This is a genomic window from Streptomyces termitum (assembly GCF_014650175.1).
Taxonomy (GTDB): domain Bacteria; phylum Actinomycetota; class Actinomycetes; order Streptomycetales; family Streptomycetaceae; genus Streptomyces; species Streptomyces termitum.
Window position 1 is genome coordinate 115,144 of the sequence record NZ_BMUL01000011.1, and the last position, 57,038, is coordinate 172,181.

Genomic DNA, 57,038 nt, shown 5'->3' on the forward strand with positions numbered 1-57,038 from the left:
GAAGGCCTTCGACGCCAAGGGCCGTACGAGCTGACGCGTCGCCCGACGCCCTCGTAGCCGAACCCCTTCCAGGACTCCAGGACCCCGCCATGTTCCGTACCGCCCTGCGCAACGTCCTCGCGCACAAGGCGCGGCTGCTGATGACCGTGCTCGCCGTGATGCTCGGCGTCGCCTTCGTCTCCGGCACCCTCGTCTTCACCGACACCCTCTCCCAGGCCTTCCGCAACCAGTCCGCCAAGAGCTACGACGACGTCGCCGTCGCCGTCAGCCTCCGGCCCGACCCCGAGGAGGCCCTGAAGGACCCCGGCCTCTCCCAGGAGACCGTCGACCGGGTGGCGAAGCTCGACGGCGTCACCGCCGTCTCCCCCCGCGTCGAGGGCTTCGCCGGCGTCCCGGACAAGAAGGGCGCCCTGATCGGCGTCGGCTGGTCCAACAAGGGCACCAACTTCGCCCCGGGCGCCGACGGCAAGGACGCCGCCTTCGCCTTCACCACCGGCGCGGGCCCCACCGAGGCCGGCCAGGTCGCCCTCGACAGGGCCACCGCCGACAAGGGCGGCTACAAGGTCGGCGACCGCGTCCGCGTCGCCACCAACGGCCCGGTGAAGGAGTACGCCCTCTCCGGCGTCTTCACCACCGAGGACGGCGCCGTCAGCGCCGGCGGCAGCCTCGTCCTCTTCGACGCCCCGGTCGCCCAGCAGCTCTACCTGAAGCCCGGCTACTACTCCGACCTCAACGTCACCGCCGCCCCCGGCACCGACGACGACGCGCTGCGCGACGCGGTCCTCAAGGTCGTCCCGAAGGCCGCCACCGCCCAGACCGGCGCGGACCTGGCCGACGAGCAGGCCCGCCAGATCGAGTCCGGCCTCGGCGCCATCAACCAGATGCTGCTCGGCTTCGCCGGCATCGCCCTCTTCGTCGGCATCTTCCTGATCTCCAACACCTTCACCATGCTGGTCGCCCAGCGCACCAAGGAACTCGCCCTGATGCGCGCGGTCGGCGCCTCCCGCCGCCAGATCACCCGCTCCGTCCTCGCCGAGGCCGGCATCGTCGGCCTGGTCGCCTCCGCCATCGGCTACGTCCTCGGCATCGGCCTCGCGGTCGCCCTGCGCTCCGGCATGGCCGCCTTCGACATGAAGGTCCCGGGCGGCAGCCTCGTCCTCGGCACCACCCCGGTGATCGCCGCCTTCGGCGTCGGCGTCGTCATCACCATGCTGGCCGCCTGGCTGCCCGGCCGCCGCGCCGCGAAGATCCCGCCGGTCGCCGCCATGAACAGCGTCCACGCGACCCCCAACGCCAAGTCCCTGATGGTCCGCAACGCCATCGGCGCGGCGATCACCGCCATCGGCGCCGTCCTGGCCGTCCTCGGCGCCAACTCGGGCGGCGAGACCGGCCGCCTCGTCATCGGCGGCGGCGCCTTCGTCATCCTCATCGGCGCGATCGTCCTCATCCCGTTCCTGTCCCGGCCCGTGATCGCCCTGATCCGCCCCTTCTTCGTGAAGGTCTTCGGGATCTCCGGCAAGCTCGCCGGCCTCAACGCGGTCCGCAACCCGCGCCGCACCGGCGCCACCGCCTCCGCGCTCGCCATCGGCCTCACCCTGGTCACCGGCCTCTCGGTGCTCGGCGTCAGCGCCGGCCAGGCCCTCGACAAGATGACCGTCGACCAGATCCGGGCCGACTACATGGTCGTCATGGCCAGCGGCCAGGGCCTCTCCCAGGAGGCGCTGACCGCCCTGGAGAAGGCCCCCGGCGTCCGCGCGGTCTCCCCGCAGCAGGCCGGCGCCCTGGAGCTGAAGGGCAGCTTCGCCTCCGCCTCCGGCGTCACCCCCGGCGCCATCGACGGGCTCATCAAGGTCGAGGTGGTGGACGGCTCGCTGGACTCCCTCGGCAAGGGCCAGATCGCCGTCGCCGACAAGACCGCCACCTCGCGCGGCCTGAAGGTCGGCGCCGCCGTGCCCGTCGAGTACCTCGACAAGAAGAAGGGCACGCTGACCGTCGGCGCGGTCTACAAGGACAGCGAGTTCCTCTCCCCGGTCATGATCGACCGGAAGATCCTCGACGCCCACGACCCGCAGCCGTACATCCCGCAGATCTTCGTCGCCACCGACGGCGGCGCGAGCGCCGGCGCCGAGCAGGCCCTCGTCAAGGCCATGGGCGACAACCCCGCCATCACCGTCCTCGACCACAAGGACATCCGCGACACCTTCGGCGGGCAGATCAACCTGATCCTGAACATCGTCTACGGCCTGCTCGCGATGGCCCTGATCATCGCCGTCCTCGGCGTCGTCAACACCCTCGCGATGTCCGTCTTCGAGCGCCAGCAGGAGATCGGCATGATCCGGGCGATCGGCCTCGACCGCCGCCGGGTCAAGCGGATGGTCCGGCTGGAGGCCGTCGTCATCTCGGTCTTCGGCGCGGTCGTCGGCATCGGCCTCGGCACCTTCCTCGCCTGGGCCCTCGGCAAGACCTTCGAGTCCGGCCTCCCCGGCTACGGCCTGGTCATGCCCTGGGAGCGGATCGGGATCTTCCTGGCCCTGGCCGCCCTGGTCGGCGTCCTCGCCTCGCTGTGGCCGGCCCGCAGCGCCGCGAAGCTGAACATCCTGGCCGCCATCAAGGCCGAGTAGTCCGGCCCGCACGACGGCCGGGAGGGCCGGTCCCCGCCACGGGGACCGGCCCTCCCGCGTTCACCCCGTCACTCCGTCCACTCCCGGGACCGGCGCGGCAGGCCGCTCGTCCCCGACGGCGGCGTCCGCACCGCGAGGAACTGGTTCACGCCGATCCGGTTGCGCTCGAAGGAGACCGCCGAGGCCGCCATGTAGAGCCGCCAGATCCGGGCCCGGCCCGGGGAGACCAGCCGGACCGCCCGGTCCCACTCCGCCTCCAGGTTCGCCACCCAGCGGCGCAGCGTCAGCGCGTAGTGCTCGCGCAGCGCCTCCACGTCGCGGACCTCGAAGCCCGCCTCCTCCAGGATCGTCAGGGTGCTCCCCATGGGGGCGAGTTCGCCGTCGGGGAAGACGTACGCGTCGATGAAGGGATCGATGCGGTACGCCTCCTCGTCGGGCTCAGGGCGGCGCGAGATCTGGTGGTTCAGGAGCCGCCCGCCGGGCTTCAGGAGGCCGTACAGCAGGTCGGCGTACTCCCGGTACCGGACGGCGCCCACGTGCTCGGCCATGCCGATCGAGGAGATCGCGTCGTACGGTCCGTCCGGCACGTCCCGGTAGTCCTGGACGCGGATCTCGACCCGGTCCGCCAGCCCCTCCTCCGCGACCCGCTTGCGGGCGAAGGCGGCCTGCTCCCGGGAGAGGGTGATGCCGACGACCCGGGCGCCGTACTCCCGGGCGGCGTGGATCGCCATGGAGCCCCAGCCGCACCCGACGTCGAGCAGCCGGTCGCCCTCCTTGAGGCGCAGCTTGCGGGCGACCAGGTCCAGCTTGTCGCGCTGGGCCTCCTCCAGGGTGCCGCCGTCGGTCCAGTAGGCGCACGAGTAGACCATCGACGGGCCGAGGACGAGGGAGTAGAAGTCGTTGCCCACGTCGTAGTGGTGACTGATCGCCCGCTTGTCGCTGCGGCGGCTGTGCGGGCCGCCGCCGGGGCGCCGGACCTCCTCGGCGGGCGGCGGCGGGGGCGGCAGCGGTCCGGCCAGCCGCAGCAGCGCGGCGGCCGCGGCGCGCGCCCGCGGGTCGCGGGCGGCGGCGAGCAGGCCGCCGGAGTCCCCGTCGCGCTCCCAGATCAGTCCGGAGAGCCGGTCCAGCGCCTCGTACAGGTCGCCCTCGACGTCGAGTTCCCCGGCGACCCAGGCGCGGGCCAGGCCCAGCTCGCCGGGCTTCCAGATCATCCGGCGCAGGGCCCTGCGGTCCCGGACGACGAGGACGGGGCCCTCTCCCGCCGGTCCGGCCTCGCTCCCGTCCCAGGCGCGCAGGCGCACCGGAAGGGGACTTCCCAGCAGATCCTCGGCGAGAGTCGCGAGCCGCGTCGCGGCGTCGGCCATGGTGAAACACCTCCGTGGTCCTTGCCCCAGACTTGTCGTCACCAGGGGAACACCGTCGGTGGCCTTTCCCATCCCGGCGCGGCGCGGAAAGCTTCCACAACCCCCCGGGAACGCGTCCCGGGTACGCCGAAGGGCCGCCCGCACCACGGATGACGGACGGCCCTTCGACGACGGAGGGGTGTTACGAGGCCTTGGCCTTCTCCGGGGCCGGAGCGGCCGCGGCGGGGGCCGGGGCCGGCTTGGCGGCCTCGTAGAACTCCTCGCGCGGCGTCTCCATGGCGCCGAGCGAGACGACCTCGCGCTTGAGGAACATGCCGAGGGTCCAGTCGGCGATCACGCGGATCTTGCGGTTCCAGGTCGGCATGGCCATGCCGTGGTAGCCGCGGTGCATGTACCAGGCGAGACGGCCCTTGAGCTTGATCTTCACCTTGCCCATGACGATCATGGCGACGCCCTTGTGCAGGCCGAGCCCGGCCACGGCGCCCTTGTTGGCGTGGCTGTACTCGCGCTGCTCGAAGCCGCGCATGCCCGACACCACGTTGTCGCCGAGGACCTTGGCCTGGCGCAGGGCGTGCTGGGCGTTCGGCGGGCACCAGGCGTTCGGGTTGCCGGCGCGGCGGCCGACCATGTCCGGCACCTGGGCGTTGTCGCCCGCGGCCCAGACGTAGTCCATGCCGTTGACCTGGAGCTTCTCGTTGCAGTCCACGTGGCCGCGGGGGCCGAGCGGCAGACCGAAGCGGGCGAGCGCCGGGTTGGGCTTCACGCCGGCGGTCCACACGATGGTGTTGGAGTCGACCTCCAGGCCGTTCTTCAGCACCACGTGGCCGTCGACGCAGGAGTCCATGGAGGTCTCCAGGTAGATCTCGATCCCGCGGCTCTCCAGGTGCTCCTTGCCGTACTGGCCGAGCTTGGGGCCCACCTCGGGGAGGATCTTGTCGGCGGCGTCGACCAGGACGAAGCGCATGTCCTCGCGGGACACGTTGGTGTAGTACTTCGCCGCGTCGCGGGCCATGTCCTCGACCTCGCCGATCGTCTCGGCGCCGGCGAAGCCGCCGCCGACGAAGACGAAGGTCAGCGCCTTGCGGCGGACCTCCTCGTCGGTGGTCGAGTCGGCCTTGTCGAGCTGCTCGAGGACGTGGTTGCGCAGGCCGATGGCCTCCTCGATGCCCTTCATGCCGATGCCCTGCTCGGCGAGGCCGGGGATCGGGAAGGTGCGCGAGACCGCACCCATCGAGATGACCAGGTAGTCGAACGGCAGCTCGTACGCCTCGCCGACGAGCGGCGAGATCGTGGCGACCTTGCGGTCCTGGTCGATGGTGGTCACACGGCCGGTGAGCACCTCGGCTCCGCGCACGACGCGTCGCAGCGGGACGACGACGTGGCGCGGCGAGATGCTGCCGGCGGCGGCTTCGGGGAGGAAGGGCTGGTACGTCATGTACGACCGCGGGTCGACGACCGTGACGGTCGCCTCGGCGTAACGCATCTTCTTGAGGATGCGCCGCGCGGCGTACAGGCCAACGTACCCGCCGCCTACGATGAGGATCCTGGGACGCTCCGTGGTGCTCATGGCATCGAGTATCCACCCACCGATGGGGGGTACCTCGTGCGCCCCTTCACAAGCTTCCCGGGGTGCTCTGCTACACTCCGCCGCCCACGTGATCCACATCATGGTCCTGCAAAGGAACCGGAATGCACTGGTGAACGTTGTTCACCGCCGCTGAACTGGCCCGGAGAGCCTCCGTTAACGCTGAACCAGCAGACGCGTTCACACGATGGAAACAGCGAGCGAAGTGCCCCCTGGACCTGCGAAAGGGTCCTGGTGACCCCCCGGGAGGGCCCAAAGACCTTCCCCGGGTGACATCAGGACCCTTTTCCTTGTGAAGAAGTTCACGAAGCTGCTCGGGCGGGCCGCCGCCGAGTGCCTCGATAGCTGCCCGCTATGCCACGGATAGGGCGATCCCATCGAGGATGTCGTGCTCGCTGACGACCACCTCGGCGGCTCCGACCCGCTCCACGATCTCCTGGAGGACCAGCGCGCCCGCCGTGATGACGTCCACCCGGCCGGGGTGGATCACCGGGATCGCGGCCCGCTCGTCGTGGGTGGAGGCGAGCAGCCGGGCGGTGACCTCGGCGACCCGGGCGGCGGAGATCCGCGCGTGGTGGACCTTCTCGGAGTCGTACTCCGGCAGGCCGAGGGCGATGGCGGCGACCGTGGTGACGGAGCCGGCCAGGCCGACGAGGGTGCCGGCGGAGCCGATCGGGACGGTCGCGGCGGCCAGGTCGAGGGCGGCGCGGACGTCGGCGCGGATCGCCTCGGCCTCCTCGGCGGTCGGCGGGTCGTGCCGCACGTGCCGCTCGGTGAGCCGGACGCAGCCGATGTCGACGGAGCGGGCGGCCTCGACCGCGCGGCCGCCGGTGACGAACTCGGTGGAGCCGCCGCCGATGTCCACGACGAGGTACGTCTCCGAGCCGGGCAGTTCGCCGGTGGCGCCGGCGAAGGAGAACGCGGCCTCCTGGTCGCCGGTGATCACCTCGGGCTCGACGCCGAGGATCGCCACGACGCCGTCCACGAACTCCTGGCGGTTCTCGGCGTCCCGGGAGGCGGAGGTGGCGACGAAGCGGATCCGCTCGGCGCCCAGCTCCCGGATCACGGCGGCGTACTCGCGGCAGGCGGCGAAGGTGCGCTCCAGCGCCTCGGGGGCGAGCCGGCCGGTCCGGTCGACGCCCTGGCCGAGCCGGACGATGGTCATCCGCCGGTCCAGCTCGACCAGCTCGCCGGTCTCCGGGTGGACGTCGGCGACGAGGAGGCGGATGGAGTTGGTGCCGCAGTCGATTCCGGCGACCCGGGTCATTCCGCGGTCTCCTTCTCTCCCCCGCAGGGGTTCACGCACGGGCCCTTGGCCCACCACTCGGGGAGCATGGCCAGGGCCTCGTCGCCGAAGGGGTTCACGCCGGGGCCGGCGACCAGGGAGTGGCCGACGAGGACGTGCAGGCACTTGACCCGGTCGGGCATGCCGCCGGCGCTGGGGAAGCCCTCCAGGACCTCGATGGCGTCGCGGCGGGCGAGGTAGTCCTCGTGGGCGGCGCGGTAGGCGGCGGCCAGCTCGGGGTCGGTGGCGAGCCGGGCCTGCATCTCCTTCATGACCCCGTTGGCCTCCAGGGTGCCGATGGCCGAGGCCGCCCGGGGGCAGGTGAGGTAGTACGTGGTCGGGAAGGGGGTGCCGTCGGGCAGCCGGGGCGCGGTCTCGACGACGTCCGGGTTGCCGCAGGGGCAGCGGTGCGCGATGGCGCGCAGGCCGCGCGGCGGGCGGCCGAGCTGGAGCTCGAAGGCGGCGACGTCCGCCTCGGTGGGCTCGGTGCGTTCGGTCTGCGGAGGGGGCGTGTGCATGTCTGCCTTGCTCGTGGGGTCGGGGGCGGGCGTCGTCAGGGACGGTCGGCGCGGTCGACGCCGTCCCACAGGTTGTCGTACCAGGGCCGGTCGTCCGGGCCCCGGTCGGCGCGGGGCCGGTCGGCGGCGGCCGGGTCGTCCACGGTGAAGCCGGTCTCGCCGGGGAGCACGTAGTGGAGGTGTTCGCGGGCGAGGCGGCGCACGTAGGCGGGGTCGCGGAGGCGGGCCTTCTCGTCCCGCAGCTCCTCGACCCGCCGGGCGGCCTCGGCGGCCTCGCGCTCCTGCTCGGCGATCTCGCCCTGCTGGGAGACGTAGCTCCTTATGGGATAGGCGAGGGCGACGACGAGGGAGCAGACGACGAGGGCGAGGAAGGCGGCGCGGCCGGTGAGCCGGGAGCGCCGGGCCTGGCGCCGGGTCTGGGAGCGGTAGACGCGGGCGGCGGTCTGCTCGCCGAGCAGCCTGATCCTGGTCGCGGTGGAGAACCGGTCCCGGTCCTTCGCGGCCATGTGGTGTCGCCTCCCTGTCTGCCGGTGTCCCTCAAACGTGCGTCCCCGCACACGGTACGGGACCGGGTGCGGGGACGGACGGAAGCTGCCGTGCCGGAAGGGCTCAGCCCTTGAAGCGCGGGAAGGCGCTGCGGCCGGCGTAGACCGCGGCGTCGTCGAGGATCTCCTCGATGCGCAGGAGCTGGTTGTACTTGGCGACGCGCTCGGAGCGGGCCGGGGCGCCGGTCTTGATCTGGCCGCAGTTGGTGGCGACGGCGAGGTCGGCGATGGTGACGTCCTCGGTCTCGCCGGAGCGGTGGGACATCATGCACTTGAAGCCGTTGCGCTGGGCGAGCTCGACGGCGTCGAGGGTCTCGGTCAGCGAGCCGATCTGGTTGACCTTGACCAGGAGGGCGTTGGCGGACTTCTCCTCGATGCCGCGGGCGAGGCGCTCGGGGTTGGTGACGAAGAGGTCGTCGCCGACGAGCTGGACCTTGTCGCCGAGCTTCTCGGTGATGACGTTCCAGCCGGCCCAGTCGTCCTCGAAGAGCGGGTCCTCGATGGAGACGAGCGGGTAGGCCGCGACGAGCTCCTCGTAGTACTCCGTCATCTCGGCGGCGGAGCGCTCCTTGCCCTCGAAGAGGTACTTGCCGTCCTTGTAGAACTCGGAGGCGGCGACGTCCAGGGCGAGGGCGACGTCCTTGCCGGGCACGTAGCCGGCCTGCTTGACGGCCTCCAGGATGAGGTCCAGGGCCTCGCGGTTGGAGCCGAGGTTCGGCGCGAAGCCGCCCTCGTCGCCGAGACCGGTGGAGAGGCCCTTGGTCTTCAGGACGGCCTTGAGGGTGTGGTAGACCTCGGTGCCCCAGCGCAGCGCCTCGGAGAAGGACTCCGCGCCGATCGGGGCGATCATGAACTCCTGGATGTCCACGTTGGAGTCGGCGTGCGAGCCGCCGTTCAGGATGTTCATCATCGGAACGGGCAGCAGGTGCGCGTTCGGGCCGCCGAGGTAGCGGAAGAGGGGGAGGTCGCTGGCCTCGGAGGCGGCGTGCGCGACGGCGAGGGAGACGCCGAGGATGGCGTTGGCGCCGAGCGACGACTTGTCCGGGGTGGCGTCCAGGTCGAACATGGCCTGGTCGATGAGGCGCTGCTCGGTGGCGTCGTAGCCGACGAGCTCCGGGCCGATCTGCTCGATGACGGCGAGGACGGCCTTCTCGACACCCTTGCCGAGGTAGCGGTTCTGGTCCCCGTCGCGGAGCTCCAGGGCCTCGAACGCACCGGTGGAGGCACCGGACGGGACGGCAGCACGGCCGGTGCTGCCGTCGTCGAGGCCGACCTCGACCTCGACCGTGGGGTTGCCTCGGGAGTCCAGGATTTCCCGGGCTACGACGACGTCGATGGACGGCACGAGCATCTCCTTCTGGGATGTGACGCTGGGTGTGACGCATACGGTCGCAAGGTCTCGTTCGCCTTGCGACATGAGCCTAACCGGCTCCGGCGGTCCGGCCAGCCGACCGCCCGTCCCCTGGGACGAAAAAGGTCCCAAGGGCGGTCATCGGGTGACGAAAGACCCCGGACCTACTGGACGGTAACGGCAGAACCCCGGCCCCGGACCCCCGTCGGAGAAGGGGGTCCGGGGCCGGGGAGGTCACCGCGGGAGGGTCGTCGGGCGCCGGTGAGCCGCCGGACTCACCGGGGCCGTCCGGGTCACTTCAGGTGGAGCTGCTGACCCGGGTAGATCAGGTCGGCGTCGTCGACGACGCTCTTGTTGAGGTCGAAGAGCTTCGCCCAGCCGCCCTGGACGCCGTGCGCCTGGGCGATCTTGCTGAGGGTGTCGCCGGCGACGACCCTGTACTTGCCGTCGCCCTTGGCGACCTTCTTGCCGGTGGGGGTGGTGACGGTCTTCTTGGCGGCCTTCGGGGCGGCGGCCTTCGGAGCGGGCTTCGGGGCGGCCTGCTGCTTCGGGGCCTGGCGCTGCTGGCTGCGGTTGGCCGGCTGCTCGGCGGTGCGCTCCGGGGCGGCCTGCCGCTTCGGAGCGGTCTGGCGCGGGGCGCTCTCGGCGGCGCCGCCGTCGTAGGAGGCGCGGGAGAGGCCGACGCCGCAGCTCGGCCAGGCACCCTTGCCCTGGCCCGCGAGGACCTTCTCGGCGACGGCGATCTGCTGGGACTTCGACGCCATGTCGGCGCGCGGGGCGTAGGCGGTGCCGCCGAAGGCGGCCCAGGTGGAGCTCGTGAACTGGAGGCCGCCGTAGAAGCCGTTGCCCGTGTTGATGGACCAGTTGCCGCCGGACTCGCACTGGGCGACGCGGTCCCACTCGGAGGAGGTGGCGGCCGAGGCGGTGCCGGCGGCCATCAGCGGGGCGGCGACGGCCGCACCGGTGACGCCGACGAGGGCGACCACGCGGGTGGCCTTGGAGGGACGACGACGCTTGCCCGTGCCGGAGAACAGCATGAGTTTCCTCTTCACCGACGCCTGTGAGGTGAGCTGTCGGGTTCGGGCTTGAAGAGTTCGCCCGGCCGCACGTCCTTGCGTGCGGCTTCACCCCTAGCCGATCCGGCGGCCGTCCTCGCGGACGGCCGGGACCGGCACGAACCTTGGGTCCCCCACTCCTGCCTACGGCGCTTTCGCGACGACTGTTCCCGGCGGCCGACGGCAGGACTCGGCGTTTCGGTCGACGGGGCCCGCGGTGGCGAGCGGTGATGACCGTAGCCACACACCTGCTCGAAGTTCAAAGACCCTTACGTCGGACAAATCACCCTTCCTTGCACTCCGTCAGACCTCGTTTGCCCAGGTGGGGACTGACGGGAGCAAAGTTTGCGGGCGCGACACGCGAGGTGAGGCGAAGAGAGCCATGTCTCATTTTCATAAAAGCGGACATAAGGCCCTGAAAGGGGCTCACTTCTGGGCCGGAAGGAGTGTCAGATCCAGGCTCTGACCAGGGAGGATGAGATCCGGGTCGACGCCGACCGTCTGACGGTTGGCGTCGTAGAGGGCATCCCAGCCACCGGGAAGATCGTTCTCTTGCGCAATGCCCGACAGGCTGTCACCCGGCCGCACGGTGTAGGCGCCACTCGCGTCCCCCTTCGTGGGAGTTGAGGCGACTTCACCCTCGGATGAGCCATGCTTCCCGGAATCCTGCGAAGTGTCCGTTACGCCACTTTCCTCCTGGGCGGCCTCGCCCCGGTGCTTGCCCTTGCCGGGCGTCTCCGACGCGGCGTCAGGCGCGCCGGACGCGTCCGTGCCGGGGGGCGTGGGGGCGAGCGGGTCCAGGGGGGCGTCCGGGTCCGCGGTGCCGGGCGCGGTGGCGCCGGGGGCGGTCGGGGTGTCCGTCGGCGACGGGGTGGCGGAGCCGCCCTGGCCCTCGGGGGCGGTCGGCGTCACCGGGGCACCGGGGGTGCCCGGCGCGGCGGGCGTGGTGGGCGCGGCCGGGGAGGTGGTGGACCCCGCCTTCCGCTCCTCCTGCGCCGCCTGCCCCGGCTTCCCGCCCCGCTGCCCCTCGGCGTCCGGGACGCGCCCGGCCGCCGGGGTCCCGGCGGAGGAGCCCCCGGTCCAGTTCGACTCGGGCGCCACGCCGCCCTCGTCCTCCTCCTGGACGGCGGGGCCCGGCCGGACGCCGGTCGGCTTCCCGTCGTTCTTCAGGCCCGCGATCGGGGCGCAGGTGGCCCAGTCGGTGCTGCCGGCCGCCAGCGCCCGGTCGGCGATGGTGATCTGCTGGGCGCGGCTGGCCAGGTCCGGGCTGGGGGCGTAGGCGAGCCCGCCGTGCCGCTCCCAGGCATCCTGGGTGAACTGGAGGCCGCCGTAGGCGTCGTTGCCGAAGTTGGCGCTCCACTGCCCCCCGGACTCGCAGGCGGCGACCCGGTCCCAGGTGGCGGCGTCGGCGGCGGAGGCGGAGCCGGTGGCGAGCAGCGGCAGCGCCAGGGCGGAGCCGGTCACTCCTGCGGTGACGACGAGCGCGGGGGCCTGACGGGGGCGACGGTGTCGTCCGTTTCCGGAAAGCATGGAGGGGCCTTTCACGTGACGGCTGGGACGGCGGCGAACGCTGGCGCGAACGTAGCCGCATTCGAACGTCCGTCACAAGTCGATGGCTGCCCGATCACGCGAAGATCACATTTCTGACACGCCGTCACCCGTGGTGCGGGGGTGCGGAAGGGGTGAACTCCACCGGAAGCGTGCGCAATCCCCTCATGATGAGGCCGCCGCGCCACCGCAGTTCGTCCGGATCCGCGCCAAGTCGCAGGTCCGGCAGGCGGGTCAGCAGCCTCTCCAGCGCCGTCCGGCCCTCCAGGCGGGCGAGCGGCGCGCCCAGGCAGTAGTGGATGCCGTGCCCGTACCCGAGGTGCTGGTTGTCCTGCCGGCCGAGGTCCAGGACGTCGGGCGCGGCGAAGCGCTCCGGGTCCCGGTCGGCCGCCGCGAGCACCACCAGGACCGGGTCCCCGGCCGGGATCGGCTGCCCGCCGATCACCAGGTCGGCGGTGGCGTACCGCCAGGTCGCCAGCTCGACCGGCCCGTCGTACCGCAGCAGCTCCTCGATCCCGGTCTCCAGCAGCCCGGTCTCCCCCGCGGCCAGCGAGGACTGGAGCCGGGCGCGCTGCTCCGGGTGGCGCAGCAGGGCGTGGGCGCCGTTCCCGATCAGGTTGACGGTCGTCTCGAAGCCGGCGAAGAGGAGCACGAAGCACATGGCGACGGCCTCGGCCTCGGTGAGGTGGTCGCCGTGGTCGGAGGCCCGGATGAGGCCCGAGATGAGGTCGTCGCCGCCGCCGTCGTCCCGCCGCAGCTCCTCGCGCTTGCGGTGGATCAGCTCCGCCAGGTAGCCGCGGATCTTCTTCACCGAGCGGGCCACGCCGCCGCGCGGGCCGCCGCCGTGCCGGATCATCATCCCGGCCCAGTCCCGGAAGTCGTCCTGGTCCTCGGCGGGCACGCCGAGCATGTCGCAGATGGCGTAGATGGGGAGCGGGAAGGCGAACTCGTGGATGAGGTCCGCGCTGCCGCGCTCCGCGAAGCCGTCGATGAGCCGGTCCGTCAGCTCCCGCACGCGCGGCGCGAAGGCGGCGACGCGGCGCGGGGTGAACGCCTTCGCCACCAGCCGCCGCAGCCGGGTGTGGTCCGGCGGGTCGATGTTGAGGAGGTGGGTCATCAGACCGGCGCTGCGCTCGCCCGGGATGCCGGTCTTGCCCGGTTCGGCGTGGTGCGCGGGGTTCTTCGACAGCCGCTGGTCGGCGAGGGCCTGCCGGGCGTCCGGGTAGCGCGTGACGAGCCATGCCTCGACCCCGCTGGGCAGCCGGGTCCGGTGCACCGGCGCGTGCTCCCGCAGCCAGGCGTACGCGGGGTACGGATCGCTCGCGAACTCCCAGCTGAACAGGGCGGGTTCGGGCCCGCCGCCGACCGCCCCGCCACCGACCGGGCAGCCGGACGCCGGTCCCGGGGCGGGGGCGGGGGCGGACACCGGGGCGGGCGCCGGGTCAGGGCCGGAGGCGGGTGCCGGTTCAGAGTCAGGGCCGGGATCGGGTGCCGGGGCGGGGCTGGGGTCGGGTGCCGGGGCGGGGCCGGAGGCAGGTACCGGGTCAGGGCCGGAGGCGGGAGCGGGGGCCGGGTCGGGGGCCGGGTCGGGGTGGGGGGTGGGTCCTTCGCGCACCCGCCGACCGTACCGTCCGGCCCCCGGCGTCCCAGCGCCCGACCTGACGCATCACCGCCGCGTGACCGCGCGGTGACGCCGTGTGCCCCTACATTGCCCCGCGTGGACCTCGCCCTGCTCCGAAGCGCGTTCGCGGTCGTCGAGAGACGCGCCGAGCACACCGTCACCTATTTCTACGCGCACCTCTTCCACCGCAACCCCCGGGTGCGCGCGCTGTTCCCCGCCGACCTGGCCCCGCAGCGCGACCGGCTGTTCGCGGTGCTCGCCGAGGTGGTGGCCCGGTTCGACGACCCGGGGCTGCCCGGCTACCTCGGGCGGCTCGGCCGCGACCACCGCCGCTTCCTCGCCACCCCCGCCCTCTACGCGGCCGTCGGCGAGAGCCTGCTCGCCGCCTTCGCGCAGACCGCGGGCGCCGCCTGGACGGTCGAGGCGGAGAAGGCGTGGACGGAGGCGTACGCCCGGATCACCGAACTGATGCTGCGCGGCGCCGAGGAGTCCGTACGGGAGGGGGAGCCGCCGTGGTGGGAGGCGGACGTGGTCCGGCACGAGCGGTACGGCGGCGACCTGGCCGTCCTGACCCTGCGGCCCCGGCGGCCGTACCGCCACCGGCCCGGCCAGTACGCGGGCGTCGCCTCGCCCCGGGTGCCGCGCGCCTGGCGCACCTACTCGCTGGCCGCCGCGCCCCGCCCGGACGGCACGGTCGAGCTGCACGTGAGCCGGGTCCGGGGCGGGGCGACCAGCACCGCGCTGGTCACCGCGACCCGCCCCGGCGACGTGCTGCGGCTGAGCGCCCCCGGCGGCGGGCTCGTCTCCCGCACCCCGCCGGGCGCGCCCCGCACCTACATCGGGGCCGGGACGGGCTGGGCGCCGGTGAAGGCGCTCCTGGAGGAGGCGGCCGAGACCGACCCGGGCGCGCGGGGCCGGGTCTTCGCGGTGGCCCGCTCGCGGGAGCTGCTGTACGGGCGGGCCGATCTGGAACGGCTGGCGGCCCGGCTGCCCGGACTGCGCGTCACCTACATCGCGGCGGCGCCCCGGCACCCCCGCGCCCAGGCCACCGAGCGGCTGCTGACCGCGCTGCGCAGCCGGGGCGGCTGGGCCGACCACGACGTCTATCTGGCGGGGCCGCCGGGGCTGCTCGCCGAGACCGCAGAGGTGCTGGCGGAGCTGGGCACCGATCCGGCGCGGGTGCGCCACGACGCGCTGCCGCCGGTCCGCCGCCCGGCCGTCCGCGCCCTCTCCCCGGCCGAGCGGCTGCTCCTCCCGCCCCCGGCCCGCTGGCACGACCCGGCGGCACGCACACACCTGGCCCTGTCGGACAGGGCCTAGGCGCGGCGGGTGAAGCGGTTCACAGTCCCTCTTCGGCCCGGATCGCGTCCCGGTAGGCGCGGGCCGCCGCGCGCAGGGCGGCCTCGGGGTCGACGCCCTCGGCCTCGGCGCGGGCGGCGAGGGCGAGGAGCTCGTAGCCCACGCCCTGTCCCCGGGGCAGGGGGACGTCGAGGGCGGCGGTGCGGACGCGGCCCGCGAGCTTGGCGGCGAGCGCGAGGCCGGGCTGGCCGACGGGCACGCCGTCGGTGACGGACGCGCGGCGCTTCTCGACGGCCTTGGCGCGCACCCAGAGGGCGCGGACGTCCTCGGGGGTCTCGGCGGTGGCGTCGCCGAAGAGGTGCGGATGGCGCTGGATCAGCTTCTCGACGAGGGTCCCGGCGACGTCGTCGACGGAGAAGGGCTCCTCGGCGTCCTCCTCGGCGATCCGGGCGTGGAAGACGACCTGGAGGAGGACGTCGCCGAGCTCCTCGCGCAGTTCGCGCCGGTCGCCGGTCTCGATCGCCTCGACGAGCTCGTACGTCTCCTCGATGGCGTACTTGGCGAGGCCCTGGTGGGTCTGGCGGGAGGACCAGGGGCACCGGCGCCGGATGAGGTCCATGACCTGGACGAGGTCGAGGAGGCGGGCGCCGGGGAGGTCGTACGAGCCGGGCAGCAGCTCCAGGTCGGGCATGGCGGTCCGGCCGGATCCGGCGAGCCGGGCGAGGCCGTCGGTGAGCTCCCGGTCGCCCTCCCCGGAGGGCAGCACGAGGACGGTACGGCCTCCGGCGCAGGCGGCGACGAGCTCGGCGGCGGCGGGGCGGGCGTGCTCGACGGCGACGCCCGCCTCCCGCAGGTACGGCAGCTGGGGGTGGGCCTCGTCGCCGCAGAGGACCCGGTCGGCCTCGCGCAGCGCCTGCCAGGCGGGCCAGGACAGCAGTCCGGGGGCGACGCGGTGGCTGGTGGTGAGCAGGACGACGCGGCCGGGGTTCTCGGAAGTCACCCTCCGAACCTACCGTTCCTCATCAGTGAGCAGGAGTGAGTCTTGGACCCATTCCTGCTCACTGCGGACATCCCGAACGGTTGTGGATGTCCTGGTCGCCCGCGTTCTCGCCGCGTCCGGCGGCACGGATCGTGTCCGTGGTCCGGGGATGCGGGGGCGGGGTCCCTCACGCCCGAGGGCTGCCGGTCGGGCCTGAACGGTCCGATGCCCCGCACGATCGCTCCGGTCGTGTGGGGGCGGTGCCGTCCGTCGCCGGATCGGGTGCCCTTGGGCGCGTCGTCCGATCGCGATGCTCGCCGCATCGTGACGGGTGGTCTTGCGGGTGTTGCTGGTGAGGGGCTTCTGCCAGTGCTGGGCGCCCCACTTCGAGGTGTACGCGGGATCGACGGCGATGATCGCGATACCGGTCTGGTCGGCCATCGATGTGAGACGGGCGCGGAGTTTGCCGGTGGGCATGCCGGAGATGAGCCGGCGGAAGCGCCGGCGCCGGCCGTGCTTCTCGCGGGTCTTCTCCGCGGCGAAGTCCAGGTCCTCCACGGCGATAGCCTTCACGCCGCAGGACCCGGCCCAGTTCAGTAGCCGCGACAGGGCATGCCTGACCTGGGCGTCACGGTGGTCAGCGGTGCCGGTGAGGTCGTAGAAGAAGCGGCGCGGTGCGCCGATCGGGTTGCCGTGGGCGTCCAGGCGCCAGGCGGCGAGGTGGTCGGCGTTGGTGTCCACGCCGACCACGCCCTGGGCGAGGGCGGCCTCCAGCGGAATCGTCTTCGCGGGCGGGATCTGCCAGGACGCGGTGAGATACCAGCGTCCTCGGTCCACGTCCAGGTGGATGCGGTAGGCGACGGCCCGGTCAGCCTCGATACGGTCGGCCCACTCGGTGCCCCGGTGCGGGAAGCGGACCTTCGCGGCCAGCACGTACCGGCCGTGCCGAGCGTTCGCGTACTCGGCCAGCGGTGCGGGGAGCTTGATGCTGACCTCACCGTCGGGCGTGACGCGGATCGTCTCGTTCCCGTGGTGCTTGCCGGACTCGCCGTCGGCGGCGAGGAACCAGCGCTCTGCCTCCCACCGCTGCCGCCACTCCGTTTCGGTGAGCTCCGCCGCTTCGAGGTTGTGCCGGTTACGAGCCAGGTGCTTTCCGCCGCGCACCACATGCACGACGCCCTTCTCACGGTCGGCGCGCTCATGCTCCAGCCGGTCCTCAAGCGTGGCCGGACGACGGGTCTTCGCGTGCCACTCCCGCTCGCTGCGGTATCCGCCCGGCGCCCTCTTGGTTCCCCTCTCCCCGATCGGCTGGGACAGTCGATGCGTGATCGTCTTGATGCCGGCTTCGAGGCCCTGGATGTGGGCGAGCTGACAGCGGCGGGACAACGCCCACTGATCGTGCGTGGCCTTCGTGATCGACCCGGCCCAGCGCGAAGACGACTCGGCGGTCAACTCCCGCTTCCTCGCCGCCCATGTGTCCGTGGAGTGCCCCGAACCGCCCTGGCAGCGCGTCTTGAGGTCGCGAGACGCGAGCGACCCGAGGTGTGCGCCGACCAGGCGCAGCACCTTCTCATCGGTCGCGGTGAGGTGCCCCAGCCGGTCGCGGATCGCCACACCGGTAGGGCCGAGGGCAACGAACGGCGCATCAATAGTGCGCAGGTCACCCATGCTCGGCGGCCTCCAACGCCTTTCGCGCCCGGTTCTTCGCCGACCTACGGCCGTACAGGCGAGCGCAGAACGAGGTCAGCACCTCCACCATGTCGCGCACGAGGTCGTCTTCGACTTCGCCTTCGTCAAGGACCAGCAGACGCCGGCCGGATGCGGACAGGGCGGCTTCGACGAGTTCGACGTTCATCCGGCCGAGGCGGTCCTTGTGCTCGACCACGACCGTGGTGACGGCCGGATCAGCGAGCAGGCGACGCGCTTTCGAGCGGCATCCGTTCATACCGGAGGCGATCTCGGAATCGACCCGCACCACCTTGTGCCCGGCCTTCGCCGCCCACGCGGACAACCGCGCCACCTGGCGCTCCAGATCGGCCTTCTGGTCGTGGGAGGAGACGCGGGCGTACAGCCCGAGGCCGCCCACAGCTTCCGGCGTGGTATTGGCCTCGATGTTCACCAGGATCGTGCGTGGCCCGACCCGCTGAGCCGGTACCGGCAACGTCCCCTCACGGAACCAGCGATACGCGGTCTGCGGATGCACGCCCTGCGTCTTCGCCCATTCCGTCAGATTCACGCTCCGACGATGACACTCACTCATACATGGTTACGCTCACTTGCCCGCCTTCGAGGACCAGCAGGTGGAGACCCCGCCCGGCCGCCGCCCCGGCCCGGGGCGGCGGCCGGGCGGACCGGACGTCAGCCCGGGAGCTGCTCGGCGCCGGCGGCGCTCTGGTCGGGGGTGACGCGGGTCAGCCAGGGGGTGGTGTCCTTGCCGCCGTCGAGCTGGACCTTGGTGTCGTCCCAGGCGCCGTAGCGGGGGTTCACGTCGATGGCGAGGGCCTTGGAGGCGGTGGAGAACAGCTCCTGGAGCCGCTTCTGGCCCTCGGGGGTCTCGGTGATCCCCTCCTTCTCGATGATCTTCGTCATGAGGACGTTACGCCGGACGACGTCGTCGATCTGGCCGGGGGCGACGCCCTGCTGCTGGAGCAGGACGGCGGCGAGTCCGGCCTCGCCGCCGTTCTGGCGGACGAAGGCGGCGCGGGTCTGCTGGAGTTCGCCGCGCTCGGCGGTGACGCCCGCGTCCGAGGCGACCCGGCCGAGGATGCGGTCGAAGATCATGGCGTTGAGCTTCTGCCGGCCGAGGTCCCCGGTGGCCTTGATCATCTGGGCGCCCTGGGGGGACGCGGACTGCGCGTCCCGGGCGGCCTTCACCTGGGCCTGGAGACTGGAGACGTCGATGCGCTCGCCGCCGACGACGGCCGCGGCCCCCGGATGGGCGTCGCTGCCGCACGCGGTGAGCAGCGGGGCCGCGCCGAGGAGCGCGGCGGAGACGGCGAGTGCGGTGCGGCGGGCGGAACGGCGGCGGTCGCGGCGGTGCAAAGGAGCCTCCCGGGCTGGTCGTGCGTCAGTTGGACGACCTTGCGAAGATCGATGGTAGGGAGTCGCCGGGGCCGTAGCCACCACTTCGCACGGACAACTTGCCCGTCACCGCGTCCCGGTGGTCACTTCCGGACGACCGTCTCCCACAACGAGGCACCCGCCGCCCGGGTGTCGGCCGGGGCTGTGCCGGTCTCCCGGCCCGCGTGCGTCTCCGCCACCAGGTAGTGCGGGCGGCGCTTGACCTCGTAGTAGATGCGGCCGACGTATTCGCCGATCAGGCCGACCATGACCATCTGGACGCCGGCGAGGGCGGTGACGGCGACGAGGAGGGTGACGTAGCCGGGCGTGTCGACGCCGCTGGCGAGGGCGACGGCGACGATCCAGGCGGCGTAGGCGAAGGCGACGCCGACGAGGAGGAGGCCGAGGTAGACGGCGGCCCGCAGCGGCTTGTCGTTGAAGGAGATCAGGCCGTCCAGGCCGTAGTTGAGGAGCTTGCCGAAGGTCCACTTGGACCGGCCCTCCTCGCGCACCGCGTTCTCGTAGGAGAAGGTCGTGGTGCGGAAGCCGACCCAGGAGAAGAGGCCCTTGGAGAAGCGGTTGTACTCCCCCAGGCCGAGGACGGCGTCCACGGTGCGGCGGGAGAGGAGCCGGAAGTCGCCCACGCCGTCGACGAGTTCGACGTCGACGAGCCGGTTGATGGCCCGGTAGTAGAGGCGGGCGGTGAGGGTGCGGGTGACCCGGTCGCCCTCGCGGGTGCGGCGGGCGACGACCTGGTCGTACCCCTCGCGGTGCAGGGCGACCATGCGGTGGACCAGCTCCGGCGGGTGCTGGAGGTCCGCGTCCATGATCACGACGGCGTCGCCGGCCGCGTGCCGGAGGCCGGCGAGCATGGCGGCCTCCTTGCCGAAGTTGCGGCTGAAGGAGACGAAGCGGACCCGGTCGGGGTCGGCGGCGGCGAGGCCCCGCAGCAGCGGGAGGGTCCCGTCCCGGCTTCCGTCGTCCACGTAGACGATCTCGAACTCCCCGTCGAGAGCCGAGAGTTCGTCGGTCACGCGGGCGTGGAAGCGGGTGAGGACGTCCTCCTCGTTGAAGCAGGGGACGACGAGAGAGAGCAGCACATCCCACACCCAAAGCGGGTCCGGTGTCCCGCCCGGTCCGCCCGGATGACGGCGAAACGGCCATTGCGTGAACGGCCCCGCGCCGCCCGTCCCCGACCGGCCCGGCACTGCGATATTCGAACGCGCCATGCGAACCGCTCAGCGAACCACCCCCCGCCCCGTCCCCCGCCCCGCCGCCGTCCGCGCGGCCCGCGCCGCCCTCGCCGGCCGCCCGTCCCGGGTCACCGCCGCCGCCTGCGCGCTCGCCGGACTCCTCGCCGTCACCGCCGTCACCGCCGGGGACGCGGTGGCCCGGATCTTCCCCTTCGGGCCGCGCCACCGGTCCGTCAACGACCTCGCCAACCAGTTCGTCCCCTTCCACGCGCGCCTGTGGGACCTGCTGCACGGCCGGGCCGACGGCCTCCTCGTCGACTGGCGGGCGGGCTGGGGCACCAGCCTCCTGCCGGACTACGGCACCTACCTGTCCAGCCCGCTCGCCCCGCTGGTCGCCCTCGTGCCGCGCGAGAACATCGAGTACGCCGTCTACGGCCTGACCCTCCTCAAGACCGCGCTGGCCGCCGCCGCCATGGCCTTCCTGCTGCGCCGCCTCTCCACCACCCCGGCCCCCTGGTGGCCCGCGGTGCTCGGCGCCGCGTACGCACTGTGCGGCTGGTCGCTGGCGGAGGGCGCGTACAACCCGATGTGGCTGGACGGCCTGATCGCCCTGCCGCTGCTCTGCCTGACCGCCGAGTGGGCCCGGGAGGGCGTCCGCCCGCTGCTGTCCGTGCTCACCGTCGCCGCCTGCTGGACCGCGAACTTCTACACGGCCTGGATGGCGACCCTCGGCGCGGCCCTCTTCCTCCTCACCCGGCTGGCCGCCACCGGCTCCTTCCGCCCCCGGACGGTGCTACGCGCCGCCGTCTCCACCGCGCTCGGCACCGCCCTCGCCGCCCCCGTCCTCCTCCCCGTCCTGCTCTCCACCCGGACCGCCCACCCGGGCGTGGTGCGGGACTTCGCGGCGGCGGACGGCGCCGACCTGGCCGCGCGGCTGCTGCCCGCCACCTACTCCTTCTCCTCCCCCGCCCTCTTCGTGTGGACCGGGGTGCCGCTGCTCGCCGCCGCGGCGCTGTTCCGGCGGGACGTGCCCGTGGCGGAGCGGTGGCTGTGGCCGGGGCTCGCGGCCGCGGTCGCCGCGAGCGCCCAGTGGGGGCCGAGCCACCTGGTGTGGCACCTCTTCACCACCCCGAACGGCAGCCCGTACCGGCAGACCTTCGTCCTCGCCGGGCTCCTCGTCGTCGCCGCGCACGCCGGGCTCGTGCACGACCCGCCGCCGCGCCGGGCGCTGGCCGGCGGGGCGGCGGTGGTGCTGGCGCTGACGGCGGCGGCCCTGCCCAGCCCGCTGGCCGGGCGGCCGGCGCTGCTCGGCGGGCTGCTCGGGCTCGCGGCCGTCGCCGGGGCCCTGCTGCTGCCCCGCCGGGGCCGGTCCGGGCTGCTCGCCCTGGTCCTGGTGACCGGCACCCTGCTCGGGCAGGCCGCCGCGACCACCGCCCACGCGGACCGGGCGCGCCTCGGCCACCTCGACGACTATCCGCCGTACGGGCCGGAGCACGCCCGGCGGGCGGCGGCCCTCGCGGCGGCCGACACCTGGCCCGCCCGCCGCACCGACTCCGGCCTGCCCCGGGTCGCGGGCAACGACCCGCTGCTCCTCGGCGGGCAGGGCGCCGCCTACTACAGCAGTCACACCCCGGCCGTGCTGACCGGCCTGCTCACCGGGCTCGGCGGCGGCTGGACCTCCCGGGGCCGCAACCTCCACAGCCTCGACAACCCGGTCACCGACGCCCTGTTCGCGGTGGGCGCCCGGTGGCGGGACGGCGCCGTGGTCCGGACGGAGACGAGCCTGCCGCTGGTGACGGTACGGCCCCCCGGCCGCCCCGCGCCCGTCTTCGGCCCGTCCCCCTTCCGCAACCAGGAACTCCTCCTGGGCGCCCGGGTGTACGGCTCCGCCGAGGGCGGTGCCTGCCCGGCCGGCACCGAGGTCTTCCTGTGGGCGCCGGAGCGCACCGGCCCGGCCCGGCTCGGCGGCCGGGCCCCGGTGCGGCTGCTCGGCGGCGGGCCCAAGCGGCGGGCGGCGCTGGTCTCGCTGGGCTTCCAGCCCGCGCCGGGCGTCCGCCCCGAGGTCCCGGCGGGCCGGGGCCCGGCCGAGCTCGGCTGCCTCGACCACGGGCGGCTGCGGGCCGCCGTCGCCGCGCTCCGTCCGGGGGCCGCGCTGTCGGTGACGCCGACCGCCGCCGGGCTGCGGGCGGTCCTCCCGGCGGGCACCACCGGCACGGTGGTGGTCGCCGCCCCGGCGATCCCGGGCTGGAGCTGCCGGGGCGGCCCGGTGGAGCCGTACGCGGGACTGCTCGCGGTCCGGGTCTCCGGCGCCTCCTCGCTGGACTGCTCCTTCCGGCCGCCCGGCCTGCTCCCGGGGCTCGCGGCCGGGGGCACGGCGGCGCTGGCCCTGCTGCTGCGGCCGGCCGGGCGGCGGTGGGCTCAGCGCAGGGCGGGCAGCGCGAGGACGGCGGTGAGGTAGCCCGCGAGGGCGGTGAGGACGGCGAGGAACAGCCGGACCGCCAGGAGCCCGGGCGGGCGGGCGGGTTCACGGGCGGGTGAGGGTGCAGGTGCCGTTCTCGCAGGAGCGTGTGAGGCGGCCCCGGGAGACCGTCTGGACCAGGCCGATCGTCCAGCAGACCGGGCAGCCGCGCAGGGCGATCAGGCCGAGCGGGGCCACCAGCAGGACGAGTGGTCCGGCGAGCGGGACGAGGGCGACGGCGGCGGCCGTGGGGCCGAAGCCGAGGAGTCCGCGCAGCAGGTGGCGGGGGACGGAGGAGCTGGCGAAGTCGGGGCCGGTCCTCATGGCGCCACCCCCTCGGCGGCGAGCGCGGCGCGCAGGGCCGTACGGGCCCGGTGCAGGCGCGACTTCATGGCGGGGGTGCCGATGCCGAGGGCGCGGGCGACGGTCCGGCCGGGCAGCCCCCGCACGTCCCGCATGATCAGGACCTGGCGCTGGTCGCGGGGCAGGGCGCCGATGGCGGCGGCGATCCGCTCCGCCTCCAGGCCCCGCAGCGCGGCCTCCTCGGCGGAGGGCTCGGCGCCGCCGCCCGCCTCCCCGCCGTCCCAGCCGTCCCCGCCGTTCCAGCCGTCCCCGGTCGCTCCGGCCGCCCCGGTCGCCCCGGTCGCCGTGGGGAACGGCGGCCGGAGGCGCCGCAGGCACTCGTTGCGGACGATGCGGAACATCCAGGAGGCGAGGGCTCCGGTCGCCCGCAGGGTGCCGATCTTCCGGTAGAGGATGATCAGCGCCTCCTGTGCGGCGTCCTCGGCGTCTTGAGGGGTGGCGCACAGCGAGCGGGCGAAGGTCCGCACGTGCGGCTGCGACTCCACGACCACGGCGGTCAGCGCGGGCACGTCGCCGGTGCGCGCGGCCTCGATCAGGCGCGCGTCCGGCCAGGCGGTGCGGCGGCCCATGTCAGCCCCGCTTCCCGAAGCGGCGGGTCAGGTGCCAGGCGCAGGCGCCGATCAGCAGCGCTCCGGCCGCGGCGACGACGGCGATCGTCATGTCTGTCCTCCTCGTACGGGCCCGGCCCCTGCGGCCGGCCCCACGGGGATAGGAGCCGGGAACGCGCGCGAAGGATTCGCCCCGGCGGCTACGGGCGTACGTAGGGCACGGTCAGGATCTCCATGTTGTGGCCGTCCGGGTCGGCGAAGTAGGCGCCCCGGCCGCCGAAGAGGCGGTTAGTCTCGTGCGGGCGGGTGCGGTCCGGGTCGGAGTAGTAGGTGACCCCGGCCGCCTCCAGGCGGGCGATCATGCCGTCGAACTCCGCGTCGGGGACGAGGAAGGCGTAGTGCTGCGGCTGGATGGGGCCTTCGGGCGCCTGGTAGTAGTCGAGCGTCACCCCGTTGTCGAGGTCGAGGGGGAGGAAGGGCCCGAAGGGGGCGCCGACGGTGCGGCCGAGGACACCGGCGAGGAAGCGGGCGGAGGCGGCGCGGTCGGAGGCGTGGACGACGGTGTGGTTCAGCTGGATCCCGGGGGAGGCGTTGTCGTGGGTCATCCCGCCGACGGTACGCGGGGCGGGCCGGGGGCGTACAACGGAGAACGGCCGGAAGCGTTCGCTTCCGGCCGTTCGCGCGGCCCGTTCGCGGGGCACGCGCGCGCGTGGGGCGTGGTTACTTCTTGACCTCGGTGAGGCAGAGCACGAACTTCATCGACTCCAGCTGCTGCGCGAGGGCGGCGTAGCCCTCGCCGCACTTGTTGACGTCGAAGGTGTCCTCGTGGACCTGCTCGACCTTGTAGAGGTCGGCCTTGCCGGAGCCGCAGTCGGTCTTGTCGACCTTGGGGTCGTTCTCCTCGCCGGTGACGACGACGCACTCGCCGACCTTGGCGTGGACCGGGGCGTCGCCGGTGAGGTAGGGCAGGCCGAACTTGACGCCGACGGCGATGATGATCGCGACGATGACGCCGCCGACCTTCTTCAGCGCCTTCTTGCCCGCGCTGGGGGCGGCCGGGGCCTCGGGGGCGCCGAAGTGCTGCGGCTCGGGGGTCTGGGGAGCGGCGGGCGTCGTCATGGCTGATTCCTTGATGGAGTGGACACGATCAGACGCGAACGTTACAACCCGCAAATAAGACAAAAGTGATAGTCAAGATCCACTTCCTGACTCTTTGCGGAGTCGTGATCCTGGCAGCCCGTCAGAGCCCCATCCGCCGCTGGTGTTCCAGCACCCGCCGCAGCTCCGCCGCCAGCGGGTGGTACGGCCCGTACAGCCGCTCCGCGTCCAGCAGCAGCCGGTGCAGCTCCGCCCGGCCCGCCTCGTGCGCGCCCGTCGCCATCAGCAGCAGCCCGGTGCGCCGCCGCACGTCGAAGGCGCGCCCGGGGTCGTGCGCCGCGTCCCGCTCGAAGGCCGGCAGGACCGCCCGGAACTCCGCGAGCGCCCCGGCCGCGTCCCCCACCTGCTCCAGGCAGAGCGCGATGTCGTAGCGGAACCCGGCGTCGTCCGGGTCGTCCGCCGCGAGCCGGCGCAGCTCCGGCAGCGCCCGCCGGTACTGCCCGTCGTCCATCAGCGTGGAGGCGTACTGCTTGCGCAGGATCCGCACCACCGGCGAGCCCTCGCCGTGCTCGGCCGCCGCCACCGGCAGGATCCCGCCGAGCACGTCCACGGCCTGGGTGAGCGCCCCCTCGCCGAGCAGCCGCTTCGCCTCGTCCACGGCGGCGGCCACGTCGGGCCGGGCGGGCGCGGGCGGCGGGGCCGGGGCGTGCGCGGGCACCGGCGGCGCCGAGGGCACCGACACCCGGGGGTCGGGGACGGCCGCCCGGACCGCCCGCTCCCGGGGCGCGGCCGGCCAGGGCGCGTGCGGGCGCAGGAAGGGCCGCGTCGGGTCCATCGGCCCGGCCGGGGCGCCGCGCGCGGGCAGCAGCGGCAGCAGCGCCTCGTACACCTCGTGCGCGCCGCCGGGGCGGGCCGCCGGGTCCTTGGCGAGGAGCCGCAGCACCAGCGCCTCCAGCGCCTCGGGGACCTCGGGCCGCACCTGGCGGATCGGCAGCGGCGGCTCGTACAGGTGGCGGTGGAGCACGCCGAGGGCGGTGGAGCCGGCGAACGGCACGTTCCCGGAGAGGAGTTCGTGCAGCAGCACGCCGAGCGCGTACAGGTCGGTCTGCGGGCCGACGGCCCCGCCCATGGCCTGCTCGGGCGCCATGTAGGCGGGGCTGCCGATGGGCGAGCCGGTGTGCGTGAGGCGGGTGGTGTCGGAGTCGAGGACGGAGGCCACGCCCAGGTCGAGCACGGTGACCGAGCCGTCCGGGCGGACCATCACGTTCCGCGGCTTGAGGTCGCGGTGCACGATCGGGACCGCGTGCACGGCGGCGAGCACCGCGCACAGCTGGGCGGCGACGCAGACCGCCCACGGCCAGGGGTACGGGTCGTGCTCGGCGAGGTGGTCGGCGAGGTCGGCGCCGTCCACGTACTGCATGACCAGGTAGAGGTCGTCGGCGTCGCTGCCCGCGTCGTGCACGGTGACCAGGCCGGGGTGGTCCACGCGCGCGGTGACCCGGCACTCGCGGACGAAGCGGCGGCGCAGCTCGTCGGCGGCGGTCCGCGGGCCGGTGAGGGCGGTGGGGCTGAGCAGCTTGACCGCGACCCGGCGGTCGAGGCGGGTGTCGTACCCGGTCCACACCTGGCCCATGCCGCCCTGGCCGATGACGGTGGCCAGCTCGTAGCGTCCGCCGACGACCCGGCCGTTCACTTCTCCCCGTCCCCGCGCAGGAGGTCGCTCAGCTCGTCGAGCTCGGCGCGGACCTGGTCGATGCGGGGCGTCGGCGGGGGCGTCGCCGCGGGCGGTCCGGGCGGCGGCGCGGGCAGCGGGTGCGGGGCCGGGTGCGGGACGGTGGCGGCGTACGGGTTGGGGACCTGCGGGCCGTACGGCGCGGGCGGCGCGGTGGTGCCCGCGGCCGGGTACCCGTACCCCGGCGGCGGGTACGGGGCGGGCACCGGGGCGGCGGGCGCGCGGTGGTGCCGGATGTCGGCCGCCAGGTAGTGCCAGACGACGGCGACCGCCATGACGATCACCAGGCCCGCCCCGGCGTCGCTCCGCCAGGAGTTCGCGAACCGCTCCTGGAGCAGCACGAAGCAGCCCACGGTGAGGGCGAGCTGGACCCAGAACAGGGCCCAGTCGCGGGGCGTGCGCCGCATGATGGCGAGGCGCAGCATGGCCACCCAGGCGAGCAGCCCGAGGGAGAGCACCACGGCCGCCGTCACCACGACGCGGACGGCGACCGTCCCGGCGGACGCGCCGCCGGGTCTCCTCCCGGGAACGACCGGCTTCTCTCCGTACACGCGCATCCCCCCAAGGACTCCTGACCGGGTACGAGAGTAGCCCCGCTCCTACCCCGGGCGGACGCTTCCGTCCGCGAGGCCGTCGTAGAGGCCCTGGACGAGCTGTTCGCCCAGTCGGGAGGTGAGGCGCAGGGCCTCCTCGAACGCGGCGAGCGCGCGGTAGCGCTCGCCGTGCCGGCGCTGGTCGCCGAGCGGCAGCCGGGGCAGCTGGAGGCGGCGCACGTCGAGCCGGGTGGCGGTCGAGGCGAAGCTGCTGGCCTGCCGGTTGTTGGCGGTGCCGCGCAGGAAGCCGGCGAGGAACCACGGGTCGAGCGCGGCCGGATCGGGGCGCAGCAGCTGGAGGTTGCGGCCGAGGGCGGCGCCCGCGGTGGCGGCGTCCACGACCCGGGCGGCCGGGCCGCCGCCGAGGACGGGCACCACGACGTCGCCCTCGGCGACGAGCACCGGCTCCTCCGGCTCCCCGGCGGCCTCCGGGAGGGTGCCGGAGGGGGCGGTGCCGGCGAGCACGTCGTGCTCGGTGAGGACGGCGGTCTCGCGGCCGGCGGGGGCGGTGCCCTGGCCGCCGGTGCGGAGCTGGAGGGCGCCGGTGCGGGCCAGTTCGCCGACGGTGGTGAGCGGGCGGGGCGCGGGGCGGGCGGCCTCGGGGGCCGGGCTGAGGGCGAGGGTGCGGCGCAGGGTCTCGTCCAGGCGCTCGCGGACGGCGGCGAGTTCGGCGGCGGTGCCGCCCGCGTCGGGGGCGGTGAGGTAGCGGGCGGGGGCCAGGTCCACCTCGTCGTCGAGGAGGGCGACGACGGGGACGGAGCGGGCCAGGGACTCGTCGCCCGCGCGGCCCGCCCAGGCGTCCAGCACCGCGTTCTGCAGGGCGGTCCAGGGCAGTTTGTCGCGGCCCGCGTCGGGGGCGAGGGCGGCGGTGTCGACGAGGAGGGCCTCGGCCGGGGGCCGCGGGTCGGCCCCGGGCCGGACCAGCACCCACAGGTGGAGCGGGATGCCGTACGGGGGCGCGGCGCCGGCCGGCAGGGCGATCACGGCCCGCAGCGCGCCCCGGCGCAGCAGGTCGGCGCGGACGCGGCGGCCGGAGCGGCGGGAGGCGACGGCGGGCGGCATGAGGAGGACGGCGGTGCCGCCGTCGCGCAGCCGGGCCAGGGCGTGCTGGACCCAGGCGAGCTCGGACTCGGTGCGGGCCGGGAAGCCGTACTCCCAGCGGGGGTCGTAGGCCAGCTCGTCGTGGCCCCAGGCGCGCTCGTTGAACGGCGGGTGGGCGAGGACGGTGTCGGCGCGCAGGTCGGGGAAGGCGTCGGCGCGGAGGGTGTCGCCCGCGGCGGAGCGGATGTCGGCGTCGCCGTGCAGGGCGAGGCGGAGCGCGGAGAGGGCGGCCAGCTCGGGGTCGGCGTCCTGGACGGCGAGGACGGCGGGGCGGACGGCGGCCCGCAGGAGGCCGCCGGTGCCGGAGGAGGGGTCGAGGAGGACGGTGGCGGGCGGGCCCCCGGCGGTCGCGGTCGCGGCGGCGGCCAGGGCGGCCATCAGGTCGGCGAGCGGCGGCGGGGTCAGCGTGTACTGGCGGGGGTTGGCGTCCAGGTGGCGGCCGAGGAGGAACTCGAACGCCTGCCGGGGGCCGCCGAGTTCGGCGGCGAGCTCCAGGGCGGCGCGGAGCAGCGGGACGGCCGGGGCGAGCTGTCCGGCGAGGGGGGTGCGCACGGCCCTGGGAAGGCCGAGGCGGAGGGTGAGGACCTCTTCGAGGGGGCCGGGCAGGGCCTCGGCGAGGCGGGCGTCGGGAAGGGCGGTCAGGGTGTCGAGGGCGGGGCCGCGCTCGCGCCGGAGGAGCAGGACGCAGCCGGTCTGGACGAGGCCCGCGACCGTGCCGCCGGGGTGGCCGGAGAGCTGCTGCCAGACCCGCTCGCGCAGCGGGACCTCGGCGAGCTTGCCCTGCGCGCGCAGCCACCGCTCGACCTCGGCGAGGGAGAAGGCGGGGCTGGTCTCGGTGCCGCCGACCGGCCGGGGGAAGTCGGCGTGGCGGCGGCGCCAGTTGCTGACGGCGGCCCTGCCGACGCCCGCGAGCCGGGCGATGCCGGCGGCGGTGACCTCTGTAGCGCTGTCCTCGGGCACCTGCGCCCTCCGTCCTGTGGGGAAGTCCGAGCGCATCGAGCATACCGACGAACCCCGTTCACGGCGTGATCCGATGCGATTCCCGTGAACACGGTTGACTCGGTTCACAAGCTCTGCTGTGATTACGTCATCGAAACACGGAGTCACGAACGATCCATCGCCACCACCCGGAAGGTATTCACAGTCATGACCCACTCCCCGCAGCGTTCCTGGTTCGCCCGTCACAAGGTCCTCACCGCCGCAGGCGCGGTCGTGGCCGTCGTCGTCATCGGCACGGCGGTGGGCGGGGGCGGCGAGGACCCGAAGGCCCCGGAGGCGAAGTCCTCCGCACCGGCGTCCTCCGGCGCCGGGAAGTCCGACGCCGGGAAGTCCGGCTCCGAGGCCCCGGCGTCGAAGGCCCCGGAGAAGAAGAAGGCCGCCACGATCGACGGGGACGGCGACTTCGAGGTCGGCGCCGACGTCAAGCCGGGCCTCTACCGCTCGACGGGCAACGAGGACGCGGGCTGCTACTGGGAGCGTTCGAAGGACGCCAAGGGGGAGCTCGACTCGATCCTCGCCAACGACAACGTGACGGGCACGAGCTACGTGGAGGTCCTGAAGACCGACAAGCTCTTCAAGTCCACCGGCTGCGGCACCTGGGAGGCCGTCGACCCCAAGGCCGCGGGGACCCCCGGGACGACCCTCAAGGGCGACGGCGGCATGTTCAAGGTCGGCGTGGACGTGGCGCCCGGCACCTACAGGTCCACGGGCAACAAGGACGCGGGCTGCTACTGGGAGCGCTCGAAGGACGCCGCGCACGGCATCAACAGCATCCTCGCGAACGACAACGCGACCGGGACGGCGATCGTCAGGATCGGCGCCAAGGACGGCTACTTCAAGTCCGTCGGCTGCGGCGACTGGACGAAGACCTCCTGACCCGGCCGGAGGGCACGGGACCAGGAGGTCCGAGGGGGAGGGACGGGACCGGGGCGGGCCGGTCCCGGGGCGTCAGGCGACCCGGTGGCGCACCCACACGTTGGGCTCGACGTAGACCGCGTAGCCGCGCGCGGCCTCGCAGTGGACGGGCACCAGCGCGCCGGGGACCTCGACCGGACCGTCCGCCTCGAAGGGCAGCCCGGTCCACTTCCGCCACTGCTCCAGGGAGCCGGAGACCGTCATCGACGCGGGCGCGACGGCCTCGATCCGGCCGCCCGCGCGGACGTGCACGCGCAGCCACGGGTCGTGCGGCAGCCCGTCGTCCTCGCGGACCCGGAAGGCGTACTCGTGGATGGAGGCACCGGCCTCCAGGTGCTTGCCGTTCGGCCGGACCGGGGCGACGAGTTCGGCGAAGCCGAGCCGGCGGACGTTCTCCCGCATCGCGGCGAGCATGCGGTGCGAGATCCCCCGGCCCAGGGCGGTGGTGTCGACGGTGATCTCGATGGCGCTGACCGTGTCGGGCGTCTTGCCGTGCCGCAGGTCGGAGAAGGCCCACAGCAGGACCTCGTCCCAGCCCCGGTCGGGCAGCGTCCGCCGCCCCTCCGCCTCCAGCGCGAAGGGCACGCTGAAGCCCCGGGCGACGACCGCGCCGGCCGGGTCGGTGGCGACGAGGACGTACTCGGGGAACTCCCGCACGATCCGGCCCATGTGGGACCAGCCGATCGGGTCGTACATCATGAACTCGGGCCAGAGGTCCTTCATGGACCACATCGGCCCTTCGAGCTCGGGTCGCTCGGCGAGCGTGGTGATCGTCAGTTCGTGGTCCATGGCCGCAGGTTAGGAACTTTTCCGGTCATGGACAACCGAATATCGGACACCGCTCCCCGGCTTTCGCGGCGGGCCCGCTCAGCCGCACTGCTCCAGCATCGCCTTCTTGTCCGGGGCGGTGACCGGCAGCGCGTACTTCGCCGCCACCTGGGCGAAGCGGACCGCGTAGGCGCAGCGGATGTCCTTGCTCGGCGGCAGCCAGGTGGCCGGGCCCGAGTCGCCCTTGGCCGAGTTGGCGCGGCCCTCCACCGGGAGCAGGTTCAGCGGGTCGTTGGCGAGCTGCTGCCGCTTGCCCTTGGACCAGCGCGAGGAGCCCATCTGCCAGCTGTACGACAGCGGGACGACGTGGTCGATCTGGACGGCGGACGCCTTCTCCTTGGTCCAGTCGATGGTGGTGCCGGTGTACGGGTCGGGCAGCTTCATCGCGACCACCACGCAGTTGGAGCCGGCCCGGTAGGACAGGTCGCGGCCGTCGCGGCGGAGCATGTCGTTGCGGGTGTCGCAGCCGTTGCGGGCGAACGGCACGCCGTCCACCTTGTCCATCCAGGCATAGCCGAACTCGTCCCGGTCGTAGCCGGTCTTCGTGCCGCGCCCCTTCACCGTGAGCCCGTCGATCAGCTTCCGGGCCTTCTCCCGCTCGGCCCGCGCGGTCACCGGCGCGAGGCCCGCGCGGACGCCGTTGGGGTTGTCGAAGGGGTCCGTGCCCGAGGCGGCGGAGGAGGAGCCGCCGGGCGAGGAGCACCCGGCGAGGAGGACGAGCCCGGCGAGCCCGACGGCGGCAGAAAGCTTTCGGCGTATCGACACGGAGGAATCGTAGGCGCAAAACCCCCGATATGGGCCGCTCACCCACCACCGTGCCGCCCCCGTGTCCGACGCCCCGGGCCGCCCCCCCGTGTCCGACGCGTCGGGCCGCTCCCGGCGGGTTCCCGGAACGGCCGGGGCCTCCCCGGCGCGCGCCCGGCCCGCCGGGGCGGCCGCCGCCCCCGCTCAGTCCAGGATCGTCGTCAGGAACTCGCCGGTCCACGCGAGCAGTTCGCGCCCGACGAGCGGCTTTCCGCCGATCGGGCGGGTCGCCGGGCGGGGCACCAGGATCTGGTGCGCGGCGGGCTTGATCACGGCCTTCGGGTGGAGCCGCTTGAGCCGCAGCTCCTGCGACTCGCGCAGTTCCACCGGGGCGAAGCGGATGTTCGGGCCCTGGAGGACGATCTCGCCGACGCCGCAGGCGCGGGCCAGCATCCGCAGGCCCGCCACCAGGAGCAGGTTCTCGACCGGCTCGGGGAGCTTGCCGTAGCGGTCGGTCAGCTCCTCCCGCACCGCCCGGACGTCCTCCTCCGTGTTCGCCGCGGCGATCGAGCGGTACGCCTGGAGGCGCAGCCGCTCGCCGGGCGCGTAGTCGTGCGGAACGTGCGCGTCGACCGGCAGTTCGATCTTGACCTCCAGCGGCGGCTCCTCCTCCGCGCCGCCGGACTCCAGCGCCTTGCGGTAGTCGGCGACCGCCTCGCCGACCATGCGGACGTACAGGTCGAAGCCGACGCCCGCGATGTGGCCGGACTGCTCGCCGCCCAGCAGGTTGCCCGCGCCGCGGATCTCCAGGTCCTTCATCGCCACGTACATGCCCGCGCCCATCTCGGTGTGCTGGGCGATCGTCGCGAGCCGCTCGTGGGCGGTCTCCGTGAGCGGCTTCTCCGGCGGGTACAGGAAGTAGGCGTAGCCGCGCTCGCGGCCCCGGCCGACCCGCCCGCGCAGCTGGTGCAGCTGCGAGAGGCCGAAGTTGTCGCCGCGCTCCACGATGAGGGTGTTGGCGTTGGAGATGTCGATGCCGGACTCCACGATCGTCGTGGAGACGAGGACGTCGAACTTCTTCTCCCAGAAGTCGACGACGACCTGCTCCAGCGCGGACTCCGACATCTGGCCGTGGGCGGTCGCGATCCGCGCCTCGGGCACGATCTCGCGCAGCCGGGCGGCGGCCCGGTCGATCGAGTCGACCCGGTTGTGGATGTAGAAGACCTGGCCCTCGCGGAGCAGTTCGCGGCGGATCGCCGCGCCGATCTGCTTCTCCTCGTACGGGCCGACGAAGGTGAGGACCGGGTGGCGCTCCTCCGGCGGGGTGGTGATCGTGGACATCTCGCGGATGCCGGTCACCGCCATCTCCAGGGTGCGGGGGATGGGGGTCGCGGACATGGTGAGCACGTCCACGTTGGCCCGCAGCTTCTTCAGCTGCTCCTTGTGCTCGACGCCGAAGCGCTGCTCCTCGTCGACGATGACGAGGCCGAGGTCCTTGAAGCGGGTCTCGGAGGCGAAGAGGCGGTGGGTGCCGATGACGACGTCGACCGAACCCTCCCGCAGCCCCTCCAGGGTGGCCTTCGACTCGGTGTCCGTCTGGAAGCGGGACAGGGCGCGGACGTTCACCGGGAACTGCGCGTACCGCTCGCTGAAGGTGCCGAAGTGCTGCTGCACGAGGAGCGTGGTCGGCACCAGGACGGCGACCTGCTTGCCGTCCTGCACGGCCTTGAAGGCCGCCCGGACGGCGATCTCCGTCTTGCCGTAGCCGACGTCGCCGCAGATCAGGCGGTCCATGGGGACGGTCTTCTCCATGTCCTCCTTGACCTCGGCGATGGTGGAGAGCTGGTCGGGGGTCTCCGCGTACGGGAAGGCGTCCTCCAGCTCCCGCTGCCAGGGGGTGTCCGCGCCGAAGGCGTGGCCGGGGGCCGCCATGCGGGCCGAGTACAGCTTGATCAGGTCGGCGGCGATCTCCTTGACCGCCTTCTTCGCCCGCTGCTTCGTCTTCGTCCAGTCGGCGCCGCCGAGCCGGTGCAGGGTGGGCGCCTCGCCGCCGACGTACTTGGTGACCTGCTCCAGCTGGTCGGTGGGGATGTACAGCCGGTCGCCGGGCTGGCCGCGCTTGGCGGGGGCGTACTCGACGAGCAGGTACTCGCGGGTGGCGCCCTGCACGGTGCGCTGCACCATCTCCAGGTAGCGGCCCACGCCGTGCTGCTCGTGCACGATGTGGTCGCCGGCCTCCAGGGTCAGCGGGTCGATCGTCTTGCGGCGCTTGGCGGGCATCCGCTGCCCGTCCTTGCCGGCCGCCTTCTGGCCGGACAGGTCGGTCTCGGTGAGGACGGCGAGCTTCAGGGCCTCGTCCACGAAGCCGTGGTCGATCGAGCCGCACGCCACGTGCACCACGGACGGGGCGAGCGCGGTCAGGTCGGCGTCGAGGCGGGCCGCGACGCCCTCGCCGCCGAGCACCTCGACCGTGCGGGAGGCGGGGCCGTGGGCCTCCGTCACGTACACCGTCCGCCAGCCGTCGGCCAGCCAGCCCTTGGTGTCGGCGAGGGCGCGGGCGGTGTCGCCCCGGTAGGACTCGGGGGCGTGCATGCCGAGGACCAGGGTGTCCCCGGAGACGGCCTCGTCGGCCGCGAAGGGGGAGACCGTCCACCACATCATGTCCAGCTCGCGGGCCCGGTCGCGGACGTCCGCGATGCCGCGCAGGGAGGCGGCGCCGACGTCGATCGGCGCCTTGCCGCCGCCCTTGCCGGAGGCGTCCTCGGCCGCGCCGGACATCGCCGCCGCCGCCCAGGACGCCTGGAGGAACTCCTGGCTGGTGGCGACCAGGTCGGCGGCCCGGGTGCGGACCCGCTCGGGGTCGCAGACCACGGCCATCGACCCGGCGGGCAGGACGTCGATCAGCAGTTCCATGTCGTCGACGAGGACCGGCGCGAGGGACTCCATGCCCTCGACCGCGATCCCCTGGGCGATCTTGTCCAGCATCTCGCCGAGCTCCGGGTGCTCCTGGGCGAGGGCGGCGGCCCGGCCGCGCACCTCGTCGGTCAGCAGCAGCTCGCGGCAGGGCGGCGCCCACAGACCGTGCTCGGCGATCTCCAGGGACCGCTGGTCGGCGACCTTGAAGTAGCGGATCTCCTCGACCTCGTCGCCCCAGAACTCGACCCGGAGCGGGTGCTCCTCGGTGGGCGGGAAGACGTCGAGGATGCCGCCGCGGACGGCGAACTCGCCGCGCTTCTCGACCAGCTCCACCCGGGAGTACGCGGCCGCCGCCAGCCCCTCCACGACCTCGTTCAGATCCGCCGTGCCGCCGCCGCGCAGCGCCACCGGCTCCAGGTCGCCCAGCCCCTTGACCTGCGGCTGGAGTACGGAGCGGATCGGGGCGACGACGACGCTGACGGGCCCGGCGGCGGGGTCGTCCGGGCTCGGGTGGGTCAGCCGGCGCAGCACCGCGAGGCGGCGGCCGACGGTGTCGGAGCGGGGCGAGAGCCGCTCGTGCGGCAGGGTCTCCCAGGAGGGGTAGTCGACGACGGTGTCGGGGTCGAGCAGCGAGCGCAGCGCCGCCGCCAGGTCCTCCGCCTCCCGGCCGGTGGCCGTCACCGCGAGCACCGGCCGCCCCGCGTCCCGGGCCAGCGCGGCGACGGCGAAGGGCCGCGCGGCGGGGGGCCCGACCAGGTCCACGTGCGGCCGCCTCCCGTCCCTCGCGGCCGTCACCGCCTCCGCGAGGGCCGTGTCCTTGACGACGAGGTCGAGCAGACCGTGCAGGCTCATGGAGCTTCCATCCCGGTACGTACGAGGGCGAACGGACAAGCAGGCAACGCGAACGGCCCGACACGTCGCACGGGCCGGGGCCTCCAGCCTACGACGTACCGGCCCCCGGACCGGGGGTTCCTCCACCCCCGGCCGGAGCGAGACCCCCGCCCACGCTCCGCTTCCCGGTCCCGGAGGACGGGGCCCGGCGCTTGCGGGGCGAGACGCGGAAGGGGTGGCCGGCCGGGCCGGAGCCTAGGCCGTCCCTTCCGGGTCGCGCCCGGTCTCCGGGGCCGGTTCCCGGTCCGGGCCCGGTTCCGGTTCCGGGGTGGGTTCCGGGCCCGTGACGCGGCCGGTGAGGGCGGCGAGGGAGTTGCGGATGTGGTCCATGTGGGAGTGGATCTCGTCGCGCGCCTCGTCGTGCTCGCGCAGCACGCGGTCCTTCGCCCGCTCGACGCGCTCCGCCGCCAGCCGGGCCGCCGCGAGGATCTCGCCGGCCCGCGCCTCGGCGTCCTCCTGGCCGTGCCGGGTCTCCTCCTCGGTGCGGGCCAGGGCGCGCCGGGCCTCCTCCAGGCGGGCCTCGGCGGCGGCGACCTGCTCGGCGTGCCGGGCGTCGAGGGCGGCGGCCTCCCCGGCGGCGGCGCGGACCGCCTCGGCGGTGCCGGTGCGGTGCTCCTCGTCCTGCCGGGCGAGGAGGTCCGCCGCGCTCCGCGCCGTCTCCCCGTACGCCTCCGCCGCTGCCTCGCGGGCGCCCTCCGCGTCGCGGCGGGCGATGACGGTCAGCTCCGCGGCCCGCGCGCGGGCGGTCTCCAGGGTGGCCCCGGCCTCCGCGTCGGCGGCGGTCCTGAGCCCCTCGGCGTAGGCGTCGGCGGCCTCGCGGGCCTCGCGGGCCGCCGTGCCGGCGGCCTCCGCGACGGCCTGGGCCTCGGCCTCGGCGGCGCGGACGAGCCGCTCGTCCTCCTGTTCGGCGAGGCGCAGGATCTGCTGCGCGGCCTCGCCCAGCTCCTCGTACCGCTGCGGCTTCAGCGCCGCGACGGCCTCCCGCAGCCGGGCCAGTCCGGCCTCGGCCTCCTCGGCGAGGACCGCGAAGCGGCGGGCCCGCTCCCGGGCCGCGTCGCACTCCGCGGAGAGCTCGGCGAGGTAGCGGTCGACCTGCTCCGGGCGGTACCCCCGGCCCCGTCCGACGGCGAAACTCATCCTTATGACGCCCCTCATCTCCGCGGTCCGGTTCCCTGCGGTCCGACCCGTCCAGGATGCGCCATAAGAACGGACAAAAGGCGCCCGATGCCGTCACACATCGAGCGCCCTTCGTCACATTCCGCCTCAGCGGGTGTCAGAGCAGGCCGTCCCACATCTGCTCCAGCAGCACCGACCACCAGTTCTCCGGCGACGACAGCGCCGCCGGGTCCAGCATCGCCAGCTGCGCCTGGAAGTCGACCGTCCACCGGCCCGCCTGCTCGGGCGTCAGCCCGAACCGCAGCCGCCACATCCGGCCCAGCAGCGCCATCGACCGCGTGAACTCCGGCAGCCCCGTGTTCACGAACTGCGGCGGCACCGGGGCCCCGCCCGGACCGGCCTCCACCGGCACCGCCACGATGTGCGCGGTGCCGTACTGGACGCAGACCGCCCGGCCGAAGTCCGACCCCAGCACCAGGTACGAACCGGCGTCCGGCGCCGCCTGCACCTGCCGCTGCGCCGCCAGCTCCGCCAGCGTCGGCACCACCGGCATCGCCGGCTGCGCCCAGAAGAACGGCCCGAAGTCCGCCGGAAGGCCCGCCCACATCAGGGTGACCGCCACCGCCTCCGGTACGCCCTGCCGGGACACCGCGCGCTGGTCGAAGCGGAGGATGCCGGGACCGAAGGCCCCCGCCAGCTCCTGCGCCACGCCCTCCGGCGGCACCGGCGGCGCGGGCTGCACCTGCGGCAGCGGGGCCCGCACCGGCGCGGGCCGCGCCGGGCCGTCCGCCACCTGGTGCAGCTCGCCCTGGTGGGTGAGGAGCTGCCGCATGCCCTGCTGCCGGCCCGCGTGGTCGCGGCCGTACGGGGCGATGCTCGTGATCCGCGCCTGCGGGAAGGTCTCCCGGATCATCCGCGCGCAGTAGCCGCCCGGCAGCTCGCAGGACTCCAGCTCCGTGTGGAGTTCGAGCACCTGCTGCGGCGGCACGTTCATGGCGCGCAGCTCGTGCAGGATCTGCCACTCCGGGTGCGGGGTGCCCGGCGCCGACCGCCGGATGATCTGCTGCTCCGAGCCGTCCGGCGCCCGGAAGCGCAGGACCGCCTGGTAGCCGGGGCCCACCGTCGGGACGCCGCCCGGCGGCTGCTGCGGATAGCCGTACGCGGGGGCCGCGCCGGGCGCCGCCGGAGCGGGCCGGGGCGCGCCGGGCGCCGCCGGGGCGGGGCCCGGCGGAGGCGGCGGGGCGCCCGGACCGCCGGTGCCGCCGGGGCCGCCGGGACCCGGGTGCGCCAGCATCGTCGCCGCGTGCTCGATCCCGTGCGCGGGCGTGCCCGGCGCGCCGGGGGCCGACGGCGGGGGCGGCGGGGTGCCCGCGCCACCGGTGCCGCCGGGGCCGCCGGGACCCGGGTGCGCCAGCATCGTCGCCGCGTGGTGCACCGGCTGCGGCGGCGTCACCGGGCCGGGCGGCGCGGGCGGCGCCGGGGCGGGCACCGGGGCCGGGGCGGGCATCGGCGGCGGCGTCTGCGGCATCATCTGCGTCGGTACGTACGCGGCGGCGGGCGTCCCCGGAGCGGGGGTGCCGGGCGTGCCGGGCGCTCCCGGCGGGGGCGGCGGTCCCGCCGGTCCGCGGGGCGGCGTCACCTCGGCCTTGCTCGTCGCCGCGTCCGCGATCCCCCCGGCGCCGGGACCCGGCGGGGGCGCGAAGGGCGGCGGCGCGGCGGGCGGGACGGCCGGCGGCGGGGTGGCGCCCTGCGGCGCCGGCGCGGCCGGGTCGAGGCGCGGCGCGATCGCCGTCCTGGGCAGCGCGCTGCCGCCCTGCATCAGCGCCGTCGGCGCGTCGGCGCCCACCACCGGCGGCGGCGCGTCCTCGTCGTCGGCGCCCGACAGCGGCGGCGCGAAGACGGTCGCGGGCAGCGGTACGCCGCCCATGCCGCCGGAGCTGGCGTTGGCGTCGGCCCACGGGCTGCCCGGCGCCGCCGGGACGCCGTCCATGGCCGTCGGCTCGTGCTCGTCGTCCGCGACCGGGGCCGAGGGCTCCGACACGGAGGACGACGCCGAGGAGGCCGACGACGCCGAGACGAGGGCGGCCGGGGTCTCGGCGCCCTCCGAGGAGACCGAGGACACCGACGGCGCGGGCGCGTCCGCGACCGCCTCCTCGTCCGGCTCCTCCGGCGCCTCCTCCTGCGAGGCGTTCGGCCGCTGCGGCAGGCCGATCTTGTCGGCCGCGTCCTGGAGCCACTCCGGCGGGCTCAGCAGGAACGACGTCTGGTTCAGGTCGATCCGGGCGGGCGGCGCGGCCGGAGCCGGATCGGCCGCTCCGGCGACCCCGTACTCCTCCTCGTACCGCCGGATGACCTCGCCCACCGGCAGCCCCGGCCACAGCGTGGCCTCGCCGGAGTCCTTGGCGACGACCAGCCGCTGCCGGCCGGTGTCCGCCGTCGGGCCGCCCTCGCGGGGCTCCGACCACACCACGAAACCGAGCTCGAACTCCCGTACCCGCACCTCCTGGTGCTGGTACGGCGGCAGGTCGCCGTTGATCCACTCCTCGGCGCGCTCCTGCGCCTGCGCGAACGTCACCACAGCCGGCTCACCCTTCCACCGGGGCCACGGGCACGGCGCGCGCGAAGCCGCCGTCCACCATCAGGTTCGCGACCGTCTCCAGCTCCGGCGGGTTGCCCGCGAGCCGCAGCAGAAACGCGTCGAAGTCCTCACCGCAGGGCATCAGCAACCGCTCCACCCGCTCCTCCACCGACCAGGCGGCGGACTCCGGCCCGCCGTCCCGCACGTCGTCGTAGGCGCAGAACCACACCGAACCGGCCGCCGCGCCGCGCACCTTCACCGCCACCAGGCCGCCCTGCACGAACGCCACCCCGAGGTAGTCCTTCGTCAGATGGTCCCGCAGGCACTTGTTCACGTAGACGAGGTCGTTGACCCCCGCCTCCTCGCGCACCGTGAAGAACGGCTGGTCCACCAGGAGCCCCAGCTCCGCGTCGAGCGCCGTCCCCACCGGGGCGCAGCCGCCCGCCGCCTTCAGGAAGGAGCGGTATGCCCCCGGCAGCCGGTAGCCCAGGTCCTCCTCGACGCCCTGGAGCTGCTGCTCCGACACCGCGACCCGGCCCTTCGGCAGCCCGAAGTGCGCCGGGCGGGTCTCCTGGAGCGGGCGCGTGCCGCGCTTGGCGTGGTCCACCGCCGCCGTCGCGATCCCGCCGTGGTGCCGGAGCAGGGCCTTCACCTCGACCGGGACCAGCTCCAGCCGGCGCGTCCCCGCCACGTGGTGCCACGTCCAGCCGTGCGGCGTCGCCACCGCCGGGATCGTGTCCCACAGCTCGTGGCCGGTCGCGGCCATCGCCGCGTTCGCCGACACGTAGTCCGTCAGCCGCAGCTCGTCGACGCCGAAGCCCTCCGGGGGCTCCGCGACCTCCGCCGCCGCGCGCGCGTACGGCGAGAAGTCCGGGTGGCCGCGCTCGTCCACCCGCACCCCCCGGGGATGGCGGGAGGCGCGCACCGGGTCCGGGAACCGTACGAGCTGCCCGGCATAGGCCGCGTTCGGCGGCGCGGTGGACTGCCCGAGCCGACCTGTCGTCATGGCGGTTGCCCCCTGCGTGGCGTCACTGACTACTGCTGGACTACTGACTGCTGCTTCTGTCACTGCTGGTCACTGCTGGCTACTGCTCGTTCCTCCCGCCGGACGCCCTCGCACGCGACCGCGCCCGGGCGGTCCCGCACAGCCTATGCGCTGCCACAAGACCACGGACCGGCCCGATCCCCGGCCCGGCCCCCCACCCACCCCGTCGTCACCAAACGTCACGACGTCATGACAGACACACCATGATTCCGACACACCGACACGTCGTTCCGCCGCCCCAGCTTCCCCATATGGCTCCCTATTTGGCAGGCTGTGCACCGCAACTCGGGGGATTGCAGGAGGGGAAGACCAGCACCATGTACGCCAGCACGACGCCCACGCAGGGTGACCCACGCCTCAACTGGAGCAGCGACACCGGGACCGGCCGTCCCCCCGCGCTCCTCCACCGCCGCGACGGCATCCTCCCCACCGTCGGGGCCGCCCTCTCCGTCCGCGGCGAGACCCTCACCTGCACGGCGGGGCGCGGCGAGGCACCGCCCGTCCTCCACCCCCTGGTGCAGGACTTCCTCGACACCCTCACCAGCGGCCAGCGGGAACGGTTCACCGGGCGCTGTCCCGAGGCCATCCTGCTCTCCCGGCACCTCACCGCCACCGAGACCGGCCGCTCCAAGCGCGCCCAGCGCAAGCCCCTCACCCCGGGCGAGGCCCGCCGCAGCCTCCGCCAGGCCAAGATCACCGCACGGCGGATCCGCGAGGACGGCGACCCCCTGCACGGCAGCTACGCGGCGCCCTGCCGGTCCTGTACCGCCCTCCTCGACCACTTCGGCGTCCGCGCCGTCGACCCCGCCGCGCCCACCGAGAACGGCTGACCGCACCCATGGCCGACCACCACCCGCACCCGGACCCGCGCACCGCCCCGGGCCAGGACCGCCCGCTGCCCGACCCGCGCCCCGCCCCGGACGGCGCCGGACCCGACGGCCGCCCCGCCCCGGAGGGCCGTTCCGGTCCCCGGCTCGGCACCACGCGCTTCCCCGTGAACGTCGACGCGGCCCTGCGCGAGGCCGGCTGGCAGCCCGGCCGCTGGGACATCAAGCTCGCCGAGGAGTGGGCCGACGCCCTGCGCGCCCACCACTCCCCCGCCGGACACCGGCACAGCGTCTTCCCCGCCGCCGTCGAGGCGTGGGCCGAGTTCGGCGGGCTGCGGCTCACCGCCCCCGGCCACGGGCGGCAGATAGCGCCCGCCACCCTCCGCTTCGACCCGCTCGCGGGGCTCCACCTCGCCCGCACCCTGGGCGACCTCGGCCGGGCGCTCGGCACCGAGCTGGCCCCGCTCGGCGAGGAGGGCGACCACCAGGCGGTCCTCGCCATGGACGTCGAGGGCCGGGTCTACAGCCTCGACCACGCGGGCGACTGGTACCTCGGCAAGGACATCGACACCGCCCTCAACACCCTCGTCACCGGCTCCCGCCCCACCCGCCTCACCACGGCCTGACCCCCACCGGCCGCGCCGCCGTACGGACACACGGCTGTACGACGGTACGGACGCACCTCTGTACGGACACACGGCTGTACGGGCGCGCGGTCGGGCGCGCGGGCGGCTGGTCCGCCGGGCGCGGCCGGTCTCCCGCTCACCGGGCGCGGTCCGCCGGGCACGCGGTCAGGACCCCTCGGCCCCCACCGGGATGACCGCCGAGACCCGGAAGCCGCCCGCGTCCGTCGGGCCCGACACGAAGACGCCGCCCAGCCGGACGACCCGCTCCTTCATGCCCACCAGGCCGTTCCCCCCGGACGGCAGCCCCACGTCCGCGACCCCGGCGTCCGACGGGCCGTTCTCCACCTGCATCGCCACCTCGGCCTCCCGGTGCGCGAGCCGCACCACGACCGCCGCCCCCGGCGCGTGCTTGTGCACGTTCGTCAGCGCCTCCTGCACCACCCGGTACGCCGTCCGCCCCACCTCCGGCGGATACGGCCGCGCCTCCCCCAGCACCGCCAGCTCGACCGCCGCCCCCGCCAGCCGCGACTGCTCGCACAGGTCCTCCAGGGCACCCAGCCCCGGCCCGTCCCCGGTGCCGGCACCGTCCGCGGGCTCCCCCGAGGCCGCCGCCTGCGCCGCCGCGGCCGCCGCCCGGCCCACCGCCGCCAGCGGCACCCCCGCCGGGGCCGCCGGGGGGCCCGCGGCCGGCTCCTCCCGCAGCACCCCCAGCATCTCCCGCAGCTCCGTCAACGCCTGGCGCCCCATGTCACCCACCAGCGCCGCGTTCTTCACCGCCTTCTGCGGGTCCTTCAGCGCCACCGCCTGGAGCGCCGCCGCGTGCACCACCATCAGCGACACCCGGTGCGCGACCACGTCGTGCATCTCCCGCGCGATCCGCCGCCGCTCCTCCTGCCGCGCCCACTGCGCCCGCTGCTCCGCCCGGTCCGCCAGCAGCGACAGCTCCTGCTCCAGGCTGTCCGCCCGCTCCCGCAGGCTCTCCATCAGCCGCCGGCGCGCCCCTATGTACAGGCCGAAGAGGACCGGCGGCGCGTTCAGGCCCAGCGTCATGAAGAGGGCCATGACCGGCACGTACCAGACGTTCGGGTCGAAGCCGTCGGCCTGCGCGGCGATGTCCCGCCGCATCTCCACCGCCGTCACCACGAACACGGCCACCGTCGCCATGCCCGCCAGGACCGCCGTGTACCGGCGCGGGACCTCCGAGGCGGCGAGCGTGTACAGCCCGACGATCCCCATCAGGAAGCCCATCTCGGCCGGTGCCACCGCCACCGACACCAGCACCACGGCTATCGGCCACCGGCGCCGCACCAGCAGCACGGACCCCACGAGGAGGCCGAGCAGCGCGCCGGCCCCCTCCGGCACCCCCGCCCGCCCCGCGAACGAAACCCCCTCCGCCGCGCACTCCACCGCCGACACCAGCGCCAGCGCCCCGTCGAACACGGCACTCCGGCGCCGCGCCCACCACCACCAGCCCCGCGCGCCCGGCGCGTCCCGATCTGCCCCCGTTGCGGTCATGCCCCCACCCTACGGGCGGCCCCCTGCGAAATCCGAAGGACGTCAACAGCTCGCACGCCAGTCCCTCGAACTGTTGAATCACTGAAGTTTTCGACGCATGTGTCCGCATTCTGGACGACTCTCATCGCATGGCCGCAGAAATGAACAGGTACGCGGACTTCGAGGGCCTACGCGCCCAGGCGGTGGCCCTCCGTCGCGAGGGCCTCAGCCTCCGCCGGATCCGCGACCGCCTGAAGATCTACAACAACGACCTCCTCCAGCGCCTGGTCGAGGGCGAGCCCCCACCGGAGTGGACAAAGCGCCCCCGCGCGAAGGACGACCTCCGCGCCCGCGCCCGAGAGCTCCGCCTCCAGGGCATGACCTACGACCGGATCCAGGTCGAACTGGGCTGCTCGAAGAGCTCGATCAGCCGGTGGGTCCGGGACCTGCCGAAGCCGGAACGGAACCGGACCCCGGAGGAGGCGTCGGAGATCGCCAGGCGCGGGTGGGAGACGACACTGCGCCGCCGCGAGGAGGAGAGGCAGGCCGTCAAGCGGGCGGCGCACGACGAGATCGGCACCCTGTCGGCCCGCGAGCTCTTCCTCCTGGGCGTGGGGCTCTACTGGGCCGAGGGCACGAAGGACAAGCCCCACGCGCGGCGCGAGCGCGTCACCTTCGTCAACAGCGACCCCGGGATGGTGCGGGTCTTCGCGGCCTGGCTCGACCTGCTGGACGTCCCCGCCGAGCGGCGCACGTACAGCCTCATGATCCACGAGACCGCGGACGTGGCCGCCGCCGAGCTCCACTGGGCGGAACTCCTCGGTGTGGACCCGACGCGCTTCGGCAAGACGACCCTCAAGCGCCACAACCCGAAGACGGTCCGCAAGAACACCGGGGCGGAATACCGGGGATGCCTCGTCGTCCGCGTTCGCGGCAGCGCCGACTTGTACCGTCGCATCGAAGGCGCCTGGTACGGCATAGTAGGGGCGGCGTCCCCACCGGATCACCGGAAGCGGGCATAAATCCCATCCCGGGTCGTCTAAGGGCAAGACGGGAGATTTTGGTTCTCCATATGGGGGTTCGAGTCCTCCCCCGGGAGCTTCTCGGACAAGGGTCCTGACCATGCAGGTCAGGACCCTTGTCCATGCCCGCCCCCCAACCCCCCGGTATCCTTCGTGCGTCCACCATCCAAAGCCGAAGGGCATATCCGTGAGCGCCAACCTCCCCCAAGTTCTCGGCTCCGCTCGAACAGGGGAGACCCCCTTGGCGGCCGTCGTCGTCCTCGCTGCGGGTGAGGGCACCCGTATGAAGTCCAAGACGCCCAAGGTGCTGCACGAGATCGCCGGGCGGTCGCTCGTCGGGCACGTGGTGTCGGCCGCGCGCGAGCTGGAGCCCGAGCACCTCGTGGTGGTCGTGGGGCACGCCCGGGAGCGGGTCCGGGGGCACCTGGAGGAGGCGTACCCGGGGACCCGTACCGCCGTGCAGGAGGAGCAGAACGGGACCGGGCACGCGGTGCGGATGGCGCTGGAGGAGCTGGGCGCCGCGCCCGAGGGGACCGTCGTGGTGGTCTGCGGCGACACGCCGCTGCTCTCCGGGGCGACGCTGGCCTCGCTGGCCGGCACGCACGCCGCCGACGGCAACGCCGTGACCGTGCTGACGGCCGAGGTGCCGGACGCCACCGGGTACGGGCGGATCGTGCGGGACCTGGCCACCGGCGCCGTGACCGCGATCGTCGAGCACAAGGACGCCTCTCCCGGCCAGCTCGACATCCGCGAGATCAACTCCGGCGTGTTCGCCTTCGACGGCGCGCTGCTCGCCGAGGCGATCAAGCAGCTGCGCACGGACAACAGCCAGGGCGAGGAGTACCTCACCGACGTGCTGTCGATCCTGCGCGAGGCCGGGCACCGGGTGGGCGCCTCCGTGGCCGCCGACCACCGGGAGATCCTCGGCATCAACAACCGGGTGCAGCTGTCCGAGGCCCGCGTCCTGCTGAACCGCCGGCTGGTGGAGGCGGCGATGACGGCGGGCGTGACCTTCGTGGACCCGTCCTCCGTGGTGGTGGACGTGACCGTCACCTTCGAGCCGGACGCCGTGATCCACCCGGGCACGCAGCTCCTGGGCGCCACGCACATCGGCGAGGACGCCGAGGTCGGCCCGAACACCCGCCTGACGGACACCACCGTGGGCCGGGGCGCCCGGGTGGACAACGCGGTCGCGGTCTCGGCCGTGATCGGCGACGGCGCCTCCGTGGGGCCGTACGCCTACCTGCGTCCGGGCACCCGGCTCGGGACGAAGGCGAAGGCCGGCACCTACGTCGAGATGAAGAACGCGACGATCGGCGAGGGCACCAAGGTCCCCCACCTGTCGTACGTGGGCGACGCGACGATCGGCGACCACTCGAACATCGGTGCGGCGAGCGTCTTCGTCAACTACGACGGCGTGGCCAAGCACCACACCACGATCGGCTCCCACTGCCGGACCGGTTCGGACAACATGTTTGTGGCTCCCGTCACCCTCGGGGACGGGGTCTACACCGCTGCCGGGTCCGTGATCACGAAGGACGTGCCGGCCGGCGCCCTGGCCGTCGCCCGTGGCCAGCAGCGGAATATCGAGGGCTGGGTGGCGCGGAAGCGTCCCGGCAGCGCCGCCGCGCAGGCCGCCCAGGCCGCCACCGAGGAGCCCGCCGGCGAAAGCTGACCGGAAACAGGTACGCCGAACTCGGCGTACCGTGATACGTGCACACAAATTCGGCTGGTTCGCACACGCGCCCTAGGTGCGCGGGGCCCGCGGCCAGAGAACACGTCTGAGGAGACAGTGCTGTGACCGGGATCAAGACGACCGGCGAGAAGAAGCTGATGCTCTTCTCCGGCCGCGCCCACCCCGAGCTGGCCGAGGAGGTCGCGCACCAGCTGGGCGTCGGTCTCGTTCCGACCAAGGCGTTCGACTTCGCCAACGGTGAGATCTACGTCCGCTTCCAGGAGTCGGCGCGCGGCGCGGACTGCTTCCTGATCCAGAGCCACACGGCTCCGATCAACAAGTGGATCATGGAGCAGCTGATCATGATCGATGCTCTGAAGCGGGCCTCGGCCCGGAGCATCACCGTGATCGTCCCGTCGTACGGCTACGCCCGGCAGGACAAGAAGCACCGCGGCCGCGAGCCCATCTCGGCCCGTCTGGTGGCGGACCTGATGAAGACGGCCGGCGCGGACCGCATCCTGACCGTGGACCTGCACACCGACCAGATCCAGGGCTTCTTCGACGGCCCGGTGGACCACCTGTCGGCGCTGCCGGTGCTCGCCGACTACGTGGGCGCCAAGGTCGACCGCTCGAAGCTGACGATCGTCTCCCCGGACGCCGGCCGCGTGCGCGTCGCCGACCGCTGGTGCGACCGTCTGGACGCGCCGCTGGCGATCGTCCACAAGCGCCGTGACAAGGACGTCGCCAACCAGGTCACCGTCCACGAGGTCGTCGGTGACGTGAAGGGCCGCGTCTGCGTCCTCGTCGACGACATGGTGGACACCGGCGGCACGATCTGCGCCGCCGCCGACGCCCTCTTCGCGCACGGCGCCGAGGACGTCATCGTGACGGCCACGCACGGCATCCTGTCGGGCCCGGCCGCCGACCGCCTGAAGAACTCCAAGGTGAGCGAGTTCGTCTTCACGGACACCCTGCCGGTGCCGGGCGCCCTGGAGCTGGACAAGATCACCGTGCTGTCGATCGCGCCGACGATCGCGCGCGCGGTGCGCGAGGTGTTCGAGGACGGCTCGGTGACGAGCCTCTTCGAGGAGCACTGAGCCGCTCGTCCCGTGAGGGCCGTCTCCCCGTCGGGGAGGCGGCCCTCCGCCGTTCCCGGCGGGGGCCGTCCGTGATCCATTTGGGCGGCCGGGGGGCGGCGGGTAGACTGCCGGGGTTGCTCGGCGAGGGAGGCCGGTACCCGTCCAGGGTCCACGGCGGTCCGTTATCGACGCGCTCTTCGTAGCAGGCCATCGCCAGTCGTGGCCGGGTGACCTTCTTTTCCGTCACCTTTCACGAGGAGTGCCTCATGTCCGAGGTCAAGATCGCCGCGTCGCTCCGCTCGGAGTTCGGCAAGGGCGCCGCCCGCAAGATCCGCCGCGAGGGCCAGGTCCCCGGCGTTCTCTACGGCCACGGTTCGGACCCGGTCCACCTGACCCTCCCGGGCCACGAGCTCACCATGGCGCTGCGCACGCCGAACGTGCTGCTCTCCCTGGACATCGACGGCAAGGGCCAGGAGCTCGCCATCCCGAAGGCCGCCCAGCGCGACCCGCTGAAGGGCTTCCTGGAGCACGTCGACCTCCTCCTCGTGAAGCGCGGCGAGAAGGTCACCGTCGAGGTTCCGGTCGTCGCCGAGGGCGAGCTCGCCGCCGGTGGCAACCTGCTGGAGCACGTCCTGAACACCCTCTCCGTCGAGGCCGAGGCCACCCACCTCCCCGAGGCCGTCACGGTCTCCGTCGAGGGCCTGGAGGCCGGCGCCTCCGTCACCGCCGGTGACATCACCCTGCCGTCCGGCGTCTCCCTGGTGACCGAGGCCGACGCCGTGGTCCTCCAGGTCCTGGCCGCCCAGGCCGAGGAGCCCGCCGCCGAGGGCGCCGCCGACGAGGCCGCCGAGGCCTGAGCCGTAGGCTCTCGTCCGACGTGACGGGGTGGCGGGCCGTGCGGCCCGCCACCCCGTTTCGTCATGTTCTTCCCTTCTCCCGCTCCCCCTCCCCCCCTCCCCACCTCCGACTCCACGAGGAGAGTTCGATGACCGACGACGCGAACGCGCCCTGGCTGATCGTCGGCCTCGGCAACCCGGGCCCCGAGTACGCGGGCAACCGCCACAACATCGGCTTCATGGTGGCGGACCTGCTGGCGGAGCGGATCGGCGGGAAGTTCAAGCGGGCGCAGAAGGCCCAGGCGCAGGTCCTGGAGGGCCGGCTGGGTCCGGTCGGTCCGGCCGGCCGCCGGGTGGTGCTGGCGAAGCCGATGTCGTACATGAACCTGTCGGGCGGCCCGGTGACGGCGCTGCGCGACTTCTACAAGGTGCCGACCGCGCACGTGGTGGCGGTCCACGACGAGCTGGACATCGACTACGCGACGCTGCGGCTGAAGCTCGGCGGCGGGGACAACGGGCACAACGGCCTGAAGTCGATGACGAAGTCGATGGGCGCGGAGTACCACCGGGTGCGGTGCGGGATCGGGCGTCCGCCGGGCCGCATGCAGGTGGCGGACTTCGTGCTGAAGGACTTCTCCTCCACCGAGCGCAAGGAGCTGGACTGGTTCGTGGACCGGGCGGCGGACGCGGTGGAGTGCCTGGTGACGGAGGGTCTGGAGCGGGCGCAGTCGGCGTACAACTCCTGAGACCGGACCCCGCGCGGTACGACTGTACGATCGCGGACCATGACGCACGTCCGTAACGCCGCCATGGTCCTGGTCGCCCTGCTGCTCGTGGTCGCGGGGGTGTGGGCGTCCTGGGGTTCGGCGCAGCACGTCCTGCTGTCGAAGGGCCGGGAGCACGGCACGCTGGCGGTGACGGGCTGCACGGACGAGCGGTGCAGCGGCAGTTACACGCCGGACGACCCGGCGTCCGCGCGGCGGACGCTGACCATCGAGCGGTCGGTGGCGGCGGGACCCGGCTCGCGGATCCCGGTGGTGGTGAAGCCGGGGACGGACGAGGGCGTACGGGCCGGGTGGGGCGGCGGGCTGCACGCCTGGCTGCCGCTGGGCGGCGCGCTGCTGCTGTCGGCGCCGCTGGTGGCGGGGGGCCTGCGGATGCGGCGAACGGCCTGGTCGGTGGCGGGCGCGGGTGCGGCGGTGGTCCTGGCGGCGTTCTTCACGCTGTGATCGCCGGAGGGACATGGCCGGTTTCAAACGATTGCTGGCGCAATCGTTATGGGGATCCGCCTTAAGTGTGGCTTAAAGAGGCGGATAGGCTGCGAGCGCCATCCCCCACGGCATCCCTCATCCCATAGATGGACGACTGCACATGCGACGTACTCTCATATCCTCCGGCGCACTCGTCGCCGCCGTGACGGGGTCCCTGATCCTGGCGCCGGCCGCCTCCGCCTCGGGTGGCCCCAAGGGTGACAACGGCACGGTCAAGGTCCACGAATCGAAGACCGGCCAGGAGATCAAGGCGAACCAGCCGCACGTCTGCGAGTTCTACCTGACGGGCTTCAAGTTCGACAGCGCCCAGGAGATCTCCTGGGACATCAAGGGCCAGGCGCCGACGGCCGACCTCAAGGGGACCTCGGGCACGCTGACGCTGGACGGTTCCGGCAACGGCCGTACCGACGACATCAAGCTCCCCGACGGCCACTACAAGCTGGAGTGGACCTTCAAGGGCGAGCACGGCAAGGCCAAGCAGAAGGTCTTCTGGATCGACTGCGAGGACGAGAACCCGACCACGGGCGGCTCCACCACCGGCGAGACCACCACGGGTGAGACGACGACCGGCGAGACCACCACGGGTGAGACCACGACCGGTGAGACGACCACCGGCGAGACCACGACCGGTGAGACCACCACGGGCGAGACGACGACCGGTGAGACCACCACCACCGGTGAGACCACGACCGGTGAGACCACCACGGGCGGGACCGCGACGGGCGAGACCACCGCCACGGGTGGGGCCACCGGTGAGACCACCGCCACAGGCGGCTCGGCCGCCACCGGCGGCTCCGAGGGCAACCTCGCCGAGACCGGCTCCAGCGCCCCGATCGGCGTGCTGGCCGGTGTCGCCGCCGCGCTCGCCGCCGTCGGCGGCTTCCTGGTGATGCGCCGCCGCAAGGCCGCGCAGAACTGACGCGCCCCCGGCGCACGAGTGCCCCCGCGGGATTCCCGCGGGGGCACTCTTCGGTGTCCGGGTCCGTCAGCCGGTGTTGCGCAGGCCCGCGGCCACGCCGTTGACGGTGAGGAGGAGGGCCCGCGCGAGCAGCGGGTCCGGCTCCCGGCCGGCCTCGGCCTCGGCCCGCTGGCGGGCGAGCAGGGCGACCTGGAGGTAGGAGATCGGGTCCAGGTAGGCGTCGCGGATGGCGAAGGTCTGCTGGAGGACCGGGTTGGAGTCGAGCAGCTGCCGGCCGCCCGTCACCTTGAGGACCTCCTCGACCGTCAGCGCGTGCTCGGCCTCGATGGCGTCGAAGACGTGCTTGAGCTCGTCGGGGACGAGGGTGTCGACGTAGTGGCGGGCGATCCGCAGGTCCGTCTTGGCCAGCGTCATCTCGACGTTGGAGAGGAAGTTGCGGAAGAAGTGCCAGTGCTCGTGCATCTCGCCGAGGACCGCGTCGAGACCGGCCTCGCGCAGCGCCTTGAGGCCGGAGCCGACGCCGTACCAGCCGGGGACGATCTGGCGGGACTGGGTCCAGCCGAAGACCCACGGGATGGCGCGCAGTCCGTCGAGGGAGACGCCGGAGCCGGGGCGGCGGGACGGCCGCGAGCCCAGGTGCAGGTCGGCGAGCTGGTCGACGGGGGTGGAGGCGAGGAAGTACGCCGGCAGGCCCGGGTCCTCGACGAGCTTGCGGTAGGCGGTGTGGGCGGCGTCGGAGACGGTGTCCATGGCCGCGTCCCAGCGGGCCAGCGCCTCGTCGGACTGGCGGGGCGCGGTGTGCAGGGCGGACGCCTGGAGCGTGGCCGCGACCGTCAGTTCGAGGTTCTCGCGGGCCAGCGACGGGATGAGGTACTTGTCGGAGATGACCTCGCCCTGCTCGGTGACCTTGATCTCGCCCTCCAGGGTGCCCCAGGGCTGGGCGAGGATCGCGTCGTGCGAGGGGCCGCCGCCGCGGCCGACGGTGCCGCCGCGGCCGTGGAAGAGGCGCAGCCGGACGCCGTAGCGGTGGGCGACGTCGCGCAGTCGGCGCTGGGCGCGGTGGATCTCCCACTGGGAGGTGGTGATGCCGCCGAACTTGGAGGAGTCCGAGTAGCCGAGCATGACCTCCTGGACGTCGCCGCGCAGCGCGACGAGGCGCCGGTAGGAGGGGTCGGCGAGCATGTCGTTGAGGATGACGTCGGCGGCGCGCAGCTCGTCGGTGGTCTCCAGGAGCGGCACGATGCCGATCTTGGCCCAGCCGGCGTGCAGGTCGAGCAGGCCGGCCTCGCGGGCGAGGACGGCGGCGGCGAAGACGTCGTCGGCGCCCTGGCACATCGAGATGATGTAGGACTCGATGACCTCGGGGCCGAAGCGCTCGAAGGCTTCCTTGACGGTGTGGAAGACGCCGAGGGTCTTCTGTCCGGCGGCGTCGAGCGGGGCCGGGGTGGGGGCGAGCGGCCGGCGGGAGCGGAGCTCCTTGGCGAGGAGCCGCTGCCGGTAGTCGCGGGGCATGTCGGCGTACCGCCAGGACTCCTCGCCGAGGCGGTCGAAGAGCTGGCCGAGCGCGTGGTGGTGGGCGTCGGCGTGCTCGCGGACGTCCATGGTGGCGAGCTGGAGGCCGAAGGCGGCGAGGGTGCGGATGGTGCGGTCCATCCGGCCGTCGGCGAAGAGGCCGCCGCGGTGCTCGCGCAGGGAGGTCTGGATCAGGGTGAGGTCGTGCAGCAGCTCGGCGGTGCCGAGGTAGTCGCGGCCGTCCTGGTGCGGGGTGCCCTGGGCGAGGCGCTCGCGGGTGTTGAGGAGCTTCTGGCGGACGCAGGTCGCCTTGAGCCGGTACGGCTCCTCGGCGTTGAGCCGCTTGTAGCGGGGGCTGATCTCGGGGAGGAGCTCCAGGTCGCGCTGGAGGGAGTCCAGGAGTTCCTGGGTGGCCCCGGTGTAGCGGATGGAGTTGGAGAGCAGGCCGCGCAGGTAGTCGATGAGCTCCAGGGCGTCGGTGATGCCGTGCTCGTGCTGGAGGATCAGGACGTCGCGGGTGACCTGCGGGGTGACGTTGGGGTTGCCGTCGCGGTCGCCGCCGATCCAGGTGCCGAAGGTGAGCGGGCGGGTGCCGGAGGGCAGTTCGAAGCCGACCCGCTCCAGTTCGGCGGCGAGGTCCTCCAGGACGTCGCCGACGGCCTCGGCGTGGAGTTCGTCGAGGTAGTAGATGGCGTTGCGGGCCTCGTCGGCGGGCTCCGGGCGGACGACGCGGAGCTCGTCGGTCTGCCAGATGAGGTCGATGTTCTCGGCCAGGCGGAGGTCGTGGCGGCGCCGGTCGGCCTCGATGACCGGGGTCTCCAGGAGGGTCCCGATGCGGCGGAGCTTGTTGAGGACGGAGCGGCGGGCGGCCTCGGTGGGGTGCGCGGTGAAGACGGGGCGCACGTTGAGGTTCTTGACCGTCTCGCGGACGTGCTCGGGGTCGCCGTCCTTGAGCATGTCGGCGGTGCGGGCGAGGAGGCTGCCCTCGGCGGCGCGCTTCTCGCGCAGCTCCCGGCCGCGGTGCACCTGCTCGGTGACGTTGGCGAGGTGGAAGTAGGTGGAGAAGGCGCGGACGAGCCGCGCGGCCGTCTCCAGTTCGACGCCGCGCAGCAGCTCGGCCGCCGCGTCACCGTCCTCCCGGGTGAGGCGGCGGACCTTCTCGACGAGGTCGAGGAGCTCGTGGCCCTCCTGGCGCACGAGGGTCTCGCCGAGGAGGTCGCCCAGTCGGCGGATGTCGGCGCGCAGCTCGGCGCTGGCGGTGGGGGTCTGGTCGGCACTGCTCACAGGTGCGGCTCCTTGCAGTGTTCAAGCACGTCTGGAGGGTTCTGGAGGCTTGCGGACCGCGCTGTCCGACGACTCCAGGATAGGTGTCCATTCCCTGGACGCGGGGCAGCCCCCCGCTTGTGCCCTCTTGCCGCGTGCCGCCGCGCTGCCATACTTACGTCGCCGTAGGTTACGGAGCCGTAGCCTTCGGCCCTTCGCGTACCCACCCTCACCCACACCCCCCAGGGGACAGTCATGACCATCAGCCCCGAGGTGGCCCCGGCCGCCTCAGCCGCCGAGGCGCCGGACGACGTCCGGGCCCTGCCCTCCGCCACCCTCGGCGGGGACAGCAAGCGCTCCGTCGAGCAGATCACCCTTCTGCTGTTCATCACGGTGCCGTTCGCGGCGCTGGTGGCGGCGGTGCCGCTGGCCTGGGGCTGGGGGGTGAGCTGGCTGGACCTGGGGCTGATGACGGCGATGTACTTCATCGGCTGCCACGGGATCACGATCGGTTTCCACCGGTACTTCACGCACGGTTCGTTCAAGGCGAAGCGTCCGCTGCGGATCGCGCTGGCGGTCATGGGCTCGCTGGCGGTGGAGGGGCCGCTGGTGCGCTGGGTGGCGGACCACCGCAAGCACCACAAGTTCTCGGACGCGGAGGGCGACCCGCATTCGCCGTGGCGGTTCGGCGAGACGGTTCCGGCGCTGATGAAGGGCCTGTGGTGGGCGCACATCGGCTGGATGTTCGACGAGGAGCAGACGCCGCAGCACAAGTACGCCCCCGATCTGATCAAGGACCCGGCGATCCGGCGGATCTCGCGGCAGTTCGTGCTGTGGACGATCGTGTCGCTGGCGATCCCGCCGCTGGTGGGCGGTCTGGTGACGTGGTCGTGGTGGGGCGCGTTCACCGCGTTCTTCTGGGGCTCGCTGGTACGGGTGGCGCTGCTGCACCACGTGACGTGGTCGATCAACTCGATCTGCCACGCGGTGGGCAAGCGTCCCTTCAAGTCCCGCGACCGCTCGGGGAACGTGTGGTGGCTGGCGGTCCTGTCGTGCGGCGAGTCGTGGCACAACCTGCACCACGCGGACCCGACCGCGGCCCGGCACGGGGTGCTGAAGGGGCAGGTCGACTCCAGCGCGCGGCTGATCCGCTGGTTCGAGCTGGCGGGCTGGGCGAGCGACGTGCGGTGGCCCGCGCAGGAGCGGATCGACGCCCGGCGCCGGTCCGCCTCCGCCGACGCGGCATGATGGAGGACGTGGCGATCGACGGCAGTGCAGGCAGCGGCAGCGAGCAGAAGCCCCGGCGCGGCCGCCGGGTGAGGATGACCGGCGCCCAGCGGCGGGAGCAGTTGCTGGACATCGGCCGGACGCTCTTCGCGGAGAAGGGGTTCGAGGGCACGTCGGTGGAGGAGATCGCGGCGAAGGCCGGGGTCTCGAAGCCGGTGGTGTACGAGCACTTCGGCGGCAAGGAGGGGCTGTACGCGGTCGTGGTCGACCGGGAGATGCGCCAGCTCCTCGACGGGGTGACGGGGGCGCTGACCGCCGGGCATCCGCGCGAGCTCCTGGAGCAGGCGGCGTTCGCGCTGCTCGACTACATCGAGAACTACACGGACGGTTTCCGGATTCTCGTACGGGACTCCCCGGTGGCGCAGTCGACGGGCACGTTCGCGTCGCTGATCAGCGACATCGCCACGCAGGTGGAGGACATCCTGGGCCTGGAGTTCAAGGCGCGGGGGTTCGATCCGAAGCTGGCGCCGCTGTACGCGCAGGCGCTGGTGGGCATGGTGGCGCTGACCGGCCAGTGGTGGCTGGACGTGCGCAAGCCGCGGAAGGCCGAGGTGGCCGCGCATCTGGTGAACCTGGCGTGGCACGGCCTGGACGGCATGGAGCAGAAGCCGCGGCTGATAGGCCACCGCAAGAACTGACGGCCCCGGCCGTCCCCGTACACCCGCGTACGGCGGAGCCCCGCACCGGAGATCCGGTGCGGGGCTCCGCCGTGTCCGGGGGGCCGCCGTGTCCAGGGGGCCGCCGTGTCCGGGGGCCGGGCGGGTCGGTGGGGCCGGGCGGGTCAGTGGGGCTTGTGGGCGACGGCGAAGATCCGGCGGAAGGGGAAGACGGTGCCGTGCGGGCCGGGCGGGTACGCCTCGCGCAGCAGGGCGCGGCATTCGCCGAGGAAGGCGTCGGTGGCCTCGGGGTCGTCGGCGAGGGCGGTGAGGACGGGCAGCAGGGCGGTGCCCCTGACCCAGTCGAGGACGGGGTCCTCGCCGGTCAGGAGCTGGCAGTAGGTGGTCTCCCAGACGTCGGCGGCGCAGCCGAGGGCGGTGAGCCGGGTGAGGTAGTCGGCGGGTTCGAGGACGCGGGTGCGGCCGCGGGCCCGGTCGCCGAGGCGGGCGCGCCAGGCGGGGCCGGCGCAGAGGGCGTCGACGACGGTGTGGCTGGGGGCGGCGGAGTTGCCGGGGACCTGGAGGGCGAGGGTGCCGCCGGGGCGGAGGCCGTCGATCCAGCCGGGGAGGGCGTCGGCGTGGCCGGGGACCCATTGGAGGGCGGCGTTGGAGACGATCAGGTCGTAGGGCTCGTCGGGGGTCCAGTCGGCGAGGTCGGCGGGGCGGAAGTCGAGGCGGCCGCCGCCGGGGGTGGGGCCGGCCCAGTCCCGTTCGGCCCGTTCGAGCATCTCGGGGGAGAGGTCGAAGCCGGTGACGCGGGCGGCGGGCCAGCGCTCGGTGAGGAGGGCCGTCACGTTGCCCGCGCCGCAGCCGAGGTCGGCGATGCGGAGGGGGCCGGCGTGCGGGGGCGGGGCGGGCACCCGGGCGAGGAGGTCGAGGAAGGGGCGGGTGCGGTGGGTGGCGTGCCGGAGGTACTGCTCCGGGTTCCAGACGGGTGCGGTGGCGGGGTCCATGCGGGGGTGCCTCCTCGCGGTACGGGCGCCGCGTCGGGGCCGCGCGGCCGGTTCCCGCCGTCCATGCTCCCCACCCTGGTATCTCGATGTCAAGAAACTTGAAGGCGAGAAACTCGAAGACAAGAGACTTTATGTCAACAGACCCACTACACTGATCACATGGAGGACGAGGTCGACCGGCTGGTCGCTGCATGGCGCCGAGAGCGCCCGGACCTCGACGTGGAACCGTTGGAGGTCCTCAGCCGCGTCTCCCGGCTGGCCCGGCACCTCGACCGCGCCCGCCGGATCGCCTTCTCGGAGCACCAGCTGGAGCCCTGGGAGTTCGACGTCCTCACCTCGCTGCGCCGCGCCGGAGCCCCGTACCAGCTCTCCCCCGGCCAGCTCCTCACCCAGACCCTGGTCACCTCCGGGACCATGACCAACCGCATCGACCGGCTCACCAAGAAGGGCCTCGTCGAGCGGCTGCCCGACCCCAGCGACCGGCGCGGGGTCCTCGTCCGGCTCACCCCGGAGGGACGGGACCGCGCCGACGAGGCACTGGCCGGACTCCTCGCCCAGGAACGGGCCATCCTCGCCCGGCTCTCCGGCTCCCAGCGGGCCGAACTCGCCGCGCTGCTACGCCGGCTGACCGCCCCGTTCGACAACCTCCCCGGCTAGGGCCTGGCTGACCATTCCCGCCGGGCCCGGCACGCCCGCTCGCCGCACGGCCGAAACGCCCAAGTAGCTCCGCTACGAGGGCGCCCCGACCGCACGCCGATCGCACGCACCGAACGACCCGGCCTGATCCGACGCGAATGGTCAGCCAGGCCCTGGCACCGGCACCGGATCCAGCGGTGCCGGGCCCACGCCCGCGCGCCGGGCCAGGGCCACCGCCGCCAGGGTCGAGTGCACGCCCAGCTTCCCCAGCACGTTCTGCATGTGGGTGCGGACCGTGTGCGGGGAGAGGAACAGCCGCTCCGCGACCGCCTTCCGGCCGAGCCCCGCCACCATGCAGCACAGCACCTCCCGCTCGCGCGGGGTCAGCGCCTCCACCAGGCGCTCGCTCTCCGTCCGGTGCCGCCGGGCCTCCGTCAGCTCCCGCAGCACCCCCGTCAGCAGCGCCGGCGGCAGATGGGTCTCGTCCCGCAGCACCCCCCGCACCACGGCCAGCAGCCGCTGGAGCGAGCAGTCCTTCGCCACCCAGCCCGAGGCCCCCGCCTGGAGGGCGAGCGCGGCCCGGCGGGCGTCGTCCCGCTCGGCGAGGACCACGACGCGGACCCCCGGATGGGCCGCCCGCACCTCGCCCGCCAGCGCGATCCCGTCCGCGGCGGACCCGTCCCCGGCCCGGTCCGCGCCGGGCCCCGGCTGCACCGGCACCAGGCCGGACGGCACCGGTCCGGACGGGGCGAGGCCGGACGGGGCGAGGCCGGAGGGGACGGCGCCCAGGTCGGCGTCGACGAGCAGCACGTCGAAGCGGCGGCCCTCCGCCGCGCCCCGCTCCAGGCAGCGCGCCGCCGCCGGACCGCTGCCCGCGGCGGCGACGTCGACGTCGGGCTCGGCCGCGAGCGCGGCGGCCAGGGACTCGGCGAAGACGCGGTGGTCGTCCACCACCAGGACGCGGATTCGTGCCACGGAGAAAACCCCCAAGGGTCGAGGAGAGGCGACCGGCGCGGTACGGCGCCGGGGGCGG

The 57,038-nt window shown here is 73.9% G+C and carries 48 protein-coding genes, 1 tRNA gene and 1 riboswitch (1 of these 50 running past the window's edge); of the genes, 18 read left to right on the plus strand and 31 right to left on the minus strand.

From position 1 onward, the window contains the following. Together IE219_RS21240 and IE219_RS21245 are read left to right on the plus strand one after the other, a co-directional pair. Nucleotides 1–34: the final stretch of an ABC transporter ATP-binding protein gene (locus IE219_RS21240; RefSeq protein WP_189979814.1), read on the plus strand. It extends 737 nt beyond the left edge of the window; 34 of the gene's 771 nt are visible here — the last part of the coding sequence; the start codon falls outside the window, past its left edge; its stop codon occupies nt 32–34. Nucleotides 35–89: 55 nt separating this feature from the next. After that, on the plus strand, nt 90–2,621 hold the full coding sequence (locus IE219_RS21245) for an ABC transporter permease (protein WP_189979815.1): 2,532 nt from the start codon (nt 90–92) through the stop codon (nt 2,619–2,621). 68 nt (nt 2,622–2,689) lie between these two features. Here IE219_RS21245 and IE219_RS21250 read toward each other — a convergent pair whose 3' ends face one another. From IE219_RS21250 to IE219_RS21290, 9 genes are all read right to left on the minus strand, one after another. After that, nucleotides 2,690–3,985: a class I SAM-dependent methyltransferase gene (locus IE219_RS21250; protein ID WP_189979817.1), complete on the minus strand. Its 1,296-nt coding sequence runs from the start codon at nt 3,983–3,985 to the stop codon at nt 2,690–2,692. 181 nt (nt 3,986–4,166) lie between these two features. Next, entirely contained in the window at nt 4,167–5,552 is a 1,386-nt protein-coding gene (locus IE219_RS21255; protein ID WP_189979819.1) for an NAD(P)/FAD-dependent oxidoreductase, read from the minus strand. Nucleotides 5,553–5,922: 370 nt separating this feature from the next. Further along, a complete protein-coding gene (locus IE219_RS21260) occupies nt 5,923–6,837 on the minus strand; it encodes a Ppx/GppA phosphatase family protein (RefSeq protein ID WP_189979821.1) in 915 nt (304 codons plus the stop codon). Then, nucleotides 6,834–7,373, minus strand: coding sequence for a DUF501 domain-containing protein (locus tag IE219_RS21265; protein WP_189979823.1), 540 nt, complete (start codon nt 7,371–7,373; stop codon nt 6,834–6,836). The genes IE219_RS21260 and IE219_RS21265 overlap by 4 nt, the downstream gene beginning before the upstream one ends. 35 nt (nt 7,374–7,408) lie before the next feature. Further along, nucleotides 7,409–7,879 (minus strand): FtsB family cell division protein, encoded by a 471-nt coding sequence (locus tag IE219_RS21270; protein ID WP_189979825.1) that lies wholly within the window; start codon nt 7,877–7,879, stop codon nt 7,409–7,411. Between the two features lie 103 nt (nt 7,880–7,982). Then, nucleotides 7,983–9,269: a phosphopyruvate hydratase gene (gene eno / locus IE219_RS21275; protein ID WP_189979827.1), complete on the minus strand. Its 1,287-nt coding sequence runs from the start codon at nt 9,267–9,269 to the stop codon at nt 7,983–7,985. Between the two features lie 293 nt (nt 9,270–9,562). Then, nucleotides 9,563–10,306, minus strand: a complete 744-nt coding sequence (locus IE219_RS21280; protein ID WP_189979829.1) for a LysM peptidoglycan-binding domain-containing protein — start codon at nt 10,304–10,306, stop codon at nt 9,563–9,565. Nucleotides 10,307–10,309: 3 nt separating this feature from the next. Beyond that, nucleotides 10,310–10,486: riboswitch (cyclic di-AMP (ydaO/yuaA leader) on the minus strand. A gap of 264 nt (nt 10,487–10,750) precedes the next feature. Next, nucleotides 10,751–11,854 carry a transglycosylase family protein gene (locus IE219_RS21285; protein WP_189979831.1) on the minus strand — a complete coding sequence of 368 codons (1,104 nt, stop codon included), beginning with the start codon at nt 11,852–11,854 and terminating at the stop codon, nt 10,751–10,753. Nucleotides 11,855–11,978: 124 nt separating this feature from the next. Next, on the minus strand, nt 11,979–13,298 hold the full coding sequence (locus IE219_RS21290; protein WP_189979833.1) for a cytochrome P450 family protein: 1,320 nt from the start codon (nt 13,296–13,298) through the stop codon (nt 11,979–11,981). Nucleotides 13,299–13,589: 291 nt separating this feature from the next. On the opposite strand from IE219_RS21290, the gene IE219_RS21295 reads away from it, so the two are divergent. After that, the gene (locus IE219_RS21295) at nt 13,590–14,813 is read left to right on the plus strand and encodes a globin domain-containing protein (RefSeq protein WP_189979835.1); all 1,224 of its coding nucleotides are present in this window, start codon (nt 13,590–13,592) and stop codon (nt 14,811–14,813) included. Nucleotides 14,814–14,832: 19 nt separating this feature from the next. Here IE219_RS21295 and IE219_RS21300 read toward each other — a convergent pair whose 3' ends face one another. The 5 genes from IE219_RS21300 to IE219_RS21320 form a co-directional block, all read right to left on the minus strand. Beyond that, entirely contained in the window at nt 14,833–15,792 is a 960-nt protein-coding gene (locus tag IE219_RS21300) for a nucleoside triphosphate pyrophosphohydrolase (protein ID WP_189979837.1), read from the minus strand. A gap of 9 nt (nt 15,793–15,801) precedes the next feature. Continuing rightward, nucleotides 15,802–17,439, minus strand: a complete 1,638-nt coding sequence (locus IE219_RS21305; RefSeq protein ID WP_189979839.1) for a transposase — start codon at nt 17,437–17,439, stop codon at nt 15,802–15,804. Continuing rightward, entirely contained in the window at nt 17,432–18,007 is a 576-nt protein-coding gene (locus IE219_RS21310) for an IS607 family transposase (RefSeq protein WP_189979841.1), read from the minus strand. Before IE219_RS21310 ends, IE219_RS21305 begins: the two co-directional genes overlap by 8 nt. A gap of 122 nt (nt 18,008–18,129) precedes the next feature. After that, nucleotides 18,130–18,813, minus strand: a complete 684-nt coding sequence (locus IE219_RS21315; RefSeq protein ID WP_189979843.1) for a SurA N-terminal domain-containing protein — start codon at nt 18,811–18,813, stop codon at nt 18,130–18,132. Nucleotides 18,814–18,935: 122 nt separating this feature from the next. Further along, nucleotides 18,936–19,931 carry a glycosyltransferase family 2 protein gene (locus IE219_RS21320; protein ID WP_189979845.1) on the minus strand — a complete coding sequence of 332 codons (996 nt, stop codon included), beginning with the start codon at nt 19,929–19,931 and terminating at the stop codon, nt 18,936–18,938. A 127-nt stretch (nt 19,932–20,058) separates the two neighbouring features. On the opposite strand from IE219_RS21320, the gene IE219_RS21325 reads away from it, so the two are divergent. Continuing rightward, nucleotides 20,059–22,482, plus strand: coding sequence for a YfhO family protein (locus IE219_RS21325; RefSeq protein ID WP_189979847.1), 2,424 nt, complete (start codon nt 20,059–20,061; stop codon nt 22,480–22,482). Nucleotides 22,483–22,548: 66 nt separating this feature from the next. Here the strand turns inward: IE219_RS21325 and IE219_RS21330 are convergent, their stop codons facing one another. From IE219_RS21330 to IE219_RS21360, 7 genes are all read right to left on the minus strand, one after another. Further along, on the minus strand, nt 22,549–22,806 hold the full coding sequence (locus IE219_RS21330; protein ID WP_189979849.1) for a hypothetical protein: 258 nt from the start codon (nt 22,804–22,806) through the stop codon (nt 22,549–22,551). Then, the gene (locus tag IE219_RS21335) at nt 22,803–23,414 is read right to left on the minus strand and encodes an RNA polymerase sigma factor (RefSeq protein WP_189979851.1); all 612 of its coding nucleotides are present in this window, start codon (nt 23,412–23,414) and stop codon (nt 22,803–22,805) included. The genes IE219_RS21330 and IE219_RS21335 overlap by 4 nt, the downstream gene beginning before the upstream one ends. Nucleotides 23,415–23,593: 179 nt before the next feature. Beyond that, on the minus strand, nt 23,594–23,998 hold the full coding sequence (locus IE219_RS21340) for a VOC family protein (RefSeq protein WP_189979853.1): 405 nt from the start codon (nt 23,996–23,998) through the stop codon (nt 23,594–23,596). A gap of 115 nt (nt 23,999–24,113) precedes the next feature. Further along, on the minus strand, nt 24,114–24,512 hold the full coding sequence (locus IE219_RS21345; protein WP_189979855.1) for an LppU/SCO3897 family protein: 399 nt from the start codon (nt 24,510–24,512) through the stop codon (nt 24,114–24,116). Between the two features lie 121 nt (nt 24,513–24,633). Beyond that, nucleotides 24,634–26,184: a serine/threonine-protein kinase gene (locus IE219_RS21350; RefSeq protein WP_189979858.1), complete on the minus strand. Its 1,551-nt coding sequence runs from the start codon at nt 26,182–26,184 to the stop codon at nt 24,634–24,636. Beyond that, nucleotides 26,181–26,780: a hypothetical protein gene (locus tag IE219_RS21355; protein ID WP_189979860.1), complete on the minus strand. Its 600-nt coding sequence runs from the start codon at nt 26,778–26,780 to the stop codon at nt 26,181–26,183. Before IE219_RS21355 ends, IE219_RS21350 begins: the two co-directional genes overlap by 4 nt. A gap of 42 nt (nt 26,781–26,822) precedes the next feature. Then, complete coding sequence (locus IE219_RS21360) at nt 26,823–28,913, minus strand: N-6 DNA methylase (protein ID WP_189979862.1); 2,091 nt, start codon at nt 28,911–28,913, stop codon at nt 26,823–26,825. 150 nt (nt 28,914–29,063) lie between these two features. On the opposite strand from IE219_RS21360, the gene IE219_RS21365 reads away from it, so the two are divergent. Next, a complete protein-coding gene (locus IE219_RS21365) occupies nt 29,064–29,792 on the plus strand; it encodes an Rv1352/Rv1906c domain-containing protein (RefSeq protein ID WP_189979864.1) in 729 nt (242 codons plus the stop codon). Between the two features lie 72 nt (nt 29,793–29,864). Here IE219_RS21365 and IE219_RS21370 read toward each other — a convergent pair whose 3' ends face one another. From IE219_RS21370 to IE219_RS21395, 6 genes are all read right to left on the minus strand, one after another. Beyond that, nucleotides 29,865–30,620 (minus strand): N-acetyltransferase, encoded by a 756-nt coding sequence (locus tag IE219_RS21370; RefSeq protein WP_189979866.1) that lies wholly within the window; start codon nt 30,618–30,620, stop codon nt 29,865–29,867. A 78-nt stretch (nt 30,621–30,698) separates the two neighbouring features. After that, the gene (locus IE219_RS21375) at nt 30,699–31,424 is read right to left on the minus strand and encodes an HNH endonuclease family protein (RefSeq protein ID WP_189979868.1); all 726 of its coding nucleotides are present in this window, start codon (nt 31,422–31,424) and stop codon (nt 30,699–30,701) included. A 183-nt stretch (nt 31,425–31,607) separates the two neighbouring features. Then, on the minus strand, nt 31,608–35,171 hold the full coding sequence (gene mfd, locus IE219_RS21380) for a transcription-repair coupling factor (protein ID WP_189979871.1): 3,564 nt from the start codon (nt 35,169–35,171) through the stop codon (nt 31,608–31,610). Between the two features lie 234 nt (nt 35,172–35,405). Beyond that, a complete protein-coding gene (locus tag IE219_RS21385; RefSeq protein ID WP_189979872.1) occupies nt 35,406–36,347 on the minus strand; it encodes a cellulose-binding protein in 942 nt (313 codons plus the stop codon). Nucleotides 36,348–36,483: 136 nt separating this feature from the next. Then, nucleotides 36,484–38,904, minus strand: a complete 2,421-nt coding sequence (locus IE219_RS21390) for an SUKH-4 family immunity protein (protein ID WP_189979873.1) — start codon at nt 38,902–38,904, stop codon at nt 36,484–36,486. Nucleotides 38,905–38,911: 7 nt separating this feature from the next. Next, complete coding sequence (locus tag IE219_RS21395) at nt 38,912–39,910, minus strand: SMI1/KNR4 family protein (RefSeq protein ID WP_189979875.1); 999 nt, start codon at nt 39,908–39,910, stop codon at nt 38,912–38,914. A gap of 356 nt (nt 39,911–40,266) precedes the next feature. Here IE219_RS21395 and IE219_RS21400 point away from each other — a divergent pair, with 356 nt between their 5' ends. Next, complete coding sequence (locus tag IE219_RS21400) at nt 40,267–40,779, plus strand: YwqJ-related putative deaminase (protein WP_189979877.1); 513 nt, start codon at nt 40,267–40,269, stop codon at nt 40,777–40,779. 8 nt (nt 40,780–40,787) lie between these two features. Next, a complete protein-coding gene (locus IE219_RS21405) occupies nt 40,788–41,402 on the plus strand; it encodes an SUKH-3 domain-containing protein (RefSeq protein ID WP_229849916.1) in 615 nt (204 codons plus the stop codon). Between the two features lie 165 nt (nt 41,403–41,567). Here the strand turns inward: IE219_RS21405 and IE219_RS21410 are convergent, their stop codons facing one another. Continuing rightward, nucleotides 41,568–42,917, minus strand: a complete 1,350-nt coding sequence (locus IE219_RS21410; protein WP_189979879.1) for a sensor histidine kinase — start codon at nt 42,915–42,917, stop codon at nt 41,568–41,570. A gap of 128 nt (nt 42,918–43,045) precedes the next feature. On the opposite strand from IE219_RS21410, the gene IE219_RS21415 reads away from it, so the two are divergent. The 8 genes from IE219_RS21415 (at nt 43,046) to IE219_RS21450 (ending at nt 49,698) form a co-directional block, all read left to right on the plus strand. Continuing rightward, entirely contained in the window at nt 43,046–43,918 is an 873-nt protein-coding gene (locus tag IE219_RS21415; RefSeq protein WP_189979882.1) for a helix-turn-helix domain-containing protein, read from the plus strand. A gap of 6 nt (nt 43,919–43,924) precedes the next feature. Further along, nucleotides 43,925–43,995, plus strand: a tRNA-Gln gene (locus tag IE219_RS21420). Nucleotides 43,996–44,159: 164 nt separating this feature from the next. Beyond that, nucleotides 44,160–45,593 carry a bifunctional UDP-N-acetylglucosamine diphosphorylase/glucosamine-1-phosphate N-acetyltransferase GlmU gene (glmU, locus tag IE219_RS21425; RefSeq protein WP_268256854.1) on the plus strand — a complete coding sequence of 478 codons (1,434 nt, stop codon included), beginning with the start codon at nt 44,160–44,162 and terminating at the stop codon, nt 45,591–45,593. A gap of 122 nt (nt 45,594–45,715) precedes the next feature. Continuing rightward, the gene (locus IE219_RS21430; RefSeq protein WP_189979885.1) at nt 45,716–46,690 is read left to right on the plus strand and encodes a ribose-phosphate diphosphokinase; all 975 of its coding nucleotides are present in this window, start codon (nt 45,716–45,718) and stop codon (nt 46,688–46,690) included. Between the two features lie 248 nt (nt 46,691–46,938). Beyond that, on the plus strand, nt 46,939–47,529 hold the full coding sequence (locus IE219_RS21435) for a 50S ribosomal protein L25/general stress protein Ctc (protein ID WP_189979887.1): 591 nt from the start codon (nt 46,939–46,941) through the stop codon (nt 47,527–47,529). Nucleotides 47,530–47,657: 128 nt separating this feature from the next. Beyond that, nucleotides 47,658–48,254: an aminoacyl-tRNA hydrolase gene (gene pth, locus IE219_RS21440; RefSeq protein WP_189979889.1), complete on the plus strand. Its 597-nt coding sequence runs from the start codon at nt 47,658–47,660 to the stop codon at nt 48,252–48,254. A 39-nt stretch (nt 48,255–48,293) separates the two neighbouring features. After that, nucleotides 48,294–48,737, plus strand: a complete 444-nt coding sequence (locus IE219_RS21445) for a hypothetical protein (protein ID WP_189979891.1) — start codon at nt 48,294–48,296, stop codon at nt 48,735–48,737. 142 nt (nt 48,738–48,879) lie between these two features. Then, a complete protein-coding gene (locus IE219_RS21450) occupies nt 48,880–49,698 on the plus strand; it encodes an LPXTG cell wall anchor domain-containing protein (protein WP_189979893.1) in 819 nt (272 codons plus the stop codon). Between the two features lie 66 nt (nt 49,699–49,764). Here IE219_RS21450 and ppc read toward each other — a convergent pair whose 3' ends face one another. After that, complete coding sequence (gene ppc, locus IE219_RS21455) at nt 49,765–52,494, minus strand: phosphoenolpyruvate carboxylase (protein ID WP_189979895.1); 2,730 nt, start codon at nt 52,492–52,494, stop codon at nt 49,765–49,767. A 234-nt stretch (nt 52,495–52,728) separates the two neighbouring features. On the opposite strand from ppc, the gene IE219_RS21460 reads away from it, so the two are divergent. Both IE219_RS21460 and IE219_RS21465 read left to right on the plus strand, forming a co-directional pair. Continuing rightward, nucleotides 52,729–53,721, plus strand: a complete 993-nt coding sequence (locus tag IE219_RS21460) for an acyl-CoA desaturase (protein WP_189979896.1) — start codon at nt 52,729–52,731, stop codon at nt 53,719–53,721. Continuing rightward, complete coding sequence (locus tag IE219_RS21465) at nt 53,718–54,398, plus strand: TetR/AcrR family transcriptional regulator (protein ID WP_189979897.1); 681 nt, start codon at nt 53,718–53,720, stop codon at nt 54,396–54,398. The genes IE219_RS21460 and IE219_RS21465 overlap by 4 nt, the downstream gene beginning before the upstream one ends. A 143-nt stretch (nt 54,399–54,541) precedes the next feature. On the opposite strand, the gene IE219_RS21470 is transcribed toward IE219_RS21465, so the two are convergent. After that, nucleotides 54,542–55,369: a trans-aconitate 2-methyltransferase gene (locus tag IE219_RS21470; protein ID WP_189979898.1), complete on the minus strand. Its 828-nt coding sequence runs from the start codon at nt 55,367–55,369 to the stop codon at nt 54,542–54,544. Nucleotides 55,370–55,528: 159 nt separating this feature from the next. On the opposite strand from IE219_RS21470, the gene IE219_RS21475 reads away from it, so the two are divergent. Further along, nucleotides 55,529–56,026 (plus strand): MarR family winged helix-turn-helix transcriptional regulator, encoded by a 498-nt coding sequence (locus IE219_RS21475; RefSeq protein ID WP_189979899.1) that lies wholly within the window; start codon nt 55,529–55,531, stop codon nt 56,024–56,026. Between the two features lie 141 nt (nt 56,027–56,167). Here the strand turns inward: IE219_RS21475 and IE219_RS21480 are convergent, their stop codons facing one another. Then, nucleotides 56,168–56,980 (minus strand): LuxR family transcriptional regulator, encoded by an 813-nt coding sequence (locus IE219_RS21480; protein ID WP_189979900.1) that lies wholly within the window; start codon nt 56,978–56,980, stop codon nt 56,168–56,170. Nucleotides 56,981–57,038 lie beyond the last annotated feature (58 nt).

Bases quoted from the DNA above. Each gene is read 5' to 3' on its own strand.
- IE219_RS21345 (WP_189979855.1), bottom strand. From the start codon at position 24,512: ATGACGACGCCCGCCGCTCCCCAGACCCCCGAGCCGCAGCACTTCGGC.
- IE219_RS21330 (WP_189979849.1), bottom strand. From the start codon at position 22,806: ATGAGGACCGGCCCCGACTTCGCCAGCTCCTCCGTCCCCCGCCACCTG.
- IE219_RS21415 (WP_189979882.1), top strand. From the start codon at position 43,046: ATGGCCGCAGAAATGAACAGGTACGCGGACTTCGAGGGCCTACGCGCC.
- IE219_RS21395 (WP_189979875.1), bottom strand. From the start codon at position 39,910: ATGACGACAGGTCGGCTCGGGCAGTCCACCGCGCCGCCGAACGCGGCC.
- IE219_RS21270 (WP_189979825.1), bottom strand. From the start codon at position 7,879: ATGGCCGCGAAGGACCGGGACCGGTTCTCCACCGCGACCAGGATCAGG.
- IE219_RS21265 (WP_189979823.1), bottom strand. From the start codon at position 7,373: ATGCACACGCCCCCTCCGCAGACCGAACGCACCGAGCCCACCGAGGCG.
- IE219_RS21355 (WP_189979860.1), bottom strand. From the start codon at position 26,780: ATGCGCGTGTACGGAGAGAAGCCGGTCGTTCCCGGGAGGAGACCCGGC.
- IE219_RS21285 (WP_189979831.1), bottom strand. From the start codon at position 11,854: ATGCTTTCCGGAAACGGACGACACCGTCGCCCCCGTCAGGCCCCCGCG.
- IE219_RS21360 (WP_189979862.1), bottom strand. From the start codon at position 28,913: ATGCGCTCGGACTTCCCCACAGGACGGAGGGCGCAGGTGCCCGAGGAC.
- IE219_RS21405 (WP_229849916.1), top strand. From the start codon at position 40,788: ATGGCCGACCACCACCCGCACCCGGACCCGCGCACCGCCCCGGGCCAG.
- IE219_RS21255 (WP_189979819.1), bottom strand. From the start codon at position 5,552: ATGAGCACCACGGAGCGTCCCAGGATCCTCATCGTAGGCGGCGGGTAC.
- IE219_RS21365 (WP_189979864.1), top strand. From the start codon at position 29,064: ATGACCCACTCCCCGCAGCGTTCCTGGTTCGCCCGTCACAAGGTCCTC.
- IE219_RS21475 (WP_189979899.1), top strand. From the start codon at position 55,529: ATGGAGGACGAGGTCGACCGGCTGGTCGCTGCATGGCGCCGAGAGCGC.
- IE219_RS21260 (WP_189979821.1), bottom strand. From the start codon at position 6,837: ATGACCCGGGTCGCCGGAATCGACTGCGGCACCAACTCCATCCGCCTC.
- IE219_RS21245 (WP_189979815.1), top strand. From the start codon at position 90: ATGTTCCGTACCGCCCTGCGCAACGTCCTCGCGCACAAGGCGCGGCTG.
- pth (WP_189979889.1), top strand. From the start codon at position 47,658: ATGACCGACGACGCGAACGCGCCCTGGCTGATCGTCGGCCTCGGCAAC.
- IE219_RS21450 (WP_189979893.1), top strand. From the start codon at position 48,880: ATGCGACGTACTCTCATATCCTCCGGCGCACTCGTCGCCGCCGTGACG.
- IE219_RS21370 (WP_189979866.1), bottom strand. From the start codon at position 30,620: ATGGACCACGAACTGACGATCACCACGCTCGCCGAGCGACCCGAGCTC.
- IE219_RS21465 (WP_189979897.1), top strand. From the start codon at position 53,718: ATGATGGAGGACGTGGCGATCGACGGCAGTGCAGGCAGCGGCAGCGAG.
- IE219_RS21385 (WP_189979872.1), bottom strand. From the start codon at position 36,347: ATGAGTTTCGCCGTCGGACGGGGCCGGGGGTACCGCCCGGAGCAGGTC.
- IE219_RS21400 (WP_189979877.1), top strand. From the start codon at position 40,267: ATGTACGCCAGCACGACGCCCACGCAGGGTGACCCACGCCTCAACTGG.
- IE219_RS21305 (WP_189979839.1), bottom strand. From the start codon at position 17,439: ATGGGTGACCTGCGCACTATTGATGCGCCGTTCGTTGCCCTCGGCCCT.
- IE219_RS21340 (WP_189979853.1), bottom strand. From the start codon at position 23,998: ATGACCCACGACAACGCCTCCCCCGGGATCCAGCTGAACCACACCGTC.
- IE219_RS21435 (WP_189979887.1), top strand. From the start codon at position 46,939: ATGTCCGAGGTCAAGATCGCCGCGTCGCTCCGCTCGGAGTTCGGCAAG.
- IE219_RS21445 (WP_189979891.1), top strand. From the start codon at position 48,294: ATGACGCACGTCCGTAACGCCGCCATGGTCCTGGTCGCCCTGCTGCTC.
- IE219_RS21470 (WP_189979898.1), bottom strand. From the start codon at position 55,369: ATGGACCCCGCCACCGCACCCGTCTGGAACCCGGAGCAGTACCTCCGG.
- IE219_RS21325 (WP_189979847.1), top strand. From the start codon at position 20,059: ATGCGAACCGCTCAGCGAACCACCCCCCGCCCCGTCCCCCGCCCCGCC.
- IE219_RS21460 (WP_189979896.1), top strand. From the start codon at position 52,729: ATGACCATCAGCCCCGAGGTGGCCCCGGCCGCCTCAGCCGCCGAGGCG.
- mfd (WP_189979871.1), bottom strand. From the start codon at position 35,171: ATGAGCCTGCACGGTCTGCTCGACCTCGTCGTCAAGGACACGGCCCTC.
- IE219_RS21335 (WP_189979851.1), bottom strand. From the start codon at position 23,414: ATGGGCCGCCGCACCGCCTGGCCGGACGCGCGCCTGATCGAGGCCGCG.
- IE219_RS21250 (WP_189979817.1), bottom strand. From the start codon at position 3,985: ATGGCCGACGCCGCGACGCGGCTCGCGACTCTCGCCGAGGATCTGCTG.
- IE219_RS21280 (WP_189979829.1), bottom strand. From the start codon at position 10,306: ATGCTGTTCTCCGGCACGGGCAAGCGTCGTCGTCCCTCCAAGGCCACC.
- eno (WP_189979827.1), bottom strand. From the start codon at position 9,269: ATGCTCGTGCCGTCCATCGACGTCGTCGTAGCCCGGGAAATCCTGGAC.
- IE219_RS21410 (WP_189979879.1), bottom strand. From the start codon at position 42,917: ATGACCGCAACGGGGGCAGATCGGGACGCGCCGGGCGCGCGGGGCTGG.